This window comes from Verrucosispora sp. WMMD1129 (assembly GCF_029581255.1).
In the GTDB taxonomy this organism is placed as follows: Bacteria; Actinomycetota; Actinomycetes; order Mycobacteriales; family Micromonosporaceae; genus Micromonospora; species Micromonospora sediminimaris.
The window spans coordinates 2,175,218-2,232,333 of record NZ_CP120741.1; the positions used below are offsets into that span (position 1 = coordinate 2,175,218).

The window sequence follows — 57,116 nt, forward strand, 5'->3', positions numbered from 1 at the left end:
GGCCCGCCGGTTCGACGACGACGAGCTGCGGGCGATCCGGGTACCGGTGCTGCTCCTGGTGGCCGAGCGCAGTTCGCTGCTACGACCACGGCAGGCGGTGGCCCGGGCCCAGACGCTGATCCCGTCGGTGCGGGCGGAGATGGTGCGCGGTGCCGGCCACGGTCTCTCGCTGGAGCGTCCCGAGCTGGTCAACACGCGCGTGCTCGACTTCATCGCCGACCGCACGTCGGACGACGCCGTCGGACGCGACCAGCCCGGCCGGTGACGGCGCGGGGCGGCGTCGGGCGACCCGCCTGGGGTCGTTCCGACGCCCGCCCGCCGTCCGGCAACCGCCCTCCGGATACGGTACGTCCGATCGCCCGCTGCTCAGCGGGAACGACTGCGGTGTACCGCGAGGCTGGAGGGGCCGCCGTGGCCATGCGACTGCACGTCGGGTGTGCGATGTGGACCCACCGGTCGTGGCAGGGGCGGCTGCTCCCCCATCCGCTGCCGGCGCAGGAACGGCTACGGCACTACGCCGGCTGGTGCGACGCGGTCGAGGGCAACACCACCTTCTACGCCACCCCGGCCCGCGAGACGGTCGCCTCGTGGGCGGAGCAGACCGGACCCGATTTTCGCTTCGTCGTCAAGCTGCCGAAGGTGGTCACCCACGAACGCCGCCTCACCGACGTGGACAGGCCGATGCGCGCCTTCCTCGACGCGATCGAGCCACTCGGCTCCCGGGCGTACGCCCTCTGGGTCCAGTTGCCCGGCTCCTTCGGCCCGGACGACGTACCCACGCTCGCCCGTTTCCTGCGCCGCCTGCCCGCCGCCCACCGACCCGCCGTGGAGGTGCGCGACCCGGCCTTCTTCACCGACCCCCGGGCGACCCGGCTGCTGGAGACGACCCTGGCGGAGACGGACGCCGAGTGGATCCCGTTCGACACCACGGCGTTCTTCACCGAACCGCCGACCAGCGACGCCGAGCGGGACGCCTGGACGAAGAAGCCCAGGATGCCGCCGCGTACGGTCGCGCTCACCGCCCGGCCGATCGTCCGTTACCTCGGTCGCGACGACCCCGCGCGCACCGTCGAGGGCTGGCGGCGGTGGGTGGACGTGACCGCGGAGTGGCTGCGCGAGGGCCGGTCGCCTACCGTTTTCATCCACACCCCGGACAACGCCGACGCGCCGACCCTGGCCCGCCGCTTCCACGACGAGGTACGCGCCCGCGTACCGCAGCTGGCACCGCTGCCGGAACCGATCCCGGTCGAGCCCACCACCCTCTTCTGACCGTCGGACCCGCCCGGCCTCGATCAGCGGTGGTCAGACAGCCTCCTCGACGAAACCGGCGATATCGGCGGCGATCCGTTCGGGCTGCTCGCCGTTGACGGCATGGGAAGCACCCGGGTAGAGCCGGACCGTGCCCCGGGGCAGGGTCCGGCGGGCGGTCTCGACGGCCTGCTGCGGGTCGTGCATCACCGATTCACCAGCGATGATCGCCAGGACCGGCAGGTCGAGTCGACGGAGGCGTTCCTCGCTGATCCGCGTGGGCGGCGGCAGCCGGAGCTTGTAGTGCTGCATGCCGGCTTCGATCATGTCGGCGACCGGCTCGTCCTCGACCGGCGCCCCGCCAGCGGTGTACGAGTTGAAGCTGTCCCGCCACGATCTCGGCAGCCAGGGCAACGCGGCCGGGATGGAGCGCACGATCGTGCCGAACGGCATGTCGGCGAAGACGTACACCGCGTCGATGACGGTCATCGACGCGATGTGGTCCGGTCTGTGCAGGGCGAGGTTGACCGCGGTCCAGCCACCGATCGAGAGACCGACCAGGTGGAACTCGTCCGGTGGGAGCGCCTGGAGGGTCTGGTGCAACCACTCGGCCTGCGCCTCGTCGCTGTCGATCGGGCGATTCTGCACGCTCATGCCCGGCTCGCCGAGCAGGTCGACGGTGTAGACGTCGCCGATGGGCAGCAGCAGGGGCACGTTGTCAGCCCAGACCGGCGTGCCCGAGGCGCGCCCGGGCAGCAGCAGCAACGGGGTGCTCGTACCGCCGTCGTCCGCGCCGGTGCCGGCGAAGCGGTAGACGCGCACGATGCCGTAGTCGGTACGTACGTCGAAGGTCTCCGTCGGGTCGGGCAGGGCGGCGAAGGCCTCGGTGTAGGCCCGGAGGAACCGGTCCTGCCCGTCGGCGCTGTCCCAGTGGCCGATCGGCGCGGGCTGGCGAAGGGCGAAGGTGGCCACCAGCGCGATAAGTGCGAGCCCGGCCAGGACCAGACGCAGCCATCGTGACCTGGGCCTCAGCCGGTTGAGAGCCTTCATCAGCCTGGTCCGCACGACACACTCCTAACCGATCGGTAGATTTTTCGACCGTACGGTAGAATCTGGCGGGTGACAAGGAGACGAGAAGGCGCGACGGCGGAACCGACCCTGATCGAACGCGCCCGCCGCGCCCAACTGATCGAGGTCACCATCGAGTTGGTCGCCGACCGGGGCTACGCGGGCGCCTCACTGGCCGCCATCGCCGAACGCGCCGGCATCACCAAGGCCGCCGTGCTTTACCACTTCCCCACCAAGGCCGCCGTCGTACGCGCCGCACACGAACACGCCCTCGCCGCCCTCGTCGCAGACGTCGCCGGTGCGGTCGAGGCCGCCGACACCGCGAACCGGCCCGCCGCGTACGTCAGGTCGATGGTCGGGCACCTGCGGGAGCATCCCCGACACACTCGCATGATCATCGAGGCGATGGTCCACGACGACGGCGACCACGATCCGGCCGCCCGTTGGCGCCCCCTGGCCGAACTCATCGACGCGGCCCGGATCGCCCGTGGCGGCAGCGGCGACATCGACGTACGCACCACGGCGATCATCGTCGGTGGGGGCATCGACGCGATCGTCGCCGAGCAACTCCACGACCCCGACTACGACACGGCGGCGGCGGCCGAACACCTCGTCGAGATGCTCGACACGACTCTCGGACCGTGACGACGCGCACCACGCGCCAGCTCACGGCGTGATGACGACCCGCCGTCCGCGCAGCTCACCCTGCTCGATCATCCGGTGCGCCTCGGCGACCGCCGACAGCGGCATCCGTACCATGCCGCGTGGGGCCAACTCCCCGGCGACGAGCATCCGGTTGACGGTGCCGGCAGCCGCGGCCAACTCGGCAGTGGTGGCGCGGGAGATGACGAAGCCGGTGACCGTGCGATCGTTCAGGTAGAGGGGGCCGGCGGGTAGCACCGGCCTGGTGCGGGGTCCCGCCAGCAACACGATCCGGCCACGTATCCCGATCAGATCGACGATCGATTCAAGATCGTTCCGTCCCGACGTGTCGAGGTACAGGTCGATACCGTCAGGGCACACCGACCTCAACCGACCGATCAGATCGGGCGCCCGGTAGTCGAGAACCTCTGCGGCCCCGAGATGCCGGCAGTACTCGGCGTCCGCGGCGGACGCGGTGACCACGACGCGGGCACCAGCCGCCGTCGCGAGCGCCACAAGTGCCGAGCCGACGTTTCCGCCGCCACCGCCCACCAACACGGTCTCCCCGACCCGCAACCGCCCGTGCACCACAAGACCCAGGTAGGCGGTAGCGGCGGGGTGCAGCACGGCCACCGCGACCGCCGGATCGACAGCCGTCGGAAGTCGGTACAGCCGATCCGCCGGCACGACGGCCTGCTCGGCGGAGCTGCCCTGCCGGCCGTCGTGCCCGAGGCTGTTGCACCACACCAGGTCACCGACGCCGAAGCCGCTCACACCGGGCCCCAGCGCCGTCACCCGCCCGACCAGGTCACGGCCGACGATGAACGGCAACGGCAACGGCGTCGGGTACGCCCCGGAACGCACGAAGGTGTCGACCGGGTTGACTGTCGTCGCCAGGACGTCGACGAGGACATCGGTCGGACCGGGACGTGGCGCCGGCAGATCCCCGTACCGGATCACGTCGGCCGGACCCGGACCCTCTATGTAGGCGGCACGCATGCCGTCATTCTCGCGCCACGTGGTCGTCCTTCTCGCTCATTCACCGCCACCGCCGGGCACGGTCGTTCCGGACCGATCACTCGGCCGACGGACGCGGTCTCGGCTGCCGGTGGTACCTCGGTCCGGCCGGAGCGTGCATCGCGCCCCGGTAGATGCCGTGCCGCAGCTCGGAGACGTACCCATCCAACTCGGGCATGCCCAGCCGGGACGCCACGGCCAACTCGGCCTCGAAGTCGTACGGCACGCGGACGAACTGGATCGAGAACGGCGCGTCGGCCGCCGCGTCGAGGACACCTTCGAGGATCACGTAGACCGGGGTCGGATCGCCCATCGCATTGCCGACGCTGCCGGTGTTGAACAGGGTTCGGCGGTCCCGGTCCACCTCGTAGAACGGATCGTGGGTGTCGCCGTAGCCCACGACCGTGGGCTCCGGTCCGTCGCCGGTAGCCGGGGTGTTGGCGAACATGCCGAGGAACTCGGCCTCGTCGTGGTCAAACCGGACCCGACGGTGCACGCTTGTCGCCGACGCGTGGAAGAGCCGCACCCGCCGCCCGCTGAGCACAAAGTCGTGGCTGAACGGCAGGCCGCGCAGCCAGTCGCCCTGGCCGGCGGCGAGCTGCGCCAACCACCAGGCCATCGCCTCGTTGTCGTAGCTGCGGTCCGGGTCGGGGAGGAAGTCGTCCCAGTTGCCAAGGATGTTGACCTCACAGCGCTCCCTGCAGATCTCGACCACCTCGCGGCCACGCGGCCCCTTGCCGACGTAGTCGCCGAGGTTGAAGATCCGCTCGATGCCGCGTGCGTCGATGTCGGCCAGCACGGCCTCCAGCGCGGTCAGGTTGCCGTGGACGTCGGAGATCAGAGCGATGCGATCGAGGGGCCGGGCCACCGGCCGATCGTAGCTGCGGCAGTCCCGGCGTTGAGGTGCGGCGGCCTGCCTACAACCAGCCAACCTCGCGCAGTTCGGCAAGCAGTTGCGGGTCAAGGTCGTCCGGTTCGAGTACGTCCCCAGCGGGTGGCGGTTCGATCGGTTGCCGCCGGCCGAACGAGTGGTAGAGAAACTGCCACTGACCGGCGCCCGCTTCCGCCTGGTCGAAGTGCAGCGTCAGATTCGTGAGCCGGCCCTGCGCGTCGAGGGTGGCGTCGAAGGGCATCATCGTGTTCGTCGCCGACAGTTCCCTACGCAGCTCGACGGTCAGGTGAGGATGCCGACGTAGGTCGAGGACACCACGAACGGCTCGTTCGGTGACGAGCCGCAGCTCGACCGATGTCTTCACCAGTTCCTGCAGATTGTCCGTCGCCTGCGTACCGATGAAGAGCGAGGAGTCCGCACCCAGCAGGCGCGGCAGGTCGACCGGTAGCCACCCCTCGGGGGGCTCCCCGAAGCCGAAGATCCGCATCCAACTCTCTTCGTCGACGGTCTTGATCTCGATCCACTGGAAGTGGCCGGGTTGCCGAATGGGGAAGCGGATGGTCATGTCGCTCCGGCGTCTGGCCGGGTCCACCGTCATCTCGACCGTCGTACTGACCGACGCTCCCTCGACGTCACTGCGGGTCATGGTGAAACGTGTCGAGTAGGTGTCCTGGCCGACTTTCTTCGCACCCTCGTGCAGCCATGTGTGGAGGTCCTGCTGCACCGCGCCTGCCGACGGGCTCGGACCTGATGGTGGCGAGGCGGCGTCGGCACAGCCAGCCGCCAGGGCCAACGCGACAGCGGCACCTGCTGCCGCGGCCAACCTGCCCACTGCGCGGGCACCCGATCGCCCCAGCAACCGACCCGGCCCCGACCACACGCTGTTCAACAGGTTCTCCGTCCAGACCCGGCTCATGATCGGCACATGGTGCCAGCTCACCCAGACCTCGTCCAGACCGTCAGCCTGTCCGCACGCGCCAGGGGCCAGGCACGGTCGGCGCCTGGCCCCCGGATGCGGCTTCAGCTACGTCGACTCCACTGCTGGTTCGCGCCGCCGTTGCAGGACCAAAGAATGATCTTTGTCCCGTTGGCGGTGGCGGCGCCATTGGCGTCGAGGCAGAGTCCGGACTGGACGTTGGTGATGGTGCCGTTGGCGTTGACGTTCCACTGCTGGTTGAGCCCGCCGTGGCAGTCCCAGATGATGACCGTGGTGCCGTTGCTGGTACCCGCCCCGTTCGCGTCCAGGCACTTGTTGCCGTAGACGGTGAACTGTTTGCTCGCCGTGTAGGTCCACCGCTGATGCGAGCCGCCGGAGCAGTCCCACAGCTGCGTCTGGGTACCGTTCGTGGTGGTCGCGCCGGGGACCTCGATGCAGCGGCCGGACTGGCCGCCGACGAGCTGCGTGTCAGTCGTACCGCCGGTGCCCTGCCGCCGGACGAGAGACTTCGACTCGGCCGACCGATTGCCCTGCGCGTCGACGACGTAGAGCCGGTAGTCACCCGACGACGTCGGCACCGCGATGGACGTGGCGTTGCCGTCTGCCCTGGTCATCGTCGGGCCGGCGGCGAAGGTGGTGGTGCCGGAGGGGGCCAGCCACAGCGACCTGGTCGCATCGCCGCTGCTGCGGATCGGGATCGAGGACGTGCCGCTGCCGACGAACGTGCTGGCCGGTAGGACGTAGTCCTGCGCGGGCAGGTTGCGCGGCTGGGTGATGTCCCGGAACGAGTCCTGGAGCCCGGAGTTGACAGCGATTCCGTAGGCCGCCGCCGGCCAGACGTAGTCGGAGGAGACGAGGATGTCGTGGATGGTGCTGTTGGGCAGGTTCTTGTTGGAGACCTTGTTTATCGGGCCGTAAGTCTGCGTGATGTGAAGGTCGTGCTTGCGCCCGAAGTCGTCTGAGTTGATCATCCAGGTGATGTTCTTGTCCACGCTCAGGACGTTGTCCCGGAAGGTGATGAACGCCGAGCCCTCGTCCGGGTGGAGTCCGTACTTGTGGCCAGCCGGAACGCCCTGGAAATAGTTGTCGTGGATGACGGTGCCCGGCTGGCTGCCCAGCGTGTAGATCGGTGCCGTGTCACTGAGCCGCTGCACCGTGTCGATGATGTGGTTGTGACTGATGGTGTTGTTCTTCGCCGTGGTGGTCGGCCGGTTGGGCGCGATCGACCCTGAGGACCCGTCGAAGTTCCACCAACCCCAGCCCATCGTGATGCCCGCCCACGGGGCCTTCTCGATGCGGTTGTGCTGCACCGTCAGGGTGTCGGCGAAGTACGCCGCGACCGCGCCGTGCCCGTTGAACAGCACCGAGCTGTCGTGGATGTAGTTGTTCCTGATCTCGATGTTCTTCGGAAGCCCCTCGACCTGTGCCGGGTACTTCTCGCGGTTGCTCGACGTGTGATCGCCGACGTAGACGTGCTGCGGGTGACCCACGCTTATCGCCGTTCCGGCGATGTCGTTTGTGTAGTTGCCGATCAACTGCGTGTTCGTCACGTCGTTGACCAGGGTGATTCCGTCGGCCCCGGTGTGCGCGATCCGGTTGCGCTCCAATCGGATCGCGTTGGCGTTCTGCAGGTGGATGATGCCGGGGGTGAGGTCGACGTTGCGGTAGTAGTAGACGTGGAAGTTGCCGCGCGCGTACGCCTGCGCGCCGAGATTGCCCTGCTGGGCCTGCTTGAACACCGAGCCGGCGACGTTGAACAGGTTCCAGTCGGAGTGCCGCACGGTGAGACCGGAGAACGTGATGTTGCGCGCCTGGTTGCTGGTCGAGGTGCCGGCGACCCGCAGCACGGTGGTCACGTTGTTGGGCGCGAAGACCGACGCGGTGGACATGTTGTCGGCGCCGGCCTTGTAGTAGTAGAGCGTCCGGCTGGACTTGTCGAAGTAGAACTCGCCCGGCGAGTCCAGGAACTCGTAGGCGTTCATCACCTTGTGGGTACCGTTGATCTGGGCGTTGCCGTTGAACGCCCCCTGCGCGATGGCGGCGCCCGGCTGCTGGAACAGCGCGATACGACTCTGCCCGTCACCGCTCGTCGTCACCTGACGAACGCCCACGATGGCAGTGGTCCAGGTGGTGCCGGTCTCGATCTCGATGTCTTCCTGGTTGCGGGAGATCGACGGAAAATCGGCCGGGTTGTACCTCGCGCCCTCACACTGCGAGCCCGACTCCCACGCCCAGTCGGCCTGTCCCGCGGTGATGGTGTACGTGCCGTGGCAGCCCCCGGATGTGATCGTCTTGGCCGCCATGTGAGCCCGCTGGCCGTTGACGTAGAGCGCCCGCAGCTTGTTGGCCCGGTCGAGCGGCGCCTTCCAGATGTTCCCGCTGTGCTGGGTCCAACCGGTCACCTGCACACCGGCCTCAAGAACCGGCGTCTCGTCGGGGTACGCGGCGTAGATCACCCGGTGGCCGTTGGCGCCGGAATCGCTTGCCCCGAACTCGATCGTGCTGCTCACCGGGTAGCTGCCACCGCGAAGGTAGACCTGGATGTCGCCGGTCATGGTCGCGGTCTTCGTGCGGACCACGTCCCGGGCGCGCTGTAGCGTCCTGAACGGTGCGGCGAGCGTGCCCGGGTTGGCGTCGTTTCCACCGGGCGCGACGTACAGCGTCTCCTGGACGGCAGCCAGGGCCGGAGCCTGGTCTGCGAACACGGCTGGCAGTGCAGCGGAGACGAACACCGCCAGCGCCAGTAGGGCACCTCTTCCGGCACGGACAACAGATCTCATCTCTTCTCCCTCCGCTCCCGGGCCGCCACCGGAAGCCATTGACATACCGCGCCGCACGATGGGCACGGGCCCGGCCTCGGCGTACGCGCGGTCGGGTGTGCCAGGTCAGGCGTTCTGCACCTGCCACTTCTGGTTGTCGCCGCCCCAGCAGGCCCAGAGTTGGACCTTCAAGGTGGTGGTGTTCACGTCCAGGCAGAGACCGGACTGCGCGCTGCGGATCGTGCCGTCGCCGCCGATCGTCCACCGTTGGTTGTCGCCGCCGTTGCACGCGTACGTGCCGACGACGGTGCCGTTCACCGTCCCCCGGTTGTACGCGTCGAGGCACCGCTGGCCGGCAAGAGCGGTGAGCTGCCCGCCGGCCGTCACGGTCCACCGCTGGGCGGCGGTGTCGTTGCAGGCGTACACCTGGACCTGGATGTTCGCGGTCGTCGCGCCGGGGATGTCCAGACACTGCCCGGTGCCGACGTTGCGCAACCGGCTCGCCGGGTCCGGTGTGCCGCCGCCGGTCAGGCCCCAGGCGTACCGGAGGCGGTCGAGACCGCTGGCGTTGGGGGTGCTGAGGGTGAGGTTGGTGCCGGTGCCGTGCAACTTCTGCATGGCGTACCAGTCGTCGCCCTGGCCCGCGGTGACCTTGCCGCCCAGGGCCGGCCAGTAGATCGAGCCGATCCGCAGTTCCCGCAGCACCTCGGTGGTGGCGCGGAAGTAGCGTACGAAGTTGTCGGTGCTGGCGGTGTCGTGGTAGTTGAGCCCGGTGTCCATCGGCGCGCCGAACTCGTCCATCACGGTACGGGCGGCGCAGGAGCCGATCGCGTCCCGCAGGAACGTCACCCACTGGTCGTAGGTCTTCGCGCCGCTGAAGAAGGTGTAGTGGTGCAGCGACACGATCGTCCCGTCGAGCCGGCGGTCGGCGCACATCGACTTGATGTCGGTGTTCAGGCCGGCCCCGCTGACGAAGACCCGGTGGCGGGGGATCGACGGGCGGGCGGTGAGCCAGTTGTTCACCACGTTCGCCCAGTCCGCGGCGCTGTGCCCGCCCGGCTCGTTCATCGGCTCGAAGTACACCAGGTCGTTGCTGCCGTACCTGGCGACCACGGTGTTCCACATGGTGTTGAAGGCGGTGGTGTTGACGATCCGACCGCCGCTGGCGGCCACGCCGTCGTCCCAGTAGGAGAGGACGACCTTGAGGCCCTTCGCGGTGGCGGCGTCGATCGCGCCGGTGTACGCATTCCACCAGCTCGTACCGACGGTGTAGGTGTTGATCGGCAGCCGGACCGTGTTGGCGTCCAGGTTGTTCTGGAAGCCGGTGTAGATCGCGTTGGCCTTGGCCACCACCGTCGCATAGCTGTCGGAGCTGCTCAGGCCGTGCAGGACCAGCGGCCCGCCGTGGAAGTTGTCACCCAACCTGGCCCAGTTGACACCACGGAACTGGCTGGTGTCGGCGGCGGCGGGTGCGGCACCGCCGAGCACGGCAGTCGGCACCGCCACGAGAGCGGCCAGGACGCCCGTGAGCATCCGGTGCAGGTAGCGCGGTGAGCGGGATCGGACCATTGGCGTTCCCTTCTGTGCGGTGCCGACTGTCGTGCTCATCAGGTCAGGCCCGGGTCCAGCGCTGGTTGGCACCACCGTGGCAGCCCCACACGATCACGGCGGAGCCGTTGGCGGTGGCGGCGCCGTTGACGTCCAGGCAGAGCCCGGTCTGCGCGTTGCTGATCGTGGCGTTGCTGTTGATCACCCACTGCTGGTTCGCTCCACCGTGGCAGTCGTAGATCTGCACCCGGGTGCCGGCGGCGGCATTGTTCGGTACGTCCAGGCACTTGCCCATCACCTGCAACGCCCGCCCGTTCTGGGTGAACTGCTGGTTGGCATTGTTGTGGCAGTCCCAGATGATCATCTGGGCGCCGTTTGCCGAACTCGCCCCGTTGACGTCCAGGCACCGGCCGGATGCGTCGTTGCGGAACCTGTTGCCGGTCGGGTTCGGGGTGCTGCCGCCGTTGAGGGCGTCGAGGACCGCCGTGTACGCGGGCTTCTTGTTGCCGGCGCAGTCGAAGAGCAGGGCGTTGTCGCCGCCGCGCCAGGAGTCACAGTCCCGTACGCCCCACACGGTGATGCCGGTGCAGCGCGAGATCGCCAGGCAGGCGCGGGTGACGGCGCCGTACATGTTGGCCTGGTTGCCGCCCTGGGTGATGTCCAGTTCGGTGATCTCCACGTCCACGCCCAGGTCGGCGAAGCGCTGGAGGTTGGCCTGGTAGTCACCGGGTAGCGAGGTGCCCAGGTGGGACTGGAAGCCGACGCAGTCGATCGGGACGCCGCGCTGCTTGAAGTCGCGCACCATGTTGTAGATGCCTGTCGACTTCGCGTTGATGCCGTCGGTGTTGTAGTCGTTGTAGCAGAGCTTGGCGCCGGGGTCGGCCGCGCGGGCGGCCCGGAACGCGGCCTCGATCCAGTCGTTGCCGGTGCGTTGCAGGTTCGAGTCCCGCCGCGCGCCGCTGCCACCGTCGGCGAACGCCTCGTTCACCACGTCCCACGAGTAGATCTGCCCCCGGAAGTGGGAGGCCACCTGGGTGACGTGGTTGATGGCGGCGTTGCGCAGGTCGCCGCCGGAGAGGCCCTGCGCCCAACCGGGCTGCTGTGCGTGCCACAGCAGGGTGTGTCCCCGTACCTTCATCCCGCGCGATCGGGCGTGGTTGACGATGCGGTCACCGGCGCTGAAGTTGAACACGCCCCGCTGCGGCTCGGTGGCGTCCCACTTCATCTCGTTCTCGGCGACCAGGCTGTTGAACTCGCGGTTCAGCACCGTCATGTAGGTGTTGTCGTTGAACTTGTACGTGCCGACGGCGGCACCGAAGTAGCGGCCCTTCTCCGCCGCCGAGGTGCCCAACGTGGTCCCTGCCTGGGCGGCACCGCTGGGCCCGACCAGCGCCATGCCGGCCACCAGCAACCCGACCGCCAGCCCGCGCACCGTCGCTCCGGTGCGCCACCGTCGTCGCGGAGAACCGCTCGGATGTACGAGATTCTTCATGTGTCTCAGCACCTTCCAGAGTCGCGTCACTTCGACGGGTTAGCGCTAACATCGCCCGGCGACTCACGTGCTCGTTGGGGCAGACCACAAGAGACGACACAACGCTACGCATCGATGGCAGTGAGATTGCCACAAAGTTACGGGGTGCTCAAGAAGTTCAGCCCAAAGACCGGAAAAAGAGCAGGTAAGACTAGTACGTTGCATCGGCCGGACAGCTCGGCCACGATGCCTGCCGATCGATGGGAGTCACAGCTTGATGATCCGCGGCGGCGAGCCACACCAGTTGCACCACCACCGTCGCGTGCGATGTGCACGTGAACATCAGCGACACCGAGCGGCCGGCGGCCGGGCGTTGATGCGGCGGCGGACCGACCCCGACCTCCTGACCCGCCCCGGGTCAGGAGGGCGCGGTGGTCGTCAGACGGAGCCCGCCGAGCTGACGTCGCGTTCGCTGGCCGGATCGGCGGCCGGCGCCTTCCCAGCCGCGTCGCCCGCCCCGGTCGCCAGGCCCAGGTCGGCGGGATAGCTGTCGAACCGGCGTAGGCCCAGCTTGCGCACCGCAACCGACCACGGCGTCTCGGTGGCGAGCACGGCGAGATGCTCGAAGTTCGCCAGATACGACTCCCCGCGGGCCGCCCGCTCGGCGAGGATGTACGGCTCCAGGACGCTCCACGCCTCCCGGGCGCGGAAGCCACCTGTGCCGATCAACAGCGCCGGGTCGACGACGTTGAAGGCCAGCATCTGGCCCAGGCCGTTGTAGTACAACGCGATCCGGTTCACATGCTTGCGGGCGTCGGACGGAAGATCGCTGACCCGCAGCTCCGGCGAGCACCTGGCCCTCAGCTCGGTGAGCACGAACTGCTGGCTGTCCAGGAAGGCGTCGCTCATCCGGTCGCGGGTGAGCAGCTCGATCGCGACAAGGGTGTGGTTCGCGCTCTGCGACAGCCGCAGTTGCCGGAGCGCGAAGAACACCGAGACCCCGACGGTGATCACCGAGACCGCGGCCACGACCGCGTTCGTCACGATCGCAACATCCATGCCGGTCATCGTACGAAGACCACTCCACCGGGCCGCCGATTCCGCGCTTCCGGTTAATGCATTGATACAAGTTGATGTAGTGTTGGACCCGCTCCCAGACTGCGTACTCCATTCCACCTGCTCAAGGAGCTGAGAACATGTCGCGACGGCGATGGCGCCCGATCCCCGCGCTGGCCGGGTTGCTCGTTCTGATCCTGTCGGCATCGGTCGCCGGCACCGCCACGGCCGGGCCACCCCGCCCCGACAGGGTGCCCCTCACCGAGCTGACCGTGGTGTCCGAACAGGTGGCCTTCGGACTACAGCGTCCGATCGCACTCACCGGGCTGCCGGACGGAAGGATGCTGATCGCGGAGAAGAGGGGCATCGTCCGCGCCTACCACCCCGACACCGGCCTGGCGGCCGAGCCGGTGCTGGACCTGACCGCCCGGGTCGACACGTCGGGCAACGAGCGCGGCCTGCTCGGCATCACCCCCGCGCCGAACTTCGCGCGGACCGGGATGCTCTACGTAGCCTACACCAGCCTCCCGGACGGCGAACTGACCCTGGCGCGGCTGCCGATCAACGCGCCCGAACGGCTACAGGTGCTGCTCACCCAGGAGCACGCCGAGTACAACAACCACAACGGCGGGCAGGTGGCGTTCGACCGCGACGGCTACCTCTACTGGTCTCTCGGCGACGGCGGCCACGCCAACGACCCGTACAAGGCCGGCCAGGACCTCGGCACCCTGCTCGGCAAGATCGTACGGATCGACGTCAACCGCAGCTGCGGCGCGAAGCCCTACTGCGTACCCCGCGACAACCCGTTCGTCCGCACCCCCGGCGCGCGGCCGGAGATCTGGCTCTACGGGCTGCGCAACCCGTGGCGGTTCTCGGTCGACAAGGTCGACAACTCACTCTGGATCGGTGACGTCGGCCAGGGCCTGGTCGAGGAGATCAACCACATCCGCCCTTGGCAGCGTGGCGCGAACCTCGGCTGGTCCTGCCGCGAGGGCACCCCGGTGTTCGACCCGGAGCAGTGCCGGCCGGGCGTGAAATACACCGACCCGGTCTTCGAGTACGAGCACTACATGACGGAGAGCTGCTCGGTGACCGGCGGTGTGGTGTACCGAGGATCCGCCACCCCGGAAGCCTGGGGCACCTACGTCGCCAGCGACTACTGCTCGACGCTCGCATTCGCCGTACGCCCCAAGCCCTGGGGTGGCTACGAGAGCGCCATCATCGGCAACTTCCCAATCCAGCCGACCGCCATCGACGCCGACGTGCACGGCGAGCTGTACGCACTCAGTGACCTGCCGGGCTGGCTGAGCCGGGTACGGTTCGAGCGCGTCCAGCCGACTCCGACCAGCGAGCCGGCGAACCGCTGAACCCCGGCGCGAGGGGCCGGCGGCGCAGATCGTCGTTCTGTGCCGCCGGCCCCGCCGCCGAGCTGACCCCTGGTGCGGAAGCTACTCGCCGTGGGTGAGTCGGGCGACCGGCCCCGCCTGCTGGTCGCCGTCGCGGCGGCGGCGGCGGCCGAACGCGTCGGCGCGCCCCCACCGCCCCGGTATGTCGAGCAGTTCGATCCGGCCCACCGACGGCGGCAGGTACGGATCGACGGCCAGATGGTCCGGGTACGGGCTGAGCCCCAGCATCGTGCGAAGTAGGAGCAGCGGCGCCCCCGCTGACCAGCCCTGAGGGCTGCACGCCGCCGGGTACTCGACCGGGTAGCTGGTCAGGCTCCGCTCGTAGCCGGCGAACGCCTCGGGCAACCGACCGTCGAAGTAACCCGACGCAGTGATCATGCCATCGGCGATCCGGGCGGCCTCCTCCCGGAAACCGTAGCGCCACAACCCCCAGGCGATGATCGAGTTGTCGAACGGCCAGACCGCACCGACGTGGTAGCCGACGGGGTTGTATCGGAGGTTGGTGGTGGACAGGGTACGCACGCCCCAACCGGAGAACAGGCTCGGCCCGAGGAGGTGGTCCGCCACACGGCGTGCCCGCTCCGGCTCGACAATGCCGCTCCAGAGCAGGTGCCCCATGTTGGAGGCGAGGGCGTCAACGCGCTTGCCCTCCGGGTCGAGCGCAAGCGCGTAGTACCCTTCCTCCTCGATCCAGAAATCCCGGTTGAACTGTTCCCGCAGTTGCGCCGCCTCGCTCTCCAAGCGGTCGGCGTACTCGGGGTCGTTCCAGAAGTCGCGGGCCATCCGCGCCCCGCGTATCTTGGCGTCGTAGGCGTACCCCTGTAGCTCGCAGGTTGCCCTGGGCAGGGCGGGCAGCCGACCGTCCCGGTAGGAGATCGAGTCCCAGGAGTCCTTCCAGCACTGGTTTTCCAGGCCCGTACGGGTGTTGCGCCGCCGGTAGTAGATGTAGCCGGTGCCAAGCAGGTCGCCGTACTCGTCGATCCAGTTGAGCGCGGCACGGGCTTGCGGTTCGAAACGACGCACGGCCTCCACGTCGCCGCTCCACCGCTCGTACTCGTCGAGCAGGATGACGAACAGCGGGCTGGCGTCGGCAGATCCGTAGTAGGGGGTGTGCGGCTGTTCCTCGAACGCCGCCGACTCGCCGTACCGGAACTCGTGCAGGATCTTGCCCGGCTCCTCCTCGCGGAAGTCGTCGAAGGTGCTGCCTTGCAGCGTCCCCAACAGGCCCAGCACGGGCGGGGTCAGCGCAGGCACAAACGGCAGCGTCTGCAGGCTGATGAAGATGCTGTCCCGGCCGAAGAGGGTCATGAACCACGGCAGTCCGGCGGTCGGGATCGGGCTGGTCGCGGTCAGCGACGAGTAACGCATAGCGGCCAGGTCGTACAAACTGCGCTTGTATGCCGCCGTGAGCGGCTCGTAGTCGCTGGCGAGCCGTGGCGCGCGGTCGATCCAGCGCTCCAACTCCTCGCGCACCTGTGGCCTGCTCCGCCTGCGGTACGCCTCCCAGACGGTAACGGAACCGCCGACCCCCCGGTTGATGATCGGTTCCACCTGGAGCTCGACGTCCCAGCGGCCCTGCGGTTCGAGACGGATGTCGAAGGTCATGCCGCCGTCGTCCACCTTGGCCGGTCTGTCACTGGAGATGATGGTGTCCCGGTAGAACGTTGCCCGCTCGTAGTGCAGACAGAGGCGCCCATCCTCCTGACACACCGATCGCTTACCGCGCTTTGGCTGATTCTCCTTGACCTCGAAGATGTCGGCGAAGTCGGCGTCCGCGTCTATCCGGATGGAGACGTCCGCCGGTTCGATGTCGTGGTTGAGGACCACGAGTCGTTCGACGAGACAAATGCCGATCGTCTGCTTACGGATGACCGAGAGCTTGGCGTTGACGTAGTGCGTGGGCTTCCCGGGGACGAGGAAGAACCGGGTCTCGAAGAAGTGCAGATCGCTGCGGGACATCGGGCTGAGTCGCTCCCCGTTGACGCGCAGCACCCAGGTCGACAGGAAGCGGGTGTCGAACGAGAAGAGCCCAGCCGGTGAATTCGGGGACGGGGTGACATCGCCACGTACATCCGTGACGAGGAACGTGTTTCCGTCAAGGATGCTGAGCGTCTTCTCGACCATCAGGAGCCGGCTTCCTCATGGACGAAATCCCGTGGGTGGTGGCCGGTGGGCGGTCCGGCGAACAGCACCATGGCGAGCATGTGCACCAGTCCCAGGTGCCCCTCAATCACAAGCGCGTTGCGGAAGAACAGCGGCACGAACCGTTCCTCGCCCCTGACCAGCCGGTCGAACGTCTCGTTGTCGGTGCGCAGAACGGCGTCCGGCTCCGGCCGGGGCGTTTCCGAATCTGGCCTGCGGACCTGGGCAGTCCCGCTCTCCAGGGTGACGAACCACTGTTTCACGACGGTGCCGGCCGACTCTGTCACGTCAAGGCGGACGGTGCCCGTGGGCTCCGGCGGAATACTCTTGAAGGTACGGCTCTCCCCACGCTCCAGCATCTGGAGTGCGTCAGCCAGCTGGTCGCCCACTTGGCGTCATCATCCTTTCCTCGCGTGCCACCTCGGCGTGACCGTGCCAGCCCTCCGTCGGGCCTGCATCACCCGCTGCGCATGCCGCCGCTCAGATTCCGGACAGGGACGGGACGTGCGGCCCGAACGGGTACTGCCGGTCCAACGGCGAGATGGTGATCCACCGCAGGTCGGTGAATTCGGCGAGTGCCGCCCGGGAACCGAACCGACCCCAGCCGCTGGCCTTGACGCCGCCGAATGGCATCTGCGGCTCGTCGTGGACGGAGGTTCCGTTGATGTGGCAGATCCCGGCTTCGATCCGGCGGGCCACCTGTAGTGCGTTGGCGACGTCGCGGCTGAACACCGCGCTGGCCAGACCGAGCTCGGTGTCGTTGGCGACGTCGACGGCCTCGTCGACGCCTTCCACCTCGATCACCGCAGCGACCGGGCCGAACGACTCTTCACTGTAGATCCGCATCTTCGGGGTCACGCCGCGCAGTACGGTCGGTGGGTAGAACAAGCCGTCGGCTCGGCCCCCGATGAGCACCTCGGCGCCGTTGTTCTGGGCGTCGGCGACGAGCGACGCGACATGGTCGACGGCCCGCTGGTTCACCAGTGGGCCGAGCTCGGTCGACGGTTCATGCGGATCGCCCATGGCCAGCCTGCCGGCGTGGGTCACCAACTGGTCGAGAAACTCGTCGGCGACCTGGCGCTCCACCACAATCCGCTCGGTCGACATGCAGATCTGACCCTGGTTCATGAAGGAGCCGGCGACGGCGGCGCGTACCGCCGCCGGGATGTCCGCGTCCGCCAGCACCAGCATCGGCGCCTTGCCGCCGAGTTCGAGGACGGTGCGCTTCAGATGCCGGCCGGCCTTCTCGCCGATCACGCGCCCGACCGAGGTCGAGCCGGTGAAGTTGATGCAGCGGGTCTGCGGATGGCAGATCAACTCGTCGACAACGTCCGCCGCGTCGGCCGGTGCGTTCGTGATCACGTTGATCGCGCCGGGTGGCATGCCGGCGTCATGCAGGGCTGCGGCGATGGCCACATGGGTTGCCGGGGCCTCCTCGCTCGCCTTGAGCACCACCGTGTTGCCGTATGCCAGCGGAAGTGCGACGGCTCGCATGCCGAGGATCAGCGGCGCGTTCCACGGGGCAAGGCCGACGACCACTCCTACCGGTTGGCGGATGCCGAGCGCGGTCATGCCGGGCACGTCGGACGGGACGACTTCGCCGACGATGCCGTACGTCTGCGCGGCCGCCTCGATGAGCATGTCGGTGGCGAGCTTCAGGTTGAACTGGCCCCAGCTGAGCACCGCGCCGGTCTCCTGGCACATCGTCCCGACGATGTCGTCGCCGCGTTCGGTCAGCAGACCTGCGGCACGCTGCAACACCTCGCGCCGTTGCCCCGGCGACCAGGTTCCCCAGGTAGCCCTCGCGGATGCCGCCGCATCAACGGCAGCCACCGCGTCGGTACGGCCGGCGGCGGCAACCTCCGACAGCGGCTCATTATCGATAGGGCGTACTTTTGTGGTCCTTCGCCCTGATTGGGCGGGCGTCCACCTACCGCCGATCAATAGATCGACAGTAGGGATGGCGTCCGGCATGGCGTCTCCCTCCAGTCGCGCGACACGACCTGTCACTGCCGGACACGGCTCGACCCGCCAGCGCGACCATGGCGTCGAAGTCGAACTACCGACCGGAATAACCGAGTTGCACCACTTCCAGGAGAATACTTCCCGAGGCGACAGCGGGCGTGGTTTCGAACGGAACCCAACCATCAGCCATGACCAACGCGCGTGCCGCAGTTCGTGGGCGGACGACATGCGTGATCATGCCTGCGGCGTTGATCAATGCCTACCCGGGCCAGTCGGCCAGGTAGTCGTCGAACGGAACATCGTCAGGCCGCCGGCCACCGTTCTCGACGTACCCGTCGATGTCCCGTTCGTACGCTGGGTCGGGCGATCACACCGGACACGGTGCTGGTTCGGCCGGCAGAAGGTCGATGGGTTGGCCATGGGCCCAGATGTGGTCGAACTCCCGCAGGTAGTGCCGATACCACTGGGGGCTACCCGCCTGAGTCAGAGCCAGGACCGGCTCGGCACCGGCCGGCCGGTGCGAATAGACGTCAACGTACAACCGTCCCGCTTCCCCCTCCGCGTCGACCATGATCAGGCCGAAGGAAGGCACGAACGGCAACAACCGGACCTCTATCCGCCCCGTCCCGCGAGCCGATTCGGCGACCTCACGCACCAGATCCAGGGTTGGCCGGAGGCGGTTGGTGAAGATGCCCCGGTCGTCCGGGAGGGTGGCACGTCGCGCCGCCTCGGCCGGCGCGGATGTCGCGGGGTCGATGACGGCGATCCGCACGAGCGCTCCCTCCGCCAATCGTCGGGCGAGTGGTTCGGCGATGTTGCGCAGAGTCCGGCCCAGCGTGACCCCAACCAGCCGGACATCGGCTGCGCCGGCCAGGTCGATGTTGAGACCGGATGTTGACGCGGCCAGTCGCGGTTCGCCCGGCAGCTCGCCGGGCAGGCGGTGCAGCGCCCGAACCACCCGCGTCAGGAGCGGAACCACGTGGGCCAGATCCCGCCGTTCCTCGGCCAGGTCGAAGGCCAACAGCGCGAGCGTGGCCAGGGTGGCGGCCGCCACGGTCGACGGGTCCACGACATCGAATACGCCGAGCACCCCGACGACCATTGCGATGCTGACCGTCAGACCCGTCTGCAGGTGACGGCGGGTCAGCACGGTGGCCGTACGCGGCTTGGGTGGTTGGGACGGCATGACGACTTCACCCTTCTCACTTGTCGGAGCGGCACCAGGGCGGCGGACGGACCTGACTGCCCGCCGCCCTGGCCGCTTGTCGCCTTCTTGGCCGCTTGTCACCCGTGGACGGAGCAACCAATGATCACGTAGGTGAATGTCCCAGGAACGGCAGCAGGCTCTCGAAGGCCACACCCGCGTGCCTGGCCGCCAGGTCATGATCGCGATGGCCCTTGGCCGCGTCCGCGTGGTCGGAAACGCCACGGACCACCACCCAGCTCACGGCGTCCGCGCTGGTGTCGAGGTCCTCCCGGAACGCTTGGACCAGGCCGCCCGCCTCGGTCTCGACGGCAAGACACTTCTCATGAAACGACTGCAGGTACGCGCGGATGTCGGAAGCCTCGTCCGTGATCACCGCGCCGCCCGATCCGATCGGTCCACGGACAACTTTGAAGAAGGTCCTCGTCTCCACTGACGGGAGCACGAACGGCTCTCCCCGGGTGCTGAACAAGTCACTAAGGCTCAGGCTCATCCGTGCCGGCACCGCCGTGGCCTCCCCCCGCCGGTAGGTGATGTTCGCCGCCTCCCGCCGCTCGTCGTAGTAGATGACCTGATCCGCGATAACCACGTCGCCGACGTCAACGCGCTCGCTGATCCCACCGGCGATGCCGACGAGCGCCACCAGTCTGGGCCGGTGAACTTGCCGCAGGAAGGCGTAGGCGGTGGCCGCGGACCGTTGGTTGCGGTCCATGGTCTGCATCAGCACCGCGTTCAGCCGGCCGTACGGCGTGGTGAACGTCGCTTGATGCACCCGCCGCTGGTCACTCGGAGCAGGGCGGCGGTAGTCGGTGGCCCGCTGGAACACCTCGGTCATCGCCTGCATCTCCGGTGACAGCACCGTGAGCACCGCGATGTCGACCGGCGGCGTCTGCTCACCCGACCTGCCGGACGCGGCACCGCTGTCCCCGCCGGTACGGGCGTTGGGGTGCGGCGCAGCCGGCCCGCTCGACTTGAAGGAATCCTTGATGTTACTGATGTTTCCGATATTGCCGCCAGCACGGATACCGAAATTCGCACCAGTGTTATCGCTGCCCATAGCCTATCCTTTACCCGCAGTTGGACCACTCGACGTGGCAGGGACGAAGGAATTGCTGATGCCAGAGATGTCACCGATATTGCCCCCGGCATAGATTCCACTGTTGATCAGCACCCGGCTGCTCTGGCGAAATTCCGTCACGTCGACTCCGCGAGTAACGAGAAAGTCGAGAGTGGCCGCGACGATGCGACGCGTGATGATCTTTTTGTGCTTCGCGACGTCCTGCATCTGGAAGTCGTTGCGGACAATGTCGAGGGTGGCCATCTCCCGGACGCTGATCCGCGCTCCCCGGTCGAAGCCCCGGCGAGGATCAGCAGGACCCGACAACCGTCGAGTCAGCGCCCGCCAGCCCGCACGGAAAAGGCTTCGTGGTGCCGCCGCGACGGTGGCGGGTGCGTCCATCAGCGCCCGCCAGCCCACCTTGAGATATGGCACAGCACCGATACTCGACACGTCGTCCACGACACGGAATTCGTCGCGGCAGGGCGCCAGCGCGAAGGTGTCCACTTCGAAAATACAGGGCGCGCCCCTGGAGGGCGTAGTGCACGTAGACGGTGGTGACCAATTCGCCGTCCCACGAGTTGACCTGGCAGGCCAGGTAGTGACGGTTGGCGTCCGCCGGTTCGCGAATGAAGCGCTCGACATCCGATGCGCTGGTGCGCGATTTCAACTGGGTGGTTTCGCTGCCAGCCGTGAAGATCCGGCGGGTGACGGTGAGGCCGGCCAACCGGTGCTCCGGATCGGCGGCGAAGGCCAACTCCCCCACGCTGCGCTCGACGTGGGCGATCAGATCAACAGCGGCAAACGGGACTTCCTGATACTCCCGCTCCCCTTCCGGTCGTGGTTCCTCGAAATCCTCCGCACCACCGACCATCCGCAGCGCGAACCCCTCAGTGGACAGCCGCACACCGGAGCCGATGAATGGCGAGTACCCAGAGAATATCGTCGTGTTGCCCTCCTGCTGGTTGCGAAGTTCGTTCATTCGCACCGTCTGGTGGACCAGGGTCGGCTGCCCGCCGGGCCCGTTCTCCGTGGCGTACCGCCACTTCACGAGTTCCGCCACCACGGGCGGACCGAAGACCGCCGCGAAAGTCAAGGTGACACCGACGCCAAACAACGCCAGCACGGCGGAGGCGTCCCCGGGCTCAACACCGGCGCTGACCGCCAGGAGACCCGCTATCGGCAAGGCCGTGAGAAATGCCAGCGCCGACACCAGCGAGCCCAGCACAGCGGCCAGCCCATTACCGATCAGCCTTTTTGGTGACACCTCGTCCGTCAGCTGCCAGCGCGCCACCTCGACCAAGATCCGCCATACGGCAACCAGGGAGTAGCCGCCGGCGGCGACACCAAGACCAAACAACAGGCCGGGAGCACCCAGACAGGCGGCCATCACCAGCAGAACGATGCTGGCGACGTCCCTGATGAGGTTGATCCGATCGGCTCGCAGGCAGTGGCCGAGCACAACGGAGAGGTCAAACCCGAAGGACGGGGCGACCGCTCGCCCGGGCTGGTGGTAGACCTCGTCGAGACTGCGCCGGCAGAAGCGCTCGTCGAGGTAGGCCCCGGCGTTCAGATGCCGAGTCGCGCTGCTGCTGGCGACTGGACTGAGATTTCCGGCGATCGCAATGGGAGCGGTCGGTCCGGGCTGCTGCCCGGGCCCTCGCGCCGGAAGTTCTGAAGGAGCGGTGGTCATCTGGATCTCCTTGGTCGAGAGCGGAACTAATGAGCCGGACGAGGCGACGACCGCGGCGCGGGAACAGGCTCACCAGCGCGATATTTCGTCAAACAGACGAGAAACGGACTGCCACCACGGTATAGCGGAACGTGAGTTCTCGTCAACCTGACGATTGGATACGATCCCTCGATGAACGGTGTGGGGCACGGGCAACATGCGCTACTAACGGTCGACCTTGTGGTACTGACCGTGCGCGACGATCAGTTGCAGGTCGTGCTGATCGAGCGCGGAAAAGATCCGTTCAGGGGACGTCTCGCACTGCCGGGCGGGTTCGTACGGTCGAACGAAGACATCGACGAAGCGGCCGTCCGGGAACTGGCCGAGGAGGCCGGCCTGGACGGCCGCCAGCTACATCTGGAGCAGTTGCGTACGTACGCCACACCGGGGCGCGACCCACGCGGCCGGGTAGCCAGCGTCGCCTATCTCGCGCTCGCGCCCGACCTGCCCATACCCGTCGCCGGCACCGATGCCCGCAACGCCAGGTGGGCCCCCATCGACTCGGTCATTGATCGGCCGAACGCCTTGGCATTCGATCACGACCGCATCCTCGCCGACGGCGTCGAACGGGCACGGGCAAAACTGGAGTACACCACCCTGGCGACAGCCTTCTGCCTCCCAACCTTCACCATCAGCGACCTACGCCGCGTCTACGAGGTCGTCTGGTCCACAACCATCGACGCCCGCAACTTCCACCGGAAGGTCGTGAACGCGGAGAACTTCCTCGCCCCTACCGGGGGCAAACGGGCTTCCGAGGTCGGCCGGCCAGCGGCTCTGTACCGAGCCGGAGGGGCCACCGTCCTCTACCCTCCGATGCTCCGCTCGTCCGCCGCGCATGCCGACGACGTCGCAGGCTGATCCGTCAACAGGCCCCAGGCAGAACCGTCACCTGGCTTTGCCCGTTGAGCCAAACCGATGCATCCCCAGTCCACTCTGAGTGAGCCGGTCCATGGCAACCGAGCACCCAGGGAGCACCACCGTGACGCGCCTCGGGTGGGCTGTCGGCGTGGCGTCGTCCGTTGATGCGGAGCGACGTGCCGGGTGAATGCGCCCGGCCTACCCGGGCCAGTTGGCCAGGTAGTCGTCAAACGGAACATCGTCAGGCCGCTGGCCACCGATCTCGACGTAACCGTCGATGTCCCGGTCGTACGGTGGGCCTACCAGGATCGGCAACTCATGGGTGGGAGTGCCGGGCCAGGAACCGCCAGGCCGCCCGGTTGAGCACTGGCTGCCGGGAGTTGGCCGGAGCCTCCGGACCCCCACGGTGGAAGAACAACACCCGACTGTCGGCATCGCGCACCGCCTGCCCCAGGCAGAGCCGTTCCCGACAACGGAAACAGGACAGGTAGCCGACCTTCGACACATCCCACCCGTTACTGGGGTAGTCGGCGAAACTGTCCTCGGGCCAGTCGGCAAGGTAGTCATTGAACTCGATGTCGCCAGGCTCGTCACCGCCGATCATGGCCGGCGGCCCAGGCTGCTCCCACATCTCGTCGTACTCCAACTGAGAGTCGTAGATCACCTGCAACTGGTGGCCGACATGCTCAGCGAAGATCTTCCACAACGCCCCCGACATCCGCCGCGACTGACTGTGCTTCGGCGTACTCGGGTGCGCGTAGGCGAAGTAGATGATGTCGTCCCACGAGTTACGCACCGGCTTGCCGAGGACAAGCTGGACCCGTCGGCACAGGCAGAACAAGGTGGCGTCAATCCCCACAGGTCGTCCCCCGTTCAGCCCGGCACGCCCATGCCACGCGCGCCTGGCATCCACAAGCCCAGCGGCCTGCCGTCCGGAGACCGGAACGCCACCCACATGTTCTGGTAGGCGGCTAGCCGTGCATCGGAGCGGTTGCCCCAGAAGCTTTTCATCATGCCCTCCACCGCCGACGAATCGACACCGGCCGTCGTCGTCTCGGCTTCGGTCAGACCTCAGCTTGGACGACGATGCGCAGGGTCTCGACGGCCAAACGAGTCAGGTCAGAGAGCTGATCCTCACCGAGAACAACGCCGTGAAGGTTGTCCAACGGCGTCCTCAAGTGGTGCAACCGGCTGCCCCGCAGATCCGCGCCGTCGAGGCGGCAGGATTCCAGCTCCAGGTCGCTCAGATCGCAGGAGCGCAGGGCAACGCCGGACAGGCGGCAGGACGACCAACTGCCGTGGCCAAGGGTGCAGTTGGTGAAGGCCACCGAACCCGCGACGCTGACGCGATTCAGCGTGGCGTAGTCGAACCGGCAACTGTCGAACAGGACGTCTTTGAGGCGGACGTCGATGAACCGGGTGCCCGTGAACCGGGTTCCGGTGACCGAGCATCGCTCGATGCTGATGCCGGTGAGGGTCGCGCCGGACAAGTCCGTCCCAGCGATCTCGCACCCGTAGAGAGCCCCCGCTTCCCAGCTGACCTCACCGAGGTCAGCGCCGGTGATCCGGCAACCTCGGATGCTCTGCTCCGCAAGCTGCTCACCACGCCAGGAGACCCCATCGACGAGGCCGTCGCGGACGTCATCGTCGGACAGATCGCTGACCTGGTCGAGGTCCTCCGGATCGAGGTCGGGCAGGAGAAGGGTCACGTCGCCCACGGTGGTCGTCCGCATGTCTCCTCAACCTGTTCGGGCGCGGGGTGGGCACGCCACCCCACGTCGAATCGCACCGCCGGTCGGCGGGCTACGACTTCTTCTTGTTCCAGTTGTCCCAGGCGGGGCGGCTGTCGAACTTCCCCTTGTTGTCCCAGGTGGGCCGGTTGTCGAACTTCGCCGCGTCGATCGACGCTACCGCGCGGGTCGGGTCGACGCCGAGCAGGGCGAGACGGTCCAGCGGGGCGTCGAGAAGCGCGGCGAGGGCGTGGGTCATGACGGTCCTCCTTGAAGGGTGAGGTGATCCGCAGCAGCGCGGATCAGGGCTTGCCGGGTCGTGCGGCAGTAGGCGGTCTCCCGCGTGGTGAAGGTGCCGTGTTCGAAGTAGCGATTGCCTGCCTGCGCACCCCGGCAGAAGTCGTAGAAGCCGCAGCGGTCGGCGCAGTCGTTGAGCGCGGTCACGAACTCGGTGACGTATCGCAGCTCGCTGGCATGGGCGAGCATGTCGCCGATTGGCTCGTGGAGCACGTTGCCGGCGATGAAGTCCGCGTAGCGCGGGTCTTTGATGCCGAGCAGTTCCGGTGACAGCAGCACCACCTGGCCGTCGTGGGAGACGGTGGGGATCGGCTCGTACGGGACGTGGTCGACAAGCCCGGCGCGGGTGGCGGCGAGGTAGTCGGCCAGGCGGTCCACGTCGCGGATTCGGAGCGGACTGCCGGCAAGCCGGTACCGCACGATCTGGTGCCAGAACCGGTACGCGGCTTCCTCGGAGACCGGCAGGCGGTCGGCACCTTCCTGCTCCTCGATGTTGAAGCCCACCGACTCACAGCCCGGCAGACCGGCGAAGAACTCAACGAGGTCGTCGGCATGGTCGATGGTCTCGGGAGTAACGACGCAGATCACTGAGTACGCCAAGCCGTGGTCGACGAGCGTCTGAATGCCACGCATCGTCCGGGCGGTCGTTGCCTTCCCGGCCCGGTCGAGCCGGTTGCCGTTCAGCGTGCCTGGACCGTCGATGCTGATCCCGATCTCGAAGTCGTGGATGGCGAGCAGGTCGCACCACCGCTGGTCGATGAGGGTGCCGTTGGTCTGGATCTCGTGACGCACCCGGCCGTCGCGCCGCAGATCCTCAACGGAGTAAGCAGCCGCTGGAAAGCCTCGGTGGGTGTAGCAGTCGGCTCGCCGCCGTGCCACACGACGCTGACCGGATGACTGCTGTTCTGCTGGGCGATCGATTCGGCGCAGGCTTGCGCGACGGCATCGCTCATCAGGCGGAGGGATCTGCGGTCGGGCAGATAGCAGTAGGTGCAGTCGAGGTTGCAGAAGCTGGTGGGCCGCACGACCAGTGTGTGGAACCTGCTGGCGATCGCCGGCTGACGATTGATGCTGATGAGGCCGATGCCGTTCACGATGTCTCCTCGTTCCCGATCGCCGTGGCGGTGTTCGCTCGGTAGCCGTGGGTGCGGGCGGGCCACCCGAGGAACCGGTCAAACAGTGAGGCGGTACCACCCGCCGCGTTGGGATTGAGCCGGTGCAGGTCATCGATCGCGTCGTGCAGGCAGCTGGCCAGGTAGAGGAACAGGCTCACCGGGCTGTCCCGGTACTCGACCGCGAGGGCGAGCTTCGCCGCGCCGCACGGCCACGGCTGACCGCACCGCCGGCAAAGCCACAATGGCTGCATTGGCAGATGTTCCTGCCGGAACAGCGCTGCATTCGCTCGGGCCCGGCTCTGGCCTCGGTCGCCGGTCACCGATGGTCGCGCTCTCGTGCCTGTCGCTCGAACACGATCCGCCAGACATGCGTCAGCAGCAGCGGGTCGGCACGGCACGGCCGCACCACCGGGGGAACCGCCGCTGCACGGTCTTGTGGCGGTTCACCGGTCTTGGCGTTGCGCGAGATGTACACGGTCATTACCGACCTCCGGTCAGAGCCGTCACCTGCGTGCGGTGGGCTTGCCGGTGTGCCGGCAAGCCCACCGCGGTCAGCCAGCGGCGGGGAACTGACCACCGGTCACCCGCCCACGCAGCCCTGGTAGCGGTACGCGAACGAGGAGGCACCCGTGCGATCGACGGAGTGCCCGGCGCGAGCGCTTGCCGGTGCGTCGGGTCGCATTCCGGCCTGCCGCTAATCGGCACATCCATCTGGAACTCCCTAGCGTGAGACTGCCGCTGACCTGCCGGAACACTGGGGGATCGGTGTACCGGCACACCCAGCCTGGTCCCGGGAGGCAGGTAGACGGAATGTCCGACCGGTGCACTGGCGGTGCACCTGCCGTCACCCCACGTGCCGGTACGATCACCAGGCCGAGGACTGTCCGTTCGGAAGGACGTGCGATGGCTCCGGTAACGACCTGGACCGGCCGAGAAGCGAACGCACTGCGTAACGCGCTGCGGATGAGCGTGACCGCCTTCGCCGAGCACTTGGGCGCGGCCCGGCGGACGGTGGCCAAGTGGAGCAGCCAGGGCGACAACGTCCTCCCACGCGCCGACATGCAGGCTGCGCTGGACACCGTGCTGGCCCGAGCCACACCCGACGCACGGGAACGTTTCGAGTCCCTGCTGGCGACGGGCACCAGCGGTGCAACCGTGGGCACCACGCTGCCGAATGCAGGTATGGATACGGATACTGGCGATGACGGACAAGGTGACTCCGGCTCGGATGGTGACGTGCGACGAAGAGATCTGCTACGCGGGGCGACGATCGGCGTCGCCGCTGCGCCCGGCGTCGCGCCGCTACTCGACGCGCTCGTCTCGCCACGCCATCCGAACGCGGTGACGCTGTCCGCTCAACAGTTCTCCTGCGCCGTGGCCGCCGCGAAGATCGACTACCAAGCCTGCCGGTACGAACGCGTTCTCGACCAGCTCGTAACGCTGCTGCCCGCACTCGAACCTGCCAGGGCAAGCGCGCAGGGCGAACAGAGAAGGCACGTCGAAGTCCTGGCAGCGGACCTCTACCACGTCGTCGGCAGCGTCCTGCTCAAGGTCGGCGACCGAGGCATGGCCCTGGTCGCAGCCGAACGCAGCACCCGAGCCGCTGCGGCCAGTGAGGACCCGGTAGCCGCCGCCACGAGTGCTCGGATCATGACCCACGCCCTGATGACCAACGGCCACGACAAGCAGGCAGTGACCCTTGCCGGCAACGCAGCCGACGTGCTCGACCAAGACACGCGCCTCACCTCGGCGGACGCGGTAGCCGTGTACGGCGCACTCGTCCTCCGAGGTGCCGTCGCCGCCGCCCGCAGCGACGACCGTGAGACCGCGCAAGCAATGCTCGATGAAGCGAGCCGTGCCGCCGCTCGACTCGGCTACGACGGCAACGACCGGTGGACCGGGTTCGGTGCCGCCAACGTCCTGCTTCACCGGGTAAACGTCGCCCTCACCCTCGGCGATGCCGGCACGGCTATCGGCATCGCGCGCACGGTACCGCTGGAGAAGGTGACGCTTGCCGAGCGCAAGGCGTCGCTTTACGTCGATGCCGCCCGTGCCTACACCCAGTGGGGGCGCTACGAACACGGCCTGACCGCGTTGCGCACCGCGTACGAGGTAGCACCCGAGGAGGTCCGCTGCCGCCCGGCCGTCCAACGCATCGCCACCAACCTCGCGCTCCTGGCCAAGGGTTCCGCCCGCACCGCCGTCGTCGACTTCACACGAGAGGCCGGGATCCGGCTATGAGCGGCGGCCACCTGCAGATTGTCGTCTGCGCCGCCGGGCCCGCCGCAGACGTGACCCAACTGATCAGCGCCGCGCAGATGTACTCCTGGACGACCGCAGTCACCGCCACACCCAACAGCATCGACTTCATAGACGTGCCTGCGATCGAGGAGCTGACCGGCGCCGCGGTGCGATCCAGCTACCAGGCGTCCTCCAGCGGCCGCCGCTCGCTACCTGCCGCCGACGCCCTGCTCATCGCACCTGCCACGTACAACTCGATCAACAAAATCGCCTTCGGCCTCGCCGACAACTACGCGATGACCTCGGTCGCCGAACTGATCGGACGGCAGGTACCGACCGTCATCGTCCCGTTCGTCAACGCCGCCCTCGCCGACCGCCTACCCTTCCGCCGTGCCGTTGCCAGCCTCCGCGACGAAGGGGTACACGTCCTGCTCGGCCCCGAAGACCGCTGGGAACCACACCCGCCCGGCAGCGGCAACGCGCGGCAGCAAGTCTTCCCCTGGACGGCCGCCTTCGAGACAGCAACCCGACTTGCCCATGCGGATCGTTCGACAACGGCTGGCCACGGCTGATCGCAGGCCGGACATGCCCGGGTCGCACGTAATCGGTGTCCATAGCATCGCACCGCGTCCCGCTGACGTCCGCCGGGTCCAACGGCTCCCGAGCACCCACCGAGCGACCACCCGCCATCGCCGTACGCGAAGAAGGCCCCGACCGGCAGAGTTCTACCAGGTCAGGGCCTTGCTCGTTGGTGCGCCGCCAGGGACTCGAACCCCGAACCCGCGGATTAAGAGTCCGCTGCTCTGCCAGTTGAGCTAGCGGCGCTCGCTGACAACGGGGGAAACACTAGCACGCACTCTGAAGCGGGTTCCAATCAGATCCCGGGGTCCTCCCTTCGGTCGAGCTTTTCGGACATTTAACGAGAAACCTTTGCAAAGTGTGGGACCGGGGTGATGCCGGGCGGCAGCGATACGGCACGATGTCCGCCAGGTGCGCTAGGACAGGGGTGGGGATGGGCAGGTTCGCGCGGGCCGGGGCGTTGTTGAGTGCCTTGGGGCTGGTGGCGTCGCTGGCATTGTCGGGCTGCGGCGAGGAGCGCGCGCCGGCCGAGTTCGTGCCCGGCCAGACACCCGGGGCGTCCGACACCGGGACGCCGGGAGCACCGGGGGCACCGGGGGTGCCGAGTGGTCCGCCGCTGACGGTGAGCCCGGCCGACGGGACGAAGAACCGGCCGGTAAGCGTGGAGATCGGCGCGAAGCTGCCGGACGGCGGCGAGGTGTCGCAGGTCACTCTCAAGACCGAGGACGGCAAGCAGGTCAAGGGCAAGCTGCGTACGGACGGGTCTTCGTGGGTGCCGTCGGCGCCGTTGAAGTGGTCGACCCGTTACACCGCCACGGTCTCCGCGAAGGGGCCGGACGGCGCGGTGAGCGAGGGCACCAGCACGTTCACCACGATGGCCAAACCCGGCTCGATGATCACCTCGGGGCTGTACCTGTTCGACGACCGGACGTACGGGGTGGCCATGCCGGTGGTGGCGGAGTTCCACCCGGGCATCCCGAAGAAGGACCGGGCCAAGGTGCAGAAGCGGATGTTCGTGCAGACCGATCCGCCGCAGCCGGGCGCCTGGCACTGGGTGAGCAACGGTACGCAGGCGTACTACCGCGCGCCGGAGTACTGGAAGGCCGGCACCAGGCTGACCGTACGCATCGCCTTGGCCGGCATTCCGCTGAGCAACGGTCGGTTCGGCAACGTCGACCGCAACGCCACCGCGAAGATCGGCTCGGCCTTCGAGATGAAGGTGACCAACTCCGACAAGCGGATGCGGGTGTACGAGGACGGGCAGCTGATCAAGACGCTGCCGGTCAGCCTGGGCAAGAAGAAGACCCCCTCGTCCAGCGGCACGCTTGTGGTGATGGAGAAGAAGGAAGCGACAGTCTTCGACACGATGGACGACCCGGATCCGGAGAACCGGTACGTCACGGACATCGAGTTCGCCCAGCGGATCACCTGGGGCGGCGAGTACATCCACGCGGCCCCCTGGTCGGAGCACGTCCAGGGACGACAGAATGTCTCCCACGGCTGCGTGAACGTCTCGATGGCGAACGCCCGCTGGCTCTTCCAACGTACGAAGATCGGCGATCCGATCACCATCACCGGCACCGAACGCAAGCTGGCGGCGGGCAATGGTTGGACCGCGTGGAACCTGAGCTGGTCGGAGTTCGTCAAGGGCAGTGCGCTGCCAGTTCCGGACGGTGGCGCCGGTCCGGCCGTATGACCGGACGAAATATGTCACTATCCGGACATCCCGCTTCCACGTGTTTCGGTTCACTTGTCGCAACGGGTACGTGAACTGGTGCGTCAGTAATGGGAACGGGCAGCGGACCACGACTGTGAGGACACCATGCGAGTTCGGGACCAGCGCAACCGACGGCGGGGGGTGCTCGCCGCAGGCTTGCTCGCCGTGACGTTGGCACTGACCTCCGCCTGCACCGGCGGTAAGGGTGGCGACAAGGGGCCGGGCTGGCAGGACGGCGCCGAACAGCCGGCCGCGAAGGCGTCGGTGAGCATCAGCGAGCCGGCCGCGGACGCGAAGGACGTGCCGGCGTCGGCGGCGATCGCCTTCGCCGCCGAGCAGGCCGAGGACGTCACGGTCGAGCTGACCGACGCCGAGGGCGAGGCGGTCGAGGGCGACCTGGCCGCCGACGGCCGCAGTTGGCTGCCGTCGAAGGCGTTGACCTACGGCGCCGCGTACACCGCCACCGTCACCGCGACCGGCGACGATGGCCTGCCGGTGACCGCGACCAGCGCCTTCACCGTAATGGAGGAGCCGGAGAAGCAGGTACGCGTCAGCAGTTTCCTCGGCGACGACCAGACGGTCGGGGTGGCCATGCCGCTGATCGTGAAGTTCGGTCGGGACATCCCGGAGAAGTACCGCGCCGACCTGCAGCGCCGGATGACGGTTACCTCGGAGCCGGCCCAGGAGGGCATCTGGCACTGGGTCAGCCCGACCGAGGTCCGCTACCGGCCAAAGGAGTTCTGGCAGGCCGGCAGCAAGGTGTCGTACCGGGTGCAGGCCGGCGGGCTGCCGCTTGGCGACGGTTGGTACGGCCGGGCCGACCTGACCGTCGACATCGCCATCGGCCCGAAGCTGCTGATGACGGTGGACAACCGGACCAAGCGGATGATCGTCACCAAGAACGGCGAGAAGATCAAGACGATTCCGGTGAGCCTGGGAAAGAAGAGCACCCCGTCCTCCAGCGGCACGATGGTGGTGATGGAGAAGCTGCGCAAGACGGTCTTCGACACGTACGACGAGTTGGGCCCCGAGGACGGGTACCGGACGAAGATCGATTACGCGCAACGGCTCACCTGGGGCGGCGAGTTCATCCACGCGGCACCGTGGTCGGAGGGGCAGCAGGGCACGACGAACGTCTCGCACGGCTGCGTGAACGTCTCGATGGCCAACGGCGCCTGGCTGTTCAACAACACGCGGGTCGGTGACCCGATCGTCGTCAAGGGCACCGAACGCAAGCTCCAGATCGGCAACGGCTGGACAGACTGGAACGTCAGCTGGGAGGAGTACGTCAAGGGCAGCGCCCTGCCGTACGAGCCGGCCGCCAACGACGAGACCGACCCGGACGTCTCGTCAAGCGAAGCACCCACCGCCTGACCCCACGCCGGCACCGGCGCCACGACGTGCCGCAACCCGCGGCCTCCGCCGGCAGGCGTACCGCGTCATGCCGCAACCTGCGGCCTCCGGCGACAGGCATACCGCGACGTGCCGCAACCCGCGGCCTCCGCTGGCAGGCACACCGCGACATGCGGCAGCCGGGGTGGCTGCTCCCCGCAGGGGACCGCGGACCGGTCGCCGGTAACTCCAAAAGCGTCAGGCCCCTCCACGGAGGGGCCTGACGGGTGGGTGACCGAAGGGAATTGGCCCCGCCCAGAGGCCCAGGTCAGACCATCGGTGACCGCAACGCTCCCGTGGCCCAGCCGCCGGGAGATCGCCGACAGCGGCACGTTCGGCGAGATCAGCCGCCGCCTGGGTGTGCCGCAAATCGTGGATACGCAGCCCGGACAGCCCGGCCGCCTCCACTGACGTGAGCCAGCCCCGGCGGAAGTTCCTGGCACGCACCGGCTCGCCGTTGGGGGTGGCGAAGACGAACTCATCGCGGCTCTTGCCGACGACCAGTGCGCTGAGCGCCTCGGCGACCTTCGGCGTGAACGTGACGGTACGGCGCCCCCGGGCCGTCTTCGGCGTACCGAAGATCAGCGACCGGATGCCGGCCTCGTTGGGTTCCAGGTCCTCGTCACGGGCGGCCGGTCCGGGCTGAGGTGCTCCAGCAGCAAGGAGCGGACCGCGAGCAGGTTGGCGGCGAACGCGTCTCGGGGCCATCTCCTTGATCGACTGATGGTGAGCGGCGATACACTCCTGACCCGCACCCGGACAGGGGACGACAACGCAAGGGAGCACTGCATTGAGGCGCTGGCTACCGCTACTCGTGGCGCTCGCCTGGGTGGGGCTCTGGGTGGTGGCGCTTCGCCCCGCCGTCGGACCCGCCAACGACGCCTACCGCTACGCGAGCGCCACCCTTGAGCTGCTCGGCGAGACACCCGCCGACGCGCAACAGGCCGCCCTCGCGGCCTACTGCCGCGACCAGGCCCGGTCGGACGCCCGGCGGGCAGCCGTCAACCCGCTCACCATCGACAAACCGCCCCGCATGGCCCAGCGCGTCCGTGACTGCATCGCCAAGTATCCCGACGGCCTGACACCGAACAAGCCCCGCTACGAAGCGATCTTCGGCGACCGGCCCGGCTATCCGATCCTGGCCGCCCCGCTCGTCGCAGTCCTCGGCGTCAACGCCGGCCTGTCCGTGACCTCCGTGCTGTGCACCGCCATCGGCGGGCTGCTCGTCGCCAGGCTGCTACGCGAGCTCGGCGCGCCGGTGCACCTGGCGGTAGCCGGGCAGGTGGCCTACTACGGGTCACCGATCGGCTGGTGGGGCTCCTACCCGCTCACCGAAGGGCCGGTCATGGCGCTCACCGTTGCCGCGCTACTTGGCGCGTGGTGGCTGACGCGCCGCCGTATCATGGCCGGCACGGTGCTGCTTGTCGGCGCGGTCGCGGTAGGGGCCACGATGCGCCACTCCACGTTCCTTCTGGTCGCGGCGGGGCTGACCGCTGCCGCTTTCCTTGCCGCCGCGACCAGCCGGCAGCACCGGCACGCCGGCACGTTCCTCCTCGCCGGTGTGGGTGCCGCCGCGGCGACGGGTATCGCCGTGACCGCCAAGGTGCTCAACCTGGCGGGTGCCGGGGAGACGTTGCAGGACAAGTTCACCGACCACTTCACCCGGCCCGACGTCGCCGACCCGTGGCGTCGACTGGTCGACCTGAATCTCAACTTTTGGCCGCAGTGGTTGCAGCAGGAGCTGCGGGCACCGTGGCTGCTCGCTGGTCTGGCCCTGGGCGCGTGGGCGCTGATGCGCCGCGACCGTGCTTTGGCGTGGGTGACGTTGGCTGTGGCCGGCACTGGGTTGGCCACGCAGGTCGCCCACCCGGTGACAGGTCAGGGTGATCGGCTCTACATTGCGATGTGGCTGGTGCCGGTCGTGGGTGTTCCGCTGCTGCTGGCGTCGCGGCGTGACGCTCCTACTACCGGTGGATCATCGTCTTGGGCCGCGGATTCGACCCACCCCATCGATCTTGACAAAGATGCTGCGGACCGAGTGGTAGCCGATCGCGAACGAGTGCGGCGGATGCCACGCGTTGTAGACCCGGCAGGCGTTACGCACCCGCACCCTGATCGTCCCGTCCGTCGGTGAACCCACACCTCATCGACCTGTGACAGCCAGCTGTCCGACCAGTAGGCCGGCCGGATCCACCGGCGGCGGTCCGGTCACCGCACCGGGTACTCCATCCCCAGCTGCCGCACCGCCTCGCCCGCCGCCAGGTGGTCGGGGTTGTCGTCGAGCAGACCTACGCCGAGGGGTACGCAGACGGGGCACATGACCTGACTTCCCCTACCAGTCCCCTATGACGCGTCAGGCCCCCTCCGTGGAGGGGGCCTGACCGCTGGGGTGACTGATGGGAATTGAACCCACGACAACCGGGACCACAACCCGGTGCTCTGCCAACTGAGCTACAGCCACCATGCCGCCGCGCCCGGTCGATTGCCCGGGGCGGGTGCGGTGAAATCATACCCCCACCGCGGCCGACCACGTCCAGCGGGTTGCCGCCAGGCCGCGACAGGCAAGCCGCGGCAGCCTGGGGGCGGTCAGAGTTCGCCGGCGATGGCCTTGGCGCTCTCCACGTCGGGCCCGGGCAGGGGCACGAAGATGGTGCGCCGGTAGTACTCCAACTCCCGGATGCTCTCCCGGATGTCGGCCAGGGCCCGGTGCGCGAGACCCTTCTGCGGCTGACCGAAGTACACGCGGGGGTACCAGCGGCGGCACAGTTCCTTGATCGAGGAAACGTCGATCATGCGGTAGTGCAGGTGGGCGTCGAGGCGGGGCATGTCCCGGGCGATGAAGCCACGGTCGGTCGCGATCGAGTTGCCGCAGAGCGGGGCGGTGCGCGGATCCTTGACGTGGCGGGTGACGTAGTCGAGCACCCGCTCCTCCGCCTCGGCCAGGGTGACGGCGGAGCGGCGTACCTCGTCGGTAAGCCCCGACTTGCCGTGCATCGTCCGGACGATCTCGGGCATCGCGTCCAGCGCGGCGTCGTCAGCGTGAATCACCACGTCGACGCCGTCACCGAGCACGTTGAGGTCGGGATCGGTGACCAGCGCGGCGACCTCGATCAGCTTGTCGCCACCGAGGTCCAGCCCGGTCATCTCACAGTCGATCCAAACGAGAAGATCAGCCACCGGGACAGCCTACGCGCAGGCCAAGTCTCGTGGCTCCGCGCCGCCACGGTCACCGACCGCTAAGGTCTTCCCCGTGTCCGCCGAACCCGCCACACCACCCTGCGTCGACCTGGACGACCCGGGCAGCCGTACGGCCCGCCGGGTCGTGGGAGCGCTGGCGTTGGCGGCGGCGCTTCCCGCCCTCTACCTGCCGGGACGCACCCACGACTACTTCGACCTGAAGATCTACATGGCGGCCATGGACTGGTGGGCTGCCGGCAACCCGCTGTACGACTACGTGCAGCCGGACCGGGTGCAGGGCGAGTTGTACTTCACCTATCCGCCGTTCGCCGCTCTGGTCCTGCTGCCGTTCTCCTGGCTGAAGTTGGGCGCCACGGTGGCGATCTTCACCGGGCTGACCCTGCTCGGCGTGGTGGTCACCACGAAGTGGCTGCTCGACCCGGTGATCCGTCGCCACCACCTGCCCCACCTGTTCACCCTCGTGGTCGGCGTGCTGATCGTGCTCGGCGTGGAGAGCACCCGGGAGACGATCACCTTCGGGCAGATCAACATGCTGCTGGTGGTGCTGATCCTGGCCGACCTGCTGTTCGCCGTACCCCGCGACAGCCGCTGGGCCGGGGTGGGCGTCGGGTTGGCGGCGGCGCTCAAGCTGTTCCCGGCCATTTTCGTGATCTACCTGCTGGCCACCCGGCGGTGGCGAGCGGCGGTGGTGGCCGGGGCGACCGCGGCCGGGGCGACCCTGCTCGCCGCGGCGGTCGCGCCGGCTGATTCGTGGCGGTTCTGGACGCACGAACTGTGGGCCACCGACCGGGTCGGCCGCACCGACTACACCGGCAACCAGTCGCTGTTCGGGCTGCTGAGCCGGCTCATCGCTCCGGAGGAGCCGAGCCGGCTGCTCTGGCTGCTGCTGGTCGCGGTGGTCAGCGGGTACGGGCTGTGGCGGGCGGTGCGGGCGTCGCAGGCCGGGGACGCGCTGACCGGTCTGACGCTCACCGGACTGGTGGCGGCGCTGATCAGCCCGATCACCTGGACACACCACATCTACTGGTTCATTCCGGCGGTGGTGATCCTGGCGGACGCGGCGTTGGGCACCGATCCGCGCTCTGTGGCGGGGGCACGCCGACGCCGCCGGCTGCTGATTCTCGCCGTCGCCGTCACCGCGATCATCGTGTACGGGGTGGTGTCCTTCTACGACTGGGGAATCACGCCGACGCCGACCGGCAGCCCGTTGGAGTTCCTGCTCCGCAACGCGTACGTGTGGCTCTGCCTCGTGCTGCTGGTCGTCCTGCCGGTGCGTCCCGGCACCCGGGTCCAGCGCCGACCGCACGCAAAGTCGGACACTCTTCCCGAGACCCCCATTCGTCGGTAATCTGGTCCCAGGGTTACCAAAACCCCACGGACACCGATATCCCCCGGTGAAGGGCGGCCCTCCGCGTCGGCAGCACGGAGGGCCGCCCACCCCCGCCTCCCCCATCAGGCCCCACCCACCCCACCTCGTCGATCTTGCAGGTGTGGTCGCCAAAACGCCGCCTTTGCACCCTTTGCCGGGACCACAAGTGCAAGATCGCGGGCGAGGTGAGCGGGCGAGACGCCGGGGCGGGGGTGGGGTGGGTCAGCTGGGTGGGGCGGGTGGGCGGAGGGGGCGATGGGGGGTGGCGGGGGTGGGAAGTTCGGCGAGGGTGGCGGGACGCGGGACGGGGCCGATCGCGGGGCGGCTCGTGGTGGCCGGCACCGTGGCGGCGACCGGGACGAGTTGACGCTCGGGCAGCCTGCGGGGGCCGGGCGGCACCGGCGCCCCCAGGCCGGTGAGCGAGCTGATCCCGAGTCGTCCGGCGAGGACCGGCACCTGATCCGGCTCGACCACGATGACCACCTCGCGCGGGCGGACCGGCCGCAGCAGCACCAACGCGGCGAGGATCACCAGCAGCGTCCCGCCGGTGAGTGAGCCCCAGGTGGCCGGGGCGATCCAGCCGGCCCGCAGTTCCGCCCTCAGGTCGAGGGTCACCCCCGCCCCACCGTCGGGTCGCATCAGCACCAGACTCAACCGCTGCCCGGCCAGGTCGCCGGGGTCCCATTCGAGTACGCCGTAGCCCGCGCGTACCCAGAAGGTCTGTGCGGCGGGTGCGGCCGGGACGGTGGGCGGCGTCCCCGCCACCGGGGTCACCTGTTCCAGCCGGACCGGCAGCGGCCCCCGGGCCAGCGACATCCGGAGCACCGCGGCGTGCGGCGCGCCGGCCAGCCACCGTTGTGCCTCCTCGGCCGGGGCCAGGCCGACGAAGGCCGGCCCGTCGGGGGTACGCGCGTCCAGCCGCAGCCGGGCCTGCCCGCCACGGGCGAACGGCACCTCCTGCCGGACCAGCGCGTCGAGGTCGGTCACCACCACCGCGTGCCCCGGGGTCTGCACGGTCTCGAACCGGGCGGTGAACGCCCCGTCGGGGCCGGCGTGACCGGTCAGCAGTCCGAGCGCGGCCGCACCGATCAGCGCGGCGGTGCCGACGGTCAGCAGCAGCATTCCGGTAAGCGTCCACACGAAACGCATGCGCCCTGTTCCCCTCTGTAGCCAGACACCCGGCCGACCTTACCTACGCCGACCCGCCAATCAGCGGATATCCACGGCACGGACGCCGAAAGCGGGCAAGCCCGCCGGGGTCACCCGGCGGGCCTGCCACTGCGGTGACGCTCAGGAGGTCGGAGTGGTCGCCTCGTCGCCCGGGGCCCCGCCATTGGGACGCCGGGTACGGGCGAAGGCCAGCCCACCGAGCACCAGCCCACCGAGGCCGGCGATCAGCCCGGCGACGCCGAGGCCTACCGCCACACCGTTGCCGTCCTCGTCGTCGCTGTCGTCGGAGGGCGCCGCAGCGGGCGCGTCGGTCGGTGCCGTCGTCGGCGTGTCGGCGCCGGCAGCGGTGAGGGTGAGCACCGGGGCCGGGGCGGCCGGCTCCTCGCCACCGGGCTGCGGCTCGTCGATCCAGCGCACCACGGCACCGTCGGAGTAGGTCTGCAACGCCTTGAAGACCATCTGGTCGATCTCAGGCAGCGGACCCATGGAGACCGGGAACTCCTGGAAGGTGCCGGGGGTGATGGCGGCTCCCTCGCCGGCCGTCCAGGTGATCTTCGAGACCACCTCGGTGATCTCGCTGCCGTGCACCTGCACCGGCGGGTCGACCTGCCGCTTCTCCACGGCCACCGTCCAGCCCGGCACCGGCATGGTCGACACCGAGCCGAGCGGCGCGTTCTCCGGCAGGAAGATCTCCAGCTTGGTGGTCGACGCGGTGTCGCTCTCGTTCGGTACCCGGAACGCGAGCCGGCCGTAGCCGCCCTGGGTCGCCTCACGCGGATTGACCGTGACGTGCGCGGAGGCCGGCGCCACGAAACCGAACACGGCTGTGGCGACGGCGCCGAGCGTCAGAGCGGCGGCGGTGGCGGCGAAACGCCGGTGACGGAGCATCGATGGAACCTCTCTATCGGACGGGCACGGTGGCGGTCACCGTGGCCTGGTCGATCTCGGTGGTACGGGCGGTGACCCGCAACTCCCACTCGCCCGCCGCGGGCAGACTGATCTCGCCGGTGGCGTGGTTGTCGGTGAGCGGCAGCAGGGGCACCTGGATCGGCTCGATCCCGGCCGCCGGCAGGGCTACGGTGACCTGCCACTCGACGACCGGCAGCGGCTGGTTGTCCAGCGTGTACGCGTACAGGTGCACCGAGTTGTTGCCCCGGCGGGCCGGGGACACCTCGATCTGCATGGAGTAGAGCGAGCTGGTCGCCGTGGTGCTGAAGTACCCGCTGTCGGCGGCGGACACGTCCGTGGAGACGCTGCGGGCGGGTGTCGTCTGGACCAGGGTGGCCGACACCCCGAGCACGATCGCGGTGATCGTCAGCTCCGCCCAGATCGCCCGGCGTACCGGGGCGGGTCGGCTGGCCGCGACCCGGGTGCGTACCAGGTGACGGGAGTAGGCGGCCACCGCGATGACAAGCACGAAGAGCCCGATCTTCGCCAGCACCAGTCGCCCGTACGTGGTGTTCACAAGTGCCGCCGGGGTGGCCACCTCGATAAGCGCCTGGACGGTGCCGGCGAGCAGCAGCGCGGAGACCGCCAGGGCCGCCCAGCGTGACCAGATCGGCAGGATCGCCCCCAGTTCCCGCTCGTCGGCCCGGGGCAGCAGGAACACGGCGAGCATCACCAACCCGCCCAGCCAGACGGCCATGCCGCCCAGGTGGACCGTGTCCACGAGCACCGACACCGCCGGGGCGGGCGAGGCGGCCGGGTGCCCGGCCATCGGCCAGGTGAGCAGCGCGCCTACGGCGAGCACACCGAGGATCACCAGGTCCGTCCGGCCCACCGGACCGGCCAGCAACGGCCGGAGCAGCAACGCCACCGCGGCCAGCAGTCCGAGCCGGACCAGGTGAGCGGCGCCGAAGGCGCTGCCGAGCACCAGGCTCAGTCCCTCGCCGGTGATGTCGAACAGTCCGCCGCCGTTGGTGTAGGGCACCTGGAGCAGGACCGCCGCCACCGTGGCCAGCGTCACCAGCCCGAGGCCGGTCCAGGCCAGCCGGGCCGGCCTGCGTCGGGACAGCCGGCGCGGCCAGAGCAGGGCGAGCACCAGCGCCGGCCCGATCACCAGCAGCAGTCCGGCGTAGCCGACGAACTTGGCGACCTTGACCGCGGTGCCGACCACCGGGTTCGCCTGGCCGTCGTCGCCGCTGTCCACCGGCGGCTCGGAGGGTGCCCCGACGGAGTAGGTGAACGCGCCGGAGACCGGATGGCTGTCGGCGGAGATCACCCGGTAGGTGACCAGGTAGGTGCCGTTACCGCGACCGGTGTCGACGGGAATGTTGACCACACTGCCGGCGAAGGTGGGCTCGCCCTGATCCGCGCGCGATCCGTCCGGGGCGATCACCCGGATCCGGTCCGGCACCTTGCGTACCGACTCGCTGAAGGTGAGCACCACCTCGGCCGGCGCGGCGGGTACCACGGCCGAGGCAGCCGGGCTGCTGCTGGACAGCACGGCGTGGGCACTGGCCGGGCTGGCGGGGACGAGCAGCAGCGCCACGACGGCGACCAACAGGCCGGCGGTCGCGGCCAGCCGGGCGAACCGGCGGCGATGGGCGGCAGTCATGACGCCCATGGTCGCCGACGACACCCGTTCCAGGCGAGCCACACCCATCGATTGATCCCGATTTCCCAAGATCGGGCGCGGGCGCGCGGAAACCGGACCGGACGTCATACGCGGATAGTCGGTCACCGGGCCGGCAAAGTTCCCGGAGTGGCGCATTCCATGGAAGGGCCGAAGGACCCTGCTGCTCACCGTGCCGCCGCGTAACCTGGATTGTCGTGATCCCCGCCCCGCGCGACATCCCCACCACCGCCGACAGCGGCATCGTCGGCGCGGAGCGCGCCGACGGCCCACCCCGGTCACCTGCCCGATCGGCGCAGCAGGCAGAGCCGGACCCGACCGTCGACCCGACCACCCGGTGGGCGCTGGCCGCCCGGGACGGCGACCCGGTGGCCCAGGCCGCGTTCGTGCGCGCCACCCAGGCCGAGGTGTGGCGATTCGCCGCAGCGCTTGTCGATCCGGACAGCGCCGACGATCTCACCCAGGAGACGTACCTACGAGCCTTCCGCGCGCTGCCCGCCTTCGCCGGCCGGTCCAGCGCGCGCACCTGGTTGCTCGGCATCGCCCGCCGGACCTGCGCCGACCACCTGCGCACCGTGGTACGGCGGCGCCGACTCGATCAACGGCTCACCGCGCACGCGCACACCGACGTGCCGCACCCCGACCCGGCCGGTCAGCTCGGCGCGAGCGACCTGGTCCGCCGGCTGGCCGCCGAACGGCGCGGGGCATTCGTGCTGACCCAGCTGCTCGGTCTGTCGTACGCCGAGGCCGCCGCGGTGGAGGGGGTGCCGGTCGGCACCATCCGCTCCCGGGTGGCGCGAGCCCGGGCCGAACTTGTCGACGCGGTCGGTGAGGCGTTGGCCGGATGAACAGCAATCTGCGCACCTGGCGCCCCTGGCTCGGTCTCGCCGTCCGGCTCGGCCTGGCCGTCGTCTGGCTGTGGGCCGGCTGGTCGAAGGTCGGTGACCTGGCTGGCTCCGGTCGCGCGGTGAACGCCTACCAGGTGCTGCCGTACGACGTGGCGATGGTGGTCGGCGCGGCGCTGCCCTTCGTCGAGCTGGCGTTGGCTCTGCTGCTGCTGCTCGGGCTGGCCACCAGGCTGGCCGCCGGAGTCTCCGCGGCCCTGCTGCTGGTCTTCATCGCGGGCATCGCCTCGGCCTGGTCGCGGGGGCTGGCCATCGACTGCGGCTGCTTCGGGGTGGGCGGCGAACTGCCGGCCGGGGAGACCCCCAGCTATCTCCCGGAGATTCTCCGGGACATCGGCTTCCTGGCACTGGCCGGGTTCCTGCTGATCTGGCCCCGCACCGCCGTCTCTGCCGACGGCGCGCTGGCGGGCGAACCGGTGGAGGACGACAATGAGTAGTCGCAAGGGACGCAAAGACGCGGCCCGGGTGGTCCGGGAGCAGATGGCCCAGGAGCGACGCCGCAAGCGCACCCTGTGGATCTCCCTGAGCGCGGTGCTGGTGCTGGTCATCGCCGGCCTGATCGGCTGGAGCGTCTGGTCGAGCCAGAAGTCCGACGAGTTCACCGCGCCGCCGGGCGCGAACGAGGCAGGCACCGGCGTCGTGGTCGGATCCGGGCCGGTGACCATCGACATCTACGAGGACTACCTCTGCCCGGCCTGTAAGCAGTTCGAGCAGACCAGCGGTGCCACCATCGAGCAGTTGACCGCCGACGGCAAGGTTCGCGTGGTGTATCACCCGGTGGCCTACCTCAACCGTTACTCCAGCACCGAGTACTCGACCCGGTCCTCGGCCGCTTCCGGCTGCGCCGCTGAGGGCGGCAAGTTCACCGAGTTCAGCAAGGCGCTGTTCGAGCGGCAGCCCCCGGAGGGCGGGGCCGGCCTCAGTAACGACGAGCTGATCGACATCGGGGTCGGGGTGGGGCTGGACCGCGACGCGTTCGGCAGCTGCGTCCGGGACGGCAAGTACCAGCCGTGGACGGAGCACGTCACCGCCGAGGCGAGCCGCGCCAACGTCACCGGCACGCCGACCATCCTGGTCGACGGGGAGCCGGTGCGGGAGTGGACTCCGGAGAACATCACCGCAGCGGTGGAGGCGGCCGGCCGGTGACCCTGCTCGCCCGGGCCGGGCTGCTGCTCGCCGCCACCGTCACCGCGATCCTCGCGACCGCCGCCCCGGCCCTCGCCCACGGCGCTGACGCGCCGAACGGGACGGACTACCGGGTGACCGTCACCGACGCCGGTCGCCCCGACCTGCGGGTGCGGATCATCGAGGCGGGTGCCCGGCTGGAACTTACGAACACCGGCGACACGCCGGTCGAGGTGATCGGCTACTCGGGAGAGCCGTACCTGCGGATCGGTCCGGACGGCGTCCACGAGAACTCCCGCTCACCCGCGACGTATCTCAACCGCACCATCGCGGGCGACACCGCCCTGCCGGCGGAGGCCGACCCGGCCGCCGAGCCGCGCTGGCGGCGCGTCGACGGCGGGACGACGGCCCGTTGGCACGACCAGCGGGCCCTGTGGCGCGAGACGACACCGCCCGCGCAGGTCCGCGCCGCACCCGAGCGCGAGCACCGGGTACGCGACTGGGTGATACCGCTGCGCGACGCGGACGGGCCGCTGGAGATCCGCGGCGCCCTGGACTGGGTGCCGCCGCCGGACGCGTACACCTGGTGGGTGGTGACCGTCGTCGGTGCGCTGGCGGTCGGTGCGCTCGGGGTGCTGCCGGCGACGTCCGGCCCCGGCCGGCGGGCGCTTGTCGCCCTCGGCGGGCTACTGGTCGTCGGCGGGGCCGCGGCGATCGCGCTCGCCCTCGGACGGACGCTTGACGCCGGGGCAGAAGGACTGGGCGGAGTCCTTGCCGGCCTGCTGACCGGTCCGGTATGGACCCTGCTGACCGGCCTGGGGGCGATCGCCGCCGGGGCGCGGGCGATGACCGGCGGCCACACGTCGACCGACGGCGGTGGAGCGGCGTCGGCTTCCCGCTCCCACGCCGACTTCCTGGTCGCGCTCGCCGGGGTCTGCCTGGCGTTGTTCGCCGGGGTGACGAACATCGCCGGGTTCGCCCGGGCGGTGCTTCCGGTGCCATGGCCGCCCACGATCGCCCGGGTGCTTGTGGTTCTCGTGCTGGTCGCCGGTGCCGGCGCGCTGGCCGCCGCATTGCTGCGCCTGCACGCCGCGGCCCGCCACGCGGCTGGGGCGACGGCCGCTACTCGCTGATCGACGTACGCCCCGGGGTGGGACGGAACGGGTAGGGCAGTTCGAGGCGGTGCCGGGCGAGCAGTTCCTCGTCGTCGAGCAGGACGGCTGTCGGCCCGTCGGCCACGATCCGCCCGCCATCGAGGATGACCGAGCGGTCGCAGAGTTCGTACGCGTACGGCAGGTCGTGGGTGACCATCAGCAGGGTCACCGGCAGGGTACGCAGGATGCCGGCCAGTTCCCGCCGCGCCGCCGGGTCGAGGTTGGACGACGGCTCGTCGAGCACCAGGATCTCCGGACGCATCGCCAACACGGTGGCAACCGCCACCCGACGGCGCTGCCCGAAGGAAAGATGGTGCGGGGTGCGGTCGCGGTGCTCGGACATGCCCACCGCGGCCAGCGCCTCGTCCACCCGGGCGGCCAGCTCCGGCCCGCGCAGCCCGAGGTTGGCCGGCCCGAACGCCACATCCTCGGCGACGGTCGGCAGGAAGAGCTGATCGTCCGGATCTTGGAAGACGATGCCCACCCGGCGGCGGATCTCCGCCAGCGTCGCCCGGTCCGGACCGACCGTCAGACCGCCGACCGCGATCTGCCCCTCGGTGGGCGTCAGGATGCCGTTGAGGTGCAGCACCAGCGTGGTCTTGCCGGCGCCGTTGGGGCCGAGCAGCGCGACCCGCTCACCGCGCCCCACGGTCAGGTCGACGCCGTCCAGCGCGACATGGCCGTCGGGATAGGCGTACCGGACGCCGCGGACGTCCAGGCTGGGCGGGGTGGGTTGCACGCTTCGATCATGTCAGGACGGCGGCGGTGGCGGCGACGGTGCCCGCCAGGACCGGCACGGTGGCCGCGATCAGCCACTGCCCGGTCGTCGCCGCCGCGGTGCCCTGCCACACCGTCGGCATCCGACCGGTGTAGCCACGCGACAGCATCGCCAGGTAGACCCGTTCGCCGCGCTCGAAGGCACGCAGGAACAGCGCCCCGATGCCGGCGGCGAAGCCGCGTAGCTGCCACACGAAGCGCGGGTCGTCGCCCCGGGAGATCCGGGCGACCCGCATCCGCCGGGCCTCGCCGACCAGCACGTCGAGGTAGCGCAGCATGAAGGTGGCGATCTGGGTGAGGATCTGCGGACAGCGCAGCCGGTCCAGCCCCACGATCAGGTCGCGGGTGCTGGTGGTCGCCGCCAGCAGCAGCGACGCCCACACCCCGAGGGTGCCCTTGGCGATGATGTTCCACGCACCGTAGAGACCGTCGACCGACAGGTGCAGCCCGGCCACGTCCACCCGCTCGCCCGCGCCGAGGAACGGCAGGGCGAAGGCGAAGAGCACGAACGGCAGCTCGATTGTCGAGCGCAGCAACAGCCAGCGGGCGTTCACCCGGGCCAGCGCCGCGACGGCCGCGACCAGCAGGGCGTACGCGCCGAAGGCCCAGAGCGCCTCGCGGGGGGTGGCGACCACGGCGATGGTGAACGCCACCATCGCCGCGATCTTGACCTCCGGTGGTAGCCGATGCACCGACGAGTCGGACGCCCGGTACAGCACATGGGCGTGCCCGGCCCCCACCTCGGCTACCCGCCGCTCGTGGTGGCCGGGTCGGTGCGCTCCGCCCCGGTCGCGTTCTCCGCCGCCGGCTGCCGGCGGCGGACCAGCCAGAAGGCACCGCCGGCCACGGCGAAGGTGAGCAGTACGCCCAGCACGCCGGAGAGCCCGGTGGAGAGGAAGTCGTTGTCGATGCCCGCGATGCCGTAGTCGGCCAGCGGTCCGCCGATCTCGTGCTCCCGCTCCTGCTGCGCCGGGCAGCTGCCGCCGGTGATCTCGTCGTCGGCGTCGAAGGTGCAGCCCTCCCGCAGCGACGAGTCCAACCCGTCCGGATGCGACGAGGCGAAGTTGCTGACCACGCCGGCCAACAGCAGGGAGACGAGGAGCCCACCGACGAGGAAACCCCACTTTTTCACCGGACACCTCCGACGGTCGGGACGGTCACCGGCGCGGCCGGCTTCAGGGCGCGCAGCGCGTACACCAGATCGGGGCGGACCTTCGCCACGGTGACCACGGTGGTGGCCGTGATCAGCCCTTCGCCGATGCCGATGAACAGGTGGGACACGGCCATGGTGCCGGCCAGGCCGGCCAGGTTGCCGCCGAGGTCGGTGGTCCCGCCGAGCTGGTACTGCAACACGAAGCCCATCGCCGCGACGACCACGCTGACCAGCGCGGAGACGAAGGCGGTGGCCGCCAACCCGGCCGGGGTGCGGGGCAGTACCCGGAGCAGCAGCGCGATCAGCAGGTACGCCACGGCGATGCCGATGACGGCCATGTTGGTGATGTTGAGCCCGAGCATGGCCACGCCGCCGTCACCGAAGACGAGGGCCTGCACCACCAGCACCACCGCGACGCAGAGCGCGCCGACCCAGGGCCCCACCAACATGGCGGCGAGCGCACCGCCGAGCAGGTGACCACTGACCCCCGCGGAGAAGATCGGAAAGTTGAGCATCTGCACGGCGAAGATGAAGGCGGCGACCAGGCCGGCCATCGGCGCCAGCCGGTCGTCCAGGTCCTGCCGGCCACGCATGACGCAGTACGCCATCGCCGCCAGCGCGATCACCGCGAACACCGCGGCGACCGGACCGTTGATGATGCCGTTGGAGATGTGCATCGCCAGGGCTTCCACGTGACCTCCCACGTGCCGGCGGACCCGTGCCCACCGGCAGAGGTGAGCGTATTTCCCGTACCACGCTGTTGCCAATAGCTGGCAACAGTGCCGTACGCCTCGCTCCCGTGCGGCGCCGGCCGGGCCGACGCAGCCCGACGGTAGGGTCGTGCCATGACCGCACCCGCCCGCCTCTCCCCCGGTGACCCGGCGCCCGGGTTCAGCCTGCCCACCGACAGCGGCAGCCAGCTCGCCCTGACCGACCTGCGCGGGCGCAAGGTCGTCCTGTACGCCTACCCCGCCGCGATGACTCCCGGCTGCACCAAGCAGGCCTGCGACTTCCGCGACTCGTTGGCCTCGTTGCAGGCCGCCGGATACGAGGTGGTGGGCATCTCACCGGACAAGCCGGAGAAGCTGGCGAAGTTCCGCGAGCGCGACGCGATCACCTTTCCGCTGGTCGCCGACACCGACAAGTCGGTGCTGACCGCCTACGGCGCGTACGGCGAGAAGCAGATGTACGGCCGCACCGTCACCGGCGTGATCCGCTCCACCTTCGTCATCGACGAGGAGGGCCGGATCGAGCGGGCACTCTACAACGTCAAGGCCACCGGCCACGTCGCCAAGCTGCGCCGCGACCTCGGCCTGGACTGAATCGTCGCACCGGTCGGCGCGACCGGCGGACCCGGATCCCGTTCCGCCCATCCCCGAGGGAGGGCCGGGCTCGACACGGCCAGGTGTCGCTCTAGAATCACTCAGGCCAGCGGGAGTGGCGGAATCGGCAGACGCGATAGGTTTAGGTCCTATTGTCCGAAAGGATGTGGGGGTTCAAGTCCCCCCTCCCGCACCAGTGGACGCTCTCCCAAACAAGAGGGATCAAAGGCGCTGTCGGGCTCGTCACCATCTCGGGCGGTGGGTACGACTCGCGGGTCAGGATGACGGGCGTGAGCCTGCGCTTCGTCCTCGACCCGGAACTGACCGCTGAGCTGCGCGAACGGATCGTCGCACTCTGGGTCGACGTGACAAACGCCGGCGGTGCCGTCGGTTTCGTGGCACCGGTCACCGCCGACGAGGTCCGCACCATCGCCGACCCGACGCTCGCCGGCATCGCGGACGGGCCGGACCGGTTGCTCCTCGGCTACGACGGCGATCGGCTGGTCGCCATGGCGATCTTCACCGATCCCCGGTTCCACCTGAAGCCGCACCTACGGGTACTCACCCGGGTGATGGTGCATCCGGACACGCAGGGGCGTGGTTTCGGCGAGGCGCTGATGCGCGAGGCCGAACGGATGGCCCGCCGCCTCGGGCTGGCGGCGCTGCACGTCACCATCCGCGACGGGCTCGGGCTCGACCGGTTCTACCGGCGGCTCGGGTACCGGGAAGTGGGCCGCTGGCCCGCGGCGATCCGGGTCGCTCCCGGCGACGACCGCGACGAGATCCTGATGTGGCTCGGCCTGACCACAGACCGGCAGGATCACGGCACGAGCGACTGACCGGGCTTCGGCGCGGCGGTCGAAGCCCGCCGGCCGCAGCGTCAGCCGCAGGCGGGCGAGGGCGTGGCGGGCGGAGCGGCGGCGAATGCCTCAACTGCGGTCGGCTCGACCGACGCGGTCGCGTCGGTCGTCAACGCGACCGAGGGCGTCGGCCGGGCCGAGGCACGCGTCGACGCGCTGGCGGACGGTTTCGGGCGCGCCGACGGCGTTCCGGTACCCGTGGCCGACCCGCGTGAACTGCCTCCGTACATCCGGACGGAGCTGCGCTGCACCGTCCCGGGTGCCATCCGGACGCCAGTGGCGGTGACCCGGTGGCCCCGGGTGTCGGTGACCCGGATCTGGTACGGACCAGGCCCGGCACCGGAGTCGATCAGCCAGTAGTTGTAGCTCTCCCGAGTGGCGGTCCGCCACTGGCCCGAACTGCCCTGACGCACCTCGACCGAGCGCAGCGGGTTGCCGTGGTTGGCGATCAGGACGGCGAACCACCACTGCGACGCGCCCTCCTTGATCCGGAAGGTGAGCGGACCGGGCAACGGCGGATCGACGACCAGCCGGTAGTTGACATCGACGATGCCCTGCACCGGGTCGGCGATGCGGGCGAACGCCTCCCGGGACAGGTCGAGATGGCCGGGAGCGCACTCGGGGCACTGGTCCATCACCATGACCCGTACGGTGCCCTTCGGGCCGGTCACCTCCAGGTATCCGCCGCAGGCGGCACCGTCGGCGTACTCGGACGGGCCGAGCGCCACGTAGCGCCGGTCGGCGGGGGCGGCCGGGTACGAGCAGTTCCCGCCCGCGCCCTTCGAGTCGTAGAAGGTGGCCTTTCCCTTGTGGACGGTACCGGCGGCCGACGGTGCCAGCAGCCCGCCGCCGGCGCGGAGCGCGGCACAGGCGGGGGCGGCGCCCGAGCGCACCGCGAGGGTGACCCCGAGGAGTACGGCGAGCGCGGCGACGCTCCCACCGGCGAGCCAGCGGCCCAGAGCAGGACGGGACGCAGGCATCCCAGGCTCGTCCGCGGCGGTGGTGGCGTCGGTCATGAGGACCGATGCTGCCGGACCAGCGGGCTGGCGGACAAGCGAGCTAACTGAAAACTAAGCCTGGGCAACATCCACCCGCGGCTCCCGTAGCGAACCATGCCGATGCGCCGGCCGGAAGGGCGGAACTCCGAATTGGACACTGATCACAAACGGGTTCTCGTCGGACTGCATCCCTGACACGGTGTTCGTGGATGCGCATTCCGTAATTGACAGGAATGCCATCCACGCGGGGATGAGGGCGTGGGTGGCACATGACCGAACGGATGATCATTGTCTGCACACGCACGAACAAGGCGGTCGGCAGGCGTTCTCGCCGCGGTACTGGCAGTCTCGACGGGCGCGCTCTTCGCACCCGGTCAGGCGGCGGCGGCCCCACCCGAGATCGCTGTTGAGGACGGCGCCACCCAACCGGTTTTCTCCCTGGCCAACGCTATCAACGAGACCGTGCATGTCGATTCGGACATGGACAGCGACGGTGACGGCCTGCTCGACACCATCACCGTCCAGCTGATCCGGCCGGCGGAGACGGCCGACGGCATGCAGGTCGCATCGATAGTCAAGGCAAGTCCGTACTGGACGGTCCAGAGCACGGCGGCCCGCCGCAGCACGGTGACCGACCCGATCGGTGATCCGGCCGTCCACTGGAGCGGCTGGTTGGACGAGTACTTCGTACCGCGAGGCTACGCGGTGCTCGAGGTGGAAATCGCCGGTACGGGCACGTCCGACGGGTGCCTGTCGGTCGGTGGCGAGTCGGACGGGCGGAGCGTGGCCGCCGTCATCGACTGGCTCAACGGCCGCACAACCGCCAACTATGCCGACGGCACCGCTGCGGTCGCGTCGTGGAGCACCGGCAACGTAGGCATGTACGGAGTCTCGTACGACGGCACGCTGGCCACGCAGGTGGCCGAGACGGGCATCGACGGGCTCAAAACGATCGTGCCGGTCAGCAGTATCTCCAGCTGGTACGACTACACCCGGGCCCAGGGCATCGGGTACCGCAGCTGGAGCGTCCGCTACATGGAGGGGTTCACCTCCCGCTGGGGCAACGACCAGTCCCTGGTGAACTGCACGGCGCAGTACCAGGCCATCGGTGACGGTGAGACGCTGGCCGAGTGGGACTACAGCCCCTTCTTCGCGGAACGTAACTACCGCAACGACGTGGATCAGGTCCAGGCATCGGTGTTCCTCGTGCACGGGCAGCGTGACGACAACGTCAAGACCACCCAGTGGGGCCGTTACTGGGACGAGTTGGTTACGCATGACGTCCCGCGCAAGGTGTACCTGCACGACGGAGCGCACGTCGACCCGTTCTACAGCGAGTCCAAGGACCCGGTCGGCCGGTGGATGGACTACTGGCTGTACGACATCGCCAACGGTGTGATGAACGAGCCGCAGGCCACCATCGCGCGACCGGACGGCACCCAGGTGAACGAAACCGGGTGGCCGCCGGCCGGCACCACGGACACGTCGCTGTACCTGGGCCCGGCCGGCAACGGGGGCGCCGGCAGCCTGAGCACCACCGCGGGAGCGGGCAGCCAGCAGTTCACCAGCTCCGGCGCGGTGGCGGAGTCGACGATGCTGGCGAGCCCCGGCACCGTGCGGAGCTACCGGCTGGCGTATCTCGGGCCGACCCTCGCCTCGGAGAGCCGGCTCTCCGGCGCCGCCCGCATCGAGGTGACGTTCACCTCGGCCACCACGAGCACCCCGCTCACGGCTCTGCTCGTGCACTACACCGGCGGGTCGGTCACCCGCGTCGTGGCACGCGGCTCGCTCGATGCCAAGAACCGCCTGTCGCTGACCACCGGCACTCCCCTGACTCCGGGGCAACAGGCCACGGGCACCGTCCTGCTGGAGCCCAAGGACTACGTCTTCCCCGCCGGCAGCCAGGTCGGTCTCATTCTCACCGGCAACTTGAACGCGTTCGTCCACTCGGACCCGCTGGCGGGCCAGCTGACGGTGGCGCTCGGGTCCAGCCGGGCGATCCTGCCGCTTACCGTCGCGCCAGCCCCGTCCTGCACCGACCCGGCGTGGAGCCCCGCGGCCGTCTACAACACCAACGACGTGGTGTCGCACAACGGCCACCGCTGGCGTGCCCAGTGGTGGACGCAGAACCAGGAGCCGGGCACCACCGGTCAGTACGGCGTCTGGGTTGACCTGGGAGCCTGCTGACCTTCCCACCCTGAGGGCCCGCGCCGAAGACCGGCGCGGGCCCGACGGTCGTATCGGCGGGTACCGCAGCCTGCTGGTGCTGCGAAAGGGCCCTGGATCACGCGTGGCAAGGGGTGGCCACCGCCCCGCCGGCCAGCCAACGACGCAGCGCGGAACGCTGAGTCGGTGCCTGGTCGGCGGGGCCGTCGATTCCGTCGGTCACGTGCAGACATGCTGCCGGAGACTCGACCGCCCGGACAAGCGAGCTAAGCGAAAGCTAAGACGAGATCCATCTCGGCTGGGCGGTGGCCACCAGCCGGCGCAGCGGTTCCACGGCGTCCGGGTGGCTGCGCAGCGCGTCCTCGATCCGGACCCGCCACACGCCGGCCTCCACGAGGTCACGGCCGTCGTCCGGAGCCGAGCGCAGCCGGTCCCGCGTCTCCCGCAGCGACTGCGCAGTCTCCTCGCCCAGCAGTCGTTCCAACTCACCGGCGATGCTGCGGAAACGCTCGTCGTCGGGTACCGCCCCGACCAGCGTCCGGGCTGCGTCCCACGCCACCCGGGGATGATGGATCACCGACATCTCAGACTCCTTGGTCGAGGGCCCCTTCGGCCATCATCGATCCGCTGGTGGCTCAGCGACAAGGGCTGTCCGCCGGTCGTCGCCGAGCCGTGTCCGCCCGGTCAGTCGACAAGTTCCACCGGGTCGTCGAGCTTCACCTCACCCGCCTCCAGCGGCACCAGGTTCAGTCCGAAGAGGAGCTTGCGATCGATGTTGCGGTGCCGGGCCAGGGTACGCAGCGGTTCCCGGCCGCGTACCCCGGTCTCCTGGTCGGTGGCGATGACCAGACAGCGGGCCGACAGGTCGGCGGCGCGGAAGCGGACGGACCCGATCCGCAGCCCACGCCCGACCCACTCGTCCTCCGCCCAGGCAGGGGCGCCGTCGACCACGAGGTTCGGCCGGAAGCGGGTCATCGGCACCGGTTGCGCACCATCCGCGACGAGCCAGTCGCCAAGCGCGGCCAGCGACGCCGTGCTGGTCAGCAGCACCGGGTACGCATCGGCGAAGCTGACCTGGTCACCGGGGTCGTACTTCCGGTCGCCGCGCGGGACGTGCCGGGCCGGGCGAGCCAGCCGGACCAGCCGGACCGGCCGGTCGAGCACCGCGCCGAACCAGGCGTCGGCGGCGGGGCCGGCGGGCAGCGCGTCGACAGTCAGCACCCGCCTGCGGAAGGTCCGCACCGCAACCGGCGTGATGTCGGCCGGCACCGGCACCACCAGGTCGGGGTGGCCGTCGGCGCGCAGCAGCAGCCCTTCGGGGTGCGGCCGGGCGTGCACCCGGGCCAGCGCGGTGACCTCACGCTGGGTGACGCCGACCCCGGCGTCGTCGACAAGCATCCACCGCCGGTCGTCGTTCAGCCCCCACGGTCGTACGGCGGCCGCGCCGTGGACGAGGCCACGGCAACCCTTTACCGGATAGGTGGTGATCCCGCTCAGCCGCACCTGGTTACCATGCCACGCCGATGCCGTCGCCCGGGTACCAGTGGTTCGCCGGCGTCTCCCGGTAGGCGAGGAATCGCCGCCCGGTGCGTTCGGCATGCTCGGCCAGCACGTTGGTGTGGGTGACGTTGTCGGTGAGCAGAATCGCGCCCGGGGCCAGCTTCGCCTCGACGGCGGCGAACTCACGCCGCTCGTAGGCACGGCTGTGGTCGCTGTCGTGCAGGAACAGGTCAACCGGCCGGTCCAGCGCGGTGATCGACTCGACCGAGTCGCCGATCACCAGGTCGATCACCTCCGACCAGGGTGCGGTGCGGGCGAGGTAGCCGGCCTCGGGGTTGATGTCGATGGAACTGACCCGGCCGGGGTGCCCCTCGGCGGCGTTGCGCAGCAACGCGGCGGCCAGTACGCAACTGCCCAGCCCCTTGTCGACGCCGGTCTCGACGATGTGCTTCGGCCGCTTGGCCCGGACGATCGCGTACCAGCCGATGCGGCGGGCATAGCGGACCTGCTTGTCGGCCAGGCCACGACGGGCGGCGCCCGCGACGGCCGAGCTGATGTGCTGCCGCAGCACGTCATCGGACTCGATCTCGGCGAGGTACTTACGGACCTGCTTGACCGGCAGCTCGCAGACGACGCTGACGAACCAGGCGAGATGATGGCGACTGAGCTTGGTCAACTCGTACGTGTAGTTGTGATGCTCCCGCGAGGCGACCAGCCAGCGGGCCGAGGTGCGCAGCACCTTGGCGTCGTGCCGCGCGACGGCGACCAGGCGTTTCGGAAAGGCGGCGACGGGGGCGAGGCGGGTACGGGCGATCGCCCGGCGCAGCTTGACGGCATCCACCGCTGCGTTCTACCAGACGTAGGGAAACAGCGAAGTAACAATGCCCGCCTTGATGGGCCCGGACAGGGCCCACGGCCGGAACGTGAAGTCAGTAGCATCTCCGCCATGTCGAGTGGAGAGCAGGCGGGGACGATCTCCCCGGAGCAGACCCTGCCGACGGGGGACACCGACGGTTCGGAGAAGACCGGCAGGTCGGCTGGCAAGCCACGCCGCCGGTGGCTGCGGATCACGCTGATCGTGCTGCTGGTGCTGTCGCTGCTCGGCGTGGGCGCCGTGGTGGCGAGCGGCTTCTATCTCAAGTCCGTCGAGTCCGACATCGAGCGGGTCGACGCGTTCGACGACGTACCCGAGGAGACCCGACCCGAGGTGGTCGCCAAGGATGCCCTGAACATCCTCATCCTGGGCAGCGATTCCCGCGACCCGGAGAGCACCGGCGGCTCGCGGGCGGACACCATCATTCTGGCCCACGTGCCGAGGGACCGGTCCACCGCGCAACTGATCTCGATCCCCCGCGACACCTGGGTCGCCGTGCCCCGCTCGAAGGAGGGCCGCGGTGGTCGCGATGCCAAGATCAATGCCGCGTACGCCTGGGGTGGTCTGCCGCTGATGGTGCAGACCGTGGAGCAGTACACCAAGGTCCGGATCGATCACGTGATGTTGGTGGACTTCGCCGGCTTCAAGGAGATCATCGATGCTCTCGGCGGCATCAACGTCACCTCGGAGACTCGGTTCACCTCAATCCACCCTCCGTTCCGCACTTTCGATCAGGGAAGGCAGCGACTCGACGGTGCGGCCGCGCTCGACTTCTCCCGCCAGCGCAAGCAGTTCGCCGACGGCGACTTTACCCGGATCAAGCATCAGCAGCAGGTAATCAAGGCGATCCTCGACGAAGCCGCCTCCGGCGGCATCCTGGCAAATCCTGCCCGACTCAATTCGTTCGTACGCGCCACGTCGAGTGCAGTCTCAGTAGACCGGGAGATGTCGCTCGTGGACATGGCGATGGAGTTGCGAAGCCTGCGGGGAAACGATCTGACCTTCCTGACCAATCCGACCAAGGGAACGGGACGGGTCGGCAGTGAGAGCGTGGTCTTCGCCGACCCGGAGAAGGCGACGCAGTTCTACGAAGCAGTGCGGCGGGATGCGGTCGACGAGATCCTCCGCAGTGGAAAGTCGAGCTGATTTGCCCTAGCGGCTCTGGCGGCTGTCACCGCCGCGGTCGTATCCTTCGATCGCTCCGGTGGCCTTTTCTCACGCGCCAGCGGTGTGGCTTTACGGGGGAGGAACGGTAGATGGCGAGGCAACCTGTCGCGGGTTACCCGGCCACAAGCGAGGTCGGAGGTCTCGGGACAGCGCCCCCGGCCGGCCGGGGCAGGGGTGAGTCCGGCGAGGACACCCCTGCCGACCGTGTCGGTGCGGAAGGCGTGACGGGGATCGACCCGGGCACCGGTGACGTACGTCCGGGTCTCGACGTGACCACGGTGCTGCCGTATGCCGGCTCGCGCGCCTCGACCCGGACTCGGGCCCTCCGTGCCTGGATGCTGACGGCACCGGTCGATGTCGCCGCGTTACTGTCCCCGCTGGCCGTCACCCAGCAACATTGGCGCGGCACTCTAGCGATGACGGTGTTGACCGTGGGAGCCTTCGCCACCGGCGGGCTCTACCGGGCCCGTCGCCACGTCAGCATCCTCGATGAACTGCCCAGCCTCTGCGGTCGGCTGCTGGCGATTGCGGCCGTGGTGGCCATCGTCGCCGCGCTGCGACACGATTCACCGGCCTACCTGGTCGGCTTCATCCGTGGTGTAGCCATAGCCTCCGTCCTGGTGATCGTTGGGCGACTCGTGACCCGGGAGGTGGCCACTCTCGCCCGCCGGCGTCGCTGGGTGGAGCACAACGCGATCATCATCGGCGCTGGTGCGACCGCCGTGGAGTTGGCTCGGCTGCTGCGCCGGTATCCCCGCTACGGCCTGCGTTTCGTCGGGCACGTCGACAGTTGCCCGCCGTCGGACACGCAACCCGTTCCGACCATCGGCACCCTCGACCAGCTCCCTCAGCTAGTACGGCTGGTCGAGTGTGATGTTCTGGTCATCGCGGATCCACAGTGTTCGGAGCCCGCGTTGCTGGAGACCCTGCGACATCCGGTGGTGGCTGGATGCGATCTCTGGGCGGTGCCTCGACTCTGGGGCTCGCGCTCTCACGGTGACCACATCGGAGCCATTCCCATCGTACGAGTGGGTGACACCACACTGTCCGGGCCGCGTTGGGCGTTGAAGCGCACCTCGGATGTGGCGTTCGCCGGAGTGGCCCTGCTTCTGCTGAGTCCGATCCTGCTGCTCTGCGCGGTGCTCGTCTTTCTGGACGGCGGTCGCGGCGTCTTCTTCCACCAGGAACGCATCGGCCGCCACGGACGACCTTTCAACATCATCAAGTTCCGCACCATGCGACCGCTCGACGAGCACGAGTCCCAGACGAACTGGTCGATCGCGCACGACCGGCGGGTGTCACCAATCGGGCGTCTCCTGCGTCGTACGTCCCTGGATGAGCTTCCTCAACTGTGGAACATCCTCAAGGGCGACATGAGTGTCGTCGGACCGCGCCCGGAACGGCCGTACTTCGTTCAGAAATTCTCCGCGGAGTACCCGAGCTATGCGATGCGACACCGAGTCCCCGTGGGTCTGACCGGTCTCGCCCAGGTCAGTGGCCTGCGTGGGGACACCCCGATCTCCGACCGTGCCCGATTCGACAACTACTACATCGAGAACTGGTCGCTCTGGTTGGACGCCAAGGTGCTGCTGCGGACCGTGGCCGAGGTGTTCCGCGGCGGTGGTCGCTGAGCGACCTGTCAGCCACCTAGCCGCCGCTCCGGCCAACCGGGCGGCATGACCTGCCCACCCCAGGCGCATCCTGGTGCCCGATCCGGACGCGGCACTGATCACCGGCCGGGGTTTCTGCCAAACTGCTTGGAGTATCTGCATGCCGGACGTTTCGGTGGTCATCCCAACGACGGGCAGACCCAGCCTCGCCGAGGCGGTCGCGTCAGCCCGTACCCAGGTCGGTGTCTCCGTGCACGTGGTGGTGGTGTGTGACCTCGCCCGCGTACCGGATGGTGTCGCGGCATTGCGCGACCAGATCGACGAGATTGTCTGCACTGGCGGTGGGCGACGTGGTTCCCATGCCCGCAACCTCGGCGTCCGACATGCCGCCCCCAACAGCCACGTGGCCTTTCTCGACGACGACGACGCCTGGCTGCCGGGCAAGTTGGCCGCTCAGTTGCCGGTCCTGGACCGGCTGGCCGCAGCCGACTGGCTGCCGGTGGTGTCGTCACGGACGTTGCAACGCAAGGCGGGCGGGGAGCCGCTGCCTGCCGCAGTACCGGCCACGCTGATCGGCGATGGTCAACTCCCCGAGGACTACCTCTTCCGTCGGCGGCAGCTGGGCGTCGGGCGTCAGTCGCTTCCCACGTCGACGCTGCTGACCACGATGGAAGTCGCGCGGCGGTGCCGCTGGGACGAGTCGCTGCCCCGACACCAGGACTGGGACTGGCTGGTCCGGGCGGCCCGGATCCCCGGGGTAAAGATCACGCAGATCGAGGAGGCGACCGCCATCTACACCGTGGGCAGCCCGGGTTCGATCTCGGCCGGTGCCGACTGGCGGACCTCCTGGGCGTGGGCACGCCGTTGGGAGGGAGTGTGGGCACCCGAGACCTTCGCCGACTTCATCGCCGCCCAGACGCTGCGGTACGCGCTGCAGGCGCGGGACCTGGCGGGGGTACGGGAAATGGTCGCCGCCATTCGCCGCAACGCGACGCCATCGGTCCGCAACGCGCTGATCGCGGCACTCGGGCTCGTGCCGCGTGCCGCCCTGGAACGGGTGGCGATGCGCCGATCTCGGCCCGCCGGCGAGCCCGGGACTGTTCCGACGGGCGGGTCCAAC

53 protein-coding genes, 3 tRNA genes and 2 pseudogenes (2 of these 58 running past the window's edge) are annotated in these 57,116 nt (G+C 69.1%); 22 read left to right on the plus strand and 36 right to left on the minus strand.

Annotated elements, in window-relative coordinates; translation table 11 throughout:
- Positions 1–265, plus strand: partial view of an alpha/beta fold hydrolase gene (locus tag O7624_RS09935; protein WP_282239777.1) — the final stretch only. Its footprint begins 662 nt before the window's first position; the window shows 265 of its 927 coding nt (coding positions 663–927); its start codon lies beyond the left edge, outside the window; the stop codon is at positions 263–265.
- Positions 266–441: 176 nt separating this feature from the next.
- Positions 442–1,269, plus strand: a complete 828-nt coding sequence (locus O7624_RS09940) for a DUF72 domain-containing protein (RefSeq protein WP_282240596.1) — start codon at positions 442–444, stop codon at positions 1,267–1,269.
- A gap of 33 nt (positions 1,270–1,302) precedes the next feature.
- Here O7624_RS09940 and O7624_RS09945 read toward each other — a convergent pair whose 3' ends face one another.
- Complete coding sequence (locus tag O7624_RS09945; protein ID WP_282239778.1) at positions 1,303–2,313, minus strand: alpha/beta hydrolase; 1,011 nt, start codon at positions 2,311–2,313, stop codon at positions 1,303–1,305.
- 54 nt (positions 2,314–2,367) lie between these two features.
- Here O7624_RS09945 and O7624_RS09950 point away from each other — a divergent pair, with 54 nt between their 5' ends.
- Positions 2,368–2,961: a TetR/AcrR family transcriptional regulator gene (locus O7624_RS09950; protein ID WP_282239779.1), complete on the plus strand. Its 594-nt coding sequence runs from the start codon at positions 2,368–2,370 to the stop codon at positions 2,959–2,961.
- 21 nt (positions 2,962–2,982) lie between these two features.
- On the opposite strand, the gene O7624_RS09955 is transcribed toward O7624_RS09950, so the two are convergent.
- The 7 genes from O7624_RS09955 to O7624_RS09985 all read right to left on the minus strand — a co-directional run bounded on the left by O7624_RS09955 (position 2,983) and on the right by O7624_RS09985 (position 12,641).
- Positions 2,983–3,957, minus strand: coding sequence for an NADPH:quinone reductase (locus O7624_RS09955; RefSeq protein ID WP_282239780.1), 975 nt, complete (start codon positions 3,955–3,957; stop codon positions 2,983–2,985).
- A 76-nt stretch (positions 3,958–4,033) separates the two neighbouring features.
- A complete protein-coding gene (locus O7624_RS09960; RefSeq protein WP_282239781.1) occupies positions 4,034–4,843 on the minus strand; it encodes a metallophosphoesterase family protein in 810 nt (269 codons plus the stop codon).
- A gap of 49 nt (positions 4,844–4,892) precedes the next feature.
- Positions 4,893–5,807 (minus strand): hypothetical protein, encoded by a 915-nt coding sequence (locus O7624_RS09965; protein ID WP_282239782.1) that lies wholly within the window; start codon positions 5,805–5,807, stop codon positions 4,893–4,895.
- 80 nt (positions 5,808–5,887) lie between these two features.
- Positions 5,888–8,584, minus strand: a complete 2,697-nt coding sequence (locus tag O7624_RS09970; RefSeq protein WP_282239783.1) for an RICIN domain-containing protein — start codon at positions 8,582–8,584, stop codon at positions 5,888–5,890.
- Between the two features lie 105 nt (positions 8,585–8,689).
- Positions 8,690–10,132, minus strand: a complete 1,443-nt coding sequence (locus O7624_RS09975; protein ID WP_282239784.1) for an RICIN domain-containing protein — start codon at positions 10,130–10,132, stop codon at positions 8,690–8,692.
- A gap of 43 nt (positions 10,133–10,175) precedes the next feature.
- Complete coding sequence (locus tag O7624_RS09980) at positions 10,176–11,507, minus strand: endo-1,4-beta-xylanase (protein ID WP_232511057.1); 1,332 nt, start codon at positions 11,505–11,507, stop codon at positions 10,176–10,178.
- Between the two features lie 513 nt (positions 11,508–12,020).
- On the minus strand, positions 12,021–12,641 hold the full coding sequence (locus O7624_RS09985; protein WP_282239785.1) for a hypothetical protein: 621 nt from the start codon (positions 12,639–12,641) through the stop codon (positions 12,021–12,023).
- Positions 12,642–12,778: 137 nt separating this feature from the next.
- Between O7624_RS09985 and O7624_RS09990 the strand changes: the two genes are divergently transcribed.
- On the plus strand, positions 12,779–14,005 hold the full coding sequence (locus O7624_RS09990) for a PQQ-dependent sugar dehydrogenase (RefSeq protein WP_282239786.1): 1,227 nt from the start codon (positions 12,779–12,781) through the stop codon (positions 14,003–14,005).
- Positions 14,006–14,086: 81 nt separating this feature from the next.
- On the opposite strand, the gene O7624_RS09995 is transcribed toward O7624_RS09990, so the two are convergent.
- The 7 genes from O7624_RS09995 to O7624_RS10025 form a co-directional block, all read right to left on the minus strand.
- Positions 14,087–16,168 carry a glycogen debranching N-terminal domain-containing protein gene (locus O7624_RS09995; protein ID WP_282239787.1) on the minus strand — a complete coding sequence of 694 codons (2,082 nt, stop codon included), beginning with the start codon at positions 16,166–16,168 and terminating at the stop codon, positions 14,087–14,089.
- A complete protein-coding gene (locus tag O7624_RS10000) occupies positions 16,168–16,575 on the minus strand; it encodes an SCP2 sterol-binding domain-containing protein (protein WP_282239788.1) in 408 nt (135 codons plus the stop codon). Before O7624_RS10000 ends, O7624_RS09995 begins: the two co-directional genes overlap by 1 nt.
- A gap of 91 nt (positions 16,576–16,666) precedes the next feature.
- Positions 16,667–18,160, minus strand: a complete 1,494-nt coding sequence (locus tag O7624_RS10005) for an aldehyde dehydrogenase (RefSeq protein ID WP_282239789.1) — start codon at positions 18,158–18,160, stop codon at positions 16,667–16,669.
- Positions 18,161–18,518: 358 nt separating this feature from the next.
- Positions 18,519–19,337, minus strand: coding sequence for a DUF5919 domain-containing protein (locus tag O7624_RS10010; RefSeq protein ID WP_093401840.1), 819 nt, complete (start codon positions 19,335–19,337; stop codon positions 18,519–18,521).
- Positions 19,338–19,461: 124 nt separating this feature from the next.
- Complete coding sequence (locus O7624_RS10015; protein ID WP_282239790.1) at positions 19,462–20,412, minus strand: hypothetical protein; 951 nt, start codon at positions 20,410–20,412, stop codon at positions 19,462–19,464.
- Between the two features lie 3 nt (positions 20,413–20,415).
- Positions 20,416–20,676, minus strand: a complete 261-nt coding sequence (locus tag O7624_RS10020) for a hypothetical protein (RefSeq protein ID WP_282239791.1) — start codon at positions 20,674–20,676, stop codon at positions 20,416–20,418.
- Positions 20,677–20,722: 46 nt separating this feature from the next.
- Positions 20,723–22,105: a DUF2975 domain-containing protein gene (locus O7624_RS10025; protein ID WP_282239792.1), complete on the minus strand. Its 1,383-nt coding sequence runs from the start codon at positions 22,103–22,105 to the stop codon at positions 20,723–20,725.
- A gap of 171 nt (positions 22,106–22,276) precedes the next feature.
- On the opposite strand from O7624_RS10025, the gene O7624_RS10030 reads away from it, so the two are divergent.
- Positions 22,277–23,002: an NUDIX domain-containing protein gene (locus tag O7624_RS10030; protein WP_282239793.1), complete on the plus strand. Its 726-nt coding sequence runs from the start codon at positions 22,277–22,279 to the stop codon at positions 23,000–23,002.
- Between the two features lie 316 nt (positions 23,003–23,318).
- Here the strand turns inward: O7624_RS10030 and O7624_RS10035 are convergent, their stop codons facing one another.
- The 6 genes and pseudogenes from O7624_RS10035 to amcA (O7624_RS10060) form a co-directional block, all read right to left on the minus strand.
- Entirely contained in the window at positions 23,319–23,861 is a 543-nt protein-coding gene (locus O7624_RS10035; RefSeq protein WP_282239794.1) for a hypothetical protein, read from the minus strand.
- A gap of 205 nt (positions 23,862–24,066) precedes the next feature.
- Positions 24,067–24,735: a pentapeptide repeat-containing protein gene (locus O7624_RS10040; protein WP_282239795.1), complete on the minus strand. Its 669-nt coding sequence runs from the start codon at positions 24,733–24,735 to the stop codon at positions 24,067–24,069.
- Between the two features lie 70 nt (positions 24,736–24,805).
- The gene (gene amcA, locus O7624_RS10045; protein WP_282239796.1) at positions 24,806–24,991 is read right to left on the minus strand and encodes a multiple cyclophane-containing RiPP AmcA; all 186 of its coding nucleotides are present in this window, start codon (positions 24,989–24,991) and stop codon (positions 24,806–24,808) included.
- A pseudogene (gene amcB, locus O7624_RS10050) lies at positions 24,988–26,123 on the minus strand (cyclophane-forming radical SAM peptide maturase AmcB). The gene amcA (O7624_RS10045) and the pseudogene amcB overlap by 4 nt, the downstream one beginning before the upstream one ends.
- On the minus strand, positions 26,120–26,395 hold the full coding sequence (locus O7624_RS10055) for a hypothetical protein (RefSeq protein ID WP_282239798.1): 276 nt from the start codon (positions 26,393–26,395) through the stop codon (positions 26,120–26,122). The pseudogene amcB and the gene O7624_RS10055 overlap by 4 nt, the downstream one beginning before the upstream one ends.
- Before the next feature lie 65 nt (positions 26,396–26,460).
- The gene (gene amcA, locus O7624_RS10060; RefSeq protein ID WP_282239799.1) at positions 26,461–26,625 is read right to left on the minus strand and encodes a multiple cyclophane-containing RiPP AmcA; all 165 of its coding nucleotides are present in this window, start codon (positions 26,623–26,625) and stop codon (positions 26,461–26,463) included.
- Positions 26,626–27,047: 422 nt separating this feature from the next.
- Here amcA (O7624_RS10060) and O7624_RS10065 point away from each other — a divergent pair, with 422 nt between their 5' ends.
- Together O7624_RS10065 and O7624_RS10070 are read left to right on the plus strand one after the other, a co-directional pair.
- A complete protein-coding gene (locus tag O7624_RS10065; protein ID WP_282239800.1) occupies positions 27,048–28,385 on the plus strand; it encodes a hypothetical protein in 1,338 nt (445 codons plus the stop codon).
- Positions 28,382–28,957, plus strand: coding sequence for a flavoprotein (locus O7624_RS10070; protein WP_282239801.1), 576 nt, complete (start codon positions 28,382–28,384; stop codon positions 28,955–28,957). Before O7624_RS10065 ends, O7624_RS10070 begins: the two co-directional genes overlap by 4 nt.
- 177 nt (positions 28,958–29,134) lie before the next feature.
- Here the strand turns inward: O7624_RS10070 and O7624_RS10075 are convergent.
- Positions 29,135–29,210 (minus strand) — tRNA-Lys (locus O7624_RS10075).
- A 187-nt stretch (positions 29,211–29,397) separates the two neighbouring features.
- Between O7624_RS10075 and O7624_RS10080 the strand changes: the two genes are divergently transcribed.
- Positions 29,398–30,660, plus strand: coding sequence for an Ig-like domain-containing protein (locus tag O7624_RS10080; RefSeq protein ID WP_282239802.1), 1,263 nt, complete (start codon positions 29,398–29,400; stop codon positions 30,658–30,660).
- Positions 30,661–30,786: 126 nt separating this feature from the next.
- Positions 30,787–32,055 carry an Ig-like domain-containing protein gene (locus O7624_RS10085; RefSeq protein WP_282239803.1) on the plus strand — a complete coding sequence of 423 codons (1,269 nt, stop codon included), beginning with the start codon at positions 30,787–30,789 and terminating at the stop codon, positions 32,053–32,055.
- Positions 32,056–32,271: 216 nt separating this feature from the next.
- Here the strand turns inward: O7624_RS10085 and O7624_RS10090 are convergent, their stop codons facing one another.
- Complete coding sequence (locus tag O7624_RS10090; RefSeq protein WP_282239804.1) at positions 32,272–32,781, minus strand: tyrosine-type recombinase/integrase; 510 nt, start codon at positions 32,779–32,781, stop codon at positions 32,272–32,274.
- Between the two features lie 82 nt (positions 32,782–32,863).
- Between O7624_RS10090 and O7624_RS10095 the strand changes: the two genes are divergently transcribed.
- On the plus strand, positions 32,864–34,207 hold the full coding sequence (locus O7624_RS10095) for a hypothetical protein (RefSeq protein ID WP_282239805.1): 1,344 nt from the start codon (positions 32,864–32,866) through the stop codon (positions 34,205–34,207).
- A gap of 251 nt (positions 34,208–34,458) precedes the next feature.
- On the opposite strand, the gene O7624_RS10100 is transcribed toward O7624_RS10095, so the two are convergent.
- Positions 34,459–34,534, minus strand: a tRNA-His gene (locus O7624_RS10100).
- Positions 34,535–34,659: 125 nt separating this feature from the next.
- Entirely contained in the window at positions 34,660–35,250 is a 591-nt protein-coding gene (orn, locus tag O7624_RS10105; protein WP_282239806.1) for an oligoribonuclease, read from the minus strand.
- A gap of 73 nt (positions 35,251–35,323) precedes the next feature.
- Here orn and O7624_RS10110 point away from each other — a divergent pair, with 73 nt between their 5' ends.
- Positions 35,324–36,619: a glycosyltransferase 87 family protein gene (locus O7624_RS10110; RefSeq protein WP_282239807.1), complete on the plus strand. Its 1,296-nt coding sequence runs from the start codon at positions 35,324–35,326 to the stop codon at positions 36,617–36,619.
- Between the two features lie 243 nt (positions 36,620–36,862).
- On the opposite strand, the pseudogene O7624_RS10115 reads toward O7624_RS10110, so the two are convergent.
- The 3 genes and pseudogenes from O7624_RS10115 to O7624_RS10125 form a co-directional block, all read right to left on the minus strand.
- Positions 36,863–37,264 (minus strand): annotated as a pseudogene (locus O7624_RS10115) (hypothetical protein); the annotation flags it as partial.
- 666 nt (positions 37,265–37,930) lie between these two features.
- The gene (locus tag O7624_RS10120; RefSeq protein WP_282239808.1) at positions 37,931–38,698 is read right to left on the minus strand and encodes a YcnI family protein; all 768 of its coding nucleotides are present in this window, start codon (positions 38,696–38,698) and stop codon (positions 37,931–37,933) included.
- A gap of 13 nt (positions 38,699–38,711) precedes the next feature.
- Positions 38,712–40,376 carry a copper resistance protein CopC gene (locus tag O7624_RS10125; protein ID WP_282240597.1) on the minus strand — a complete coding sequence of 555 codons (1,665 nt, stop codon included), beginning with the start codon at positions 40,374–40,376 and terminating at the stop codon, positions 38,712–38,714.
- Positions 40,377–40,729: 353 nt separating this feature from the next.
- Between O7624_RS10125 and O7624_RS10130 the strand changes: the two genes are divergently transcribed.
- The 4 genes from O7624_RS10130 to O7624_RS10145 are packed head-to-tail and all read left to right on the plus strand — an operon-like array spanning position 40,730 to position 43,548.
- Positions 40,730–41,233, plus strand: coding sequence for a sigma-70 family RNA polymerase sigma factor (locus O7624_RS10130; protein ID WP_232511059.1), 504 nt, complete (start codon positions 40,730–40,732; stop codon positions 41,231–41,233).
- On the plus strand, positions 41,230–41,727 hold the full coding sequence (locus O7624_RS10135; RefSeq protein ID WP_093401881.1) for a MauE/DoxX family redox-associated membrane protein: 498 nt from the start codon (positions 41,230–41,232) through the stop codon (positions 41,725–41,727). Before O7624_RS10130 ends, O7624_RS10135 begins: the two co-directional genes overlap by 4 nt.
- Positions 41,720–42,436, plus strand: a complete 717-nt coding sequence (locus O7624_RS10140) for a thioredoxin domain-containing protein (protein WP_282239809.1) — start codon at positions 41,720–41,722, stop codon at positions 42,434–42,436. The genes O7624_RS10135 and O7624_RS10140 overlap by 8 nt, the downstream gene beginning before the upstream one ends.
- A complete protein-coding gene (locus O7624_RS10145) occupies positions 42,433–43,548 on the plus strand; it encodes a hypothetical protein (RefSeq protein WP_282239810.1) in 1,116 nt (371 codons plus the stop codon). Before O7624_RS10140 ends, O7624_RS10145 begins: the two co-directional genes overlap by 4 nt.
- On the opposite strand, the gene O7624_RS10150 is transcribed toward O7624_RS10145, so the two are convergent.
- From O7624_RS10150 to O7624_RS10165, 4 genes are read right to left on the minus strand one after another with little or no spacing between them, the layout of a single operon-like run.
- Positions 43,538–44,308 (minus strand): ABC transporter ATP-binding protein, encoded by a 771-nt coding sequence (locus O7624_RS10150; protein WP_282239811.1) that lies wholly within the window; start codon positions 44,306–44,308, stop codon positions 43,538–43,540. The two genes, O7624_RS10145 and O7624_RS10150, sit on opposite strands and share 11 nt — an antisense overlap.
- A 7-nt stretch (positions 44,309–44,315) precedes the next feature.
- The gene (cbiQ, locus tag O7624_RS10155; protein ID WP_282239812.1) at positions 44,316–45,086 is read right to left on the minus strand and encodes a cobalt ECF transporter T component CbiQ; all 771 of its coding nucleotides are present in this window, start codon (positions 45,084–45,086) and stop codon (positions 44,316–44,318) included.
- A gap of 5 nt (positions 45,087–45,091) precedes the next feature.
- Positions 45,092–45,478, minus strand: coding sequence for a PDGLE domain-containing protein (locus O7624_RS10160; RefSeq protein WP_093401885.1), 387 nt, complete (start codon positions 45,476–45,478; stop codon positions 45,092–45,094).
- Complete coding sequence (locus O7624_RS10165) at positions 45,475–46,191, minus strand: energy-coupling factor ABC transporter permease (RefSeq protein ID WP_093401886.1); 717 nt, start codon at positions 46,189–46,191, stop codon at positions 45,475–45,477. Before O7624_RS10165 ends, O7624_RS10160 begins: the two co-directional genes overlap by 4 nt.
- Before the next feature lie 153 nt (positions 46,192–46,344).
- Here O7624_RS10165 and bcp point away from each other — a divergent pair, with 153 nt between their 5' ends.
- The 3 genes from bcp (at position 46,345) to O7624_RS10180 (ending at position 47,660) form a co-directional block, all read left to right on the plus strand.
- Entirely contained in the window at positions 46,345–46,821 is a 477-nt protein-coding gene (gene bcp / locus O7624_RS10170) for a thioredoxin-dependent thiol peroxidase (RefSeq protein WP_093401887.1), read from the plus strand.
- A gap of 109 nt (positions 46,822–46,930) precedes the next feature.
- A tRNA-Leu gene (locus O7624_RS10175) sits at positions 46,931–47,017 on the plus strand.
- Positions 47,018–47,102: 85 nt separating this feature from the next.
- Positions 47,103–47,660 (plus strand): GNAT family N-acetyltransferase, encoded by a 558-nt coding sequence (locus O7624_RS10180; protein ID WP_282239813.1) that lies wholly within the window; start codon positions 47,103–47,105, stop codon positions 47,658–47,660.
- 41 nt (positions 47,661–47,701) lie between these two features.
- Here the strand turns inward: O7624_RS10180 and O7624_RS10185 are convergent, their stop codons facing one another.
- Positions 47,702–48,697 (minus strand): expansin EXLX1 family cellulose-binding protein, encoded by a 996-nt coding sequence (locus O7624_RS10185; RefSeq protein WP_282239814.1) that lies wholly within the window; start codon positions 48,695–48,697, stop codon positions 47,702–47,704.
- A 444-nt stretch (positions 48,698–49,141) separates the two neighbouring features.
- Here O7624_RS10185 and O7624_RS10190 point away from each other — a divergent pair, with 444 nt between their 5' ends.
- Positions 49,142–50,866, plus strand: a complete 1,725-nt coding sequence (locus O7624_RS10190; RefSeq protein ID WP_282239815.1) for a CocE/NonD family hydrolase — start codon at positions 49,142–49,144, stop codon at positions 50,864–50,866.
- 256 nt (positions 50,867–51,122) lie between these two features.
- On the opposite strand, the gene O7624_RS10195 is transcribed toward O7624_RS10190, so the two are convergent.
- The 3 genes from O7624_RS10195 to O7624_RS10205 all read right to left on the minus strand — a co-directional run bounded on the left by O7624_RS10195 (position 51,123) and on the right by O7624_RS10205 (position 53,186).
- Entirely contained in the window at positions 51,123–51,428 is a 306-nt protein-coding gene (locus O7624_RS10195; RefSeq protein WP_282239816.1) for a hypothetical protein, read from the minus strand.
- Between the two features lie 101 nt (positions 51,429–51,529).
- Positions 51,530–52,348: an MOSC N-terminal beta barrel domain-containing protein gene (locus tag O7624_RS10200; RefSeq protein ID WP_282239817.1), complete on the minus strand. Its 819-nt coding sequence runs from the start codon at positions 52,346–52,348 to the stop codon at positions 51,530–51,532.
- A gap of 4 nt (positions 52,349–52,352) precedes the next feature.
- The gene (locus O7624_RS10205) at positions 52,353–53,186 is read right to left on the minus strand and encodes a class I SAM-dependent methyltransferase (RefSeq protein ID WP_282239818.1); all 834 of its coding nucleotides are present in this window, start codon (positions 53,184–53,186) and stop codon (positions 52,353–52,355) included.
- Between the two features lie 105 nt (positions 53,187–53,291).
- Between O7624_RS10205 and O7624_RS10210 the strand changes: the two genes are divergently transcribed.
- The 3 genes from O7624_RS10210 to O7624_RS10220 all read left to right on the plus strand — a co-directional run.
- Positions 53,292–54,365: an LCP family protein gene (locus O7624_RS10210; RefSeq protein ID WP_282239819.1), complete on the plus strand. Its 1,074-nt coding sequence runs from the start codon at positions 53,292–53,294 to the stop codon at positions 54,363–54,365.
- Positions 54,366–54,475: 110 nt separating this feature from the next.
- Positions 54,476–56,017 (plus strand): sugar transferase, encoded by a 1,542-nt coding sequence (locus O7624_RS10215; protein ID WP_282239820.1) that lies wholly within the window; start codon positions 54,476–54,478, stop codon positions 56,015–56,017.
- Positions 56,018–56,156: 139 nt separating this feature from the next.
- A protein-coding gene (locus tag O7624_RS10220) for a glycosyltransferase (protein ID WP_282239821.1) crosses the window boundary here: on the plus strand, positions 56,157–57,116 show its 5' portion. Its footprint extends 3 nt past the window's final position; only the first 960 of its 963 coding nucleotides appear in the window; its start codon is at positions 56,157–56,159; its stop codon lies off the right edge, out of view.

Bases quoted from the DNA above. Each gene is read 5' to 3' on its own strand.
- O7624_RS09970 (WP_282239783.1), bottom strand. From the start codon at position 8,584: ATGAGATCTGTTGTCCGTGCCGGAAGAGGTGCCCTACTGGCGCTGGCG.
- O7624_RS10180 (WP_282239813.1), top strand. From the start codon at position 47,103: ATGACGGGCGTGAGCCTGCGCTTCGTCCTCGACCCGGAACTGACCGCT.
- amcA (WP_282239799.1), bottom strand. From the start codon at position 26,625: ATGACCGTGTACATCTCGCGCAACGCCAAGACCGGTGAACCGCCACAA.
- O7624_RS10030 (WP_282239793.1), top strand. From the start codon at position 22,277: ATGAACGGTGTGGGGCACGGGCAACATGCGCTACTAACGGTCGACCTT.
- O7624_RS10020 (WP_282239791.1), bottom strand. From the start codon at position 20,676: ATGGCCACCCTCGACATTGTCCGCAACGACTTCCAGATGCAGGACGTC.
- O7624_RS09980 (WP_232511057.1), bottom strand. From the start codon at position 11,507: ATGGCGCTGGTCGGGCCCAGCGGTGCCGCCCAGGCAGGGACCACGTTG.
- O7624_RS10125 (WP_282240597.1), bottom strand. From the start codon at position 40,376: ATGGGCGTCATGACTGCCGCCCATCGCCGCCGGTTCGCCCGGCTGGCC.
- O7624_RS10055 (WP_282239798.1), bottom strand. From the start codon at position 26,395: ATGCAGCCATTGTGGCTTTGCCGGCGGTGCGGTCAGCCGTGGCCGTGC.
- O7624_RS10070 (WP_282239801.1), top strand. From the start codon at position 28,382: ATGAGCGGCGGCCACCTGCAGATTGTCGTCTGCGCCGCCGGGCCCGCC.
- O7624_RS10185 (WP_282239814.1), bottom strand. From the start codon at position 48,697: ATGACCGACGCCACCACCGCCGCGGACGAGCCTGGGATGCCTGCGTCC.
- O7624_RS10210 (WP_282239819.1), top strand. From the start codon at position 53,292: ATGTCGAGTGGAGAGCAGGCGGGGACGATCTCCCCGGAGCAGACCCTG.
- O7624_RS10120 (WP_282239808.1), bottom strand. From the start codon at position 38,698: ATGCTCCGTCACCGGCGTTTCGCCGCCACCGCCGCCGCTCTGACGCTC.
- O7624_RS10005 (WP_282239789.1), bottom strand. From the start codon at position 18,160: ATGCCGGACGCCATCCCTACTGTCGATCTATTGATCGGCGGTAGGTGG.
- O7624_RS10140 (WP_282239809.1), top strand. From the start codon at position 41,720: ATGAGTAGTCGCAAGGGACGCAAAGACGCGGCCCGGGTGGTCCGGGAG.
- O7624_RS10215 (WP_282239820.1), top strand. From the start codon at position 54,476: ATGGCGAGGCAACCTGTCGCGGGTTACCCGGCCACAAGCGAGGTCGGA.
- bcp (WP_093401887.1), top strand. From the start codon at position 46,345: ATGACCGCACCCGCCCGCCTCTCCCCCGGTGACCCGGCGCCCGGGTTC.
- O7624_RS10010 (WP_093401840.1), bottom strand. From the start codon at position 19,337: ATGCCGTCCCAACCACCCAAGCCGCGTACGGCCACCGTGCTGACCCGC.
- O7624_RS10195 (WP_282239816.1), bottom strand. From the start codon at position 51,428: ATGTCGGTGATCCATCATCCCCGGGTGGCGTGGGACGCAGCCCGGACG.
- O7624_RS10025 (WP_282239792.1), bottom strand. From the start codon at position 22,105: ATGACCACCGCTCCTTCAGAACTTCCGGCGCGAGGGCCCGGGCAGCAG.
- amcA (WP_282239796.1), bottom strand. From the start codon at position 24,991: ATGACCCACGCCCTCGCCGCGCTTCTCGACGCCCCGCTGGACCGTCTC.
- O7624_RS10015 (WP_282239790.1), bottom strand. From the start codon at position 20,412: ATGGGCAGCGATAACACTGGTGCGAATTTCGGTATCCGTGCTGGCGGC.
- O7624_RS09990 (WP_282239786.1), top strand. From the start codon at position 12,779: ATGTCGCGACGGCGATGGCGCCCGATCCCCGCGCTGGCCGGGTTGCTC.
- O7624_RS10135 (WP_093401881.1), top strand. From the start codon at position 41,230: ATGAACAGCAATCTGCGCACCTGGCGCCCCTGGCTCGGTCTCGCCGTC.
- O7624_RS09975 (WP_282239784.1), bottom strand. From the start codon at position 10,132: ATGGTCCGATCCCGCTCACCGCGCTACCTGCACCGGATGCTCACGGGC.
- O7624_RS10085 (WP_282239803.1), top strand. From the start codon at position 30,787: ATGCGAGTTCGGGACCAGCGCAACCGACGGCGGGGGGTGCTCGCCGCA.
- O7624_RS10090 (WP_282239804.1), bottom strand. From the start codon at position 32,781: ATGGCCCCGAGACGCGTTCGCCGCCAACCTGCTCGCGGTCCGCTCCTT.
- O7624_RS10040 (WP_282239795.1), bottom strand. From the start codon at position 24,735: ATGCGGACGACCACCGTGGGCGACGTGACCCTTCTCCTGCCCGACCTC.
- O7624_RS09940 (WP_282240596.1), top strand. From the start codon at position 442: ATGTGGACCCACCGGTCGTGGCAGGGGCGGCTGCTCCCCCATCCGCTG.
- O7624_RS10080 (WP_282239802.1), top strand. From the start codon at position 29,398: ATGGGCAGGTTCGCGCGGGCCGGGGCGTTGTTGAGTGCCTTGGGGCTG.
- O7624_RS09955 (WP_282239780.1), bottom strand. From the start codon at position 3,957: ATGCGTGCCGCCTACATAGAGGGTCCGGGTCCGGCCGACGTGATCCGG.
- O7624_RS09985 (WP_282239785.1), bottom strand. From the start codon at position 12,641: ATGGATGTTGCGATCGTGACGAACGCGGTCGTGGCCGCGGTCTCGGTG.
- O7624_RS10065 (WP_282239800.1), top strand. From the start codon at position 27,048: ATGGCTCCGGTAACGACCTGGACCGGCCGAGAAGCGAACGCACTGCGT.
- O7624_RS09995 (WP_282239787.1), bottom strand. From the start codon at position 16,168: ATGGTCGAGAAGACGCTCAGCATCCTTGACGGAAACACGTTCCTCGTC.